Source organism: Bacillus sp. CH30_1T (genome assembly GCF_008364765.1).
Lineage (GTDB): Bacteria > Bacillota > Bacilli > Bacillales > Bacillaceae_B > Rossellomorea.
Window position 1 is genome coordinate 117,843 of the sequence record NZ_VTUY01000002.1, and the last position, 57,671, is coordinate 175,513.

Here is a 57,671-nt window from a genome sequence, read left to right on the forward strand (position 1 = left end):
CGGTTCAAAGGATTTCACCCATCATGTAGTAACAGCCATTGCGCCTGATCTTCCCACCATTGACATTATTCCCTACATCTACACAGATCCCACTGAAGCAAGCAAGCTGCTGACAGCGATCACTCCATGCGATGCGCTATTATTTTCCGGGGCGCTGCCATACTTTTTTTCAAAAGAGGCATGGAGCTCCATCACCATTCCTGTTCTTTACCTTGAGCAGGATGAAACAGCACTGGTCACCTCTTTACTATATATCCTGCTCCATCACGGGATACAGCCCCAGAGGGTATCGATTGATCTGATGGATACCTCCATCATCGATCATGTTGCATCGGACCTGCATCTCAAGAATCCGCCCCGCCATGTGAAGGACTGCAGGGAACGCCTGCCCCACCACTTCGACATGAGAGAATTCACGGAATTTCACAGGCATCTATATGAATCAGGAGAGACGGAGCTTGCCTTGACGAGCATCCATGCGGTGTATGATCAGCTGATTCAATTGGACATTCCCTGCATGAGAATGATTGATCCAACAAAGTCGCTTATACGTACGATTCATGAAGCAGTTTCCCAAGCCGAGCTGTCTAAACGAAAAGCAGCCACGATCGCAGCTGCCACTATTTCCTTACATGATGAAAGAAACAACCTTCCTCTTGAAGTCCTGGCCCACCTGATGAAAGGGAATCTCCAGAGCGAGGAAGATTCCTATATAATCTACAGCAATAGAGGAAGCATCGAGGCTTTCCTGGGAACCGATGAGTTCACCACTTTGTTCGAGCGTGAATACAGCATTCACATCGGATTCGGCTATGGAGACACCGCACAACAGGCAAGGGCAAACGCAGAGGCAGCCCTCTCATTTGCAGAACAGAACAAGACCGAAAACTGCGCTTTTATCTTAAATGAAGAAAAAGAACTGTCCGGTCCTTACCCTGCACAAACGAGCAAGCAACAATTAAGGAATAATCATCCCAACTCGCTGACACTGGCGAAACAATTGAAAATGAGCCCTGCCAATTTGTCCAAGCTCATTCAATTCCAACAATCCCGTTCCTCCCGGGAGTTCACGGCTGCAGAGCTGTCGGATTACCTTCAAATCACCCGGCGCTCATCGGAACGGATCTTGAAGAAACTGGTCGACAACGGGTCAGCCAAGATCACTGGAGAAGAAATGACCTATTCCCAAGGAAGGCCCCGAGCCATCTATGAACTGACCTTCCCCATCTATTGAGCACATCAGGAGGAAATCGTCGCATCCTCCTGTTCCGCTGCCTTCATTTCCGTCTCACTCAGCTTTTCAATGGTGAAACCGGTGAATGCATAGATGATGGAAATGACCGGCACAACGAAATTCAGTACCGCATAAGGGGCGTACTCAAATGCATGAACACCGAGAGTCCCTAATATGAACACCCCGCACGTATTCCATGGGATGAAAACCGACGTCAGAGTCCCACCATCTTCCAGGGCTCGGGACAGATTCTTTGAATGCAGTCCTTTTTCTTTATAAGCATTGGCATACATCCGGGAAGGAACGACAACCGAAATATACTGTTCTGAACAGGAAGCATTGGTGGCAAAGCACGAAACGACAGTGGACGCCACAAGACCCTTCGCTGTTTTGGTCACCTTCAGGATCTGATTGACTATCGCCGACAGCATACCCGTATGCTCGAGGATCCCCCCGAAGGTCATGGCAACGATCGTCATGGATACTGTGTACATCATCGAATCAAGACCGCCCCGGGAAAATAAATCATCGACCATCGTATTCCCCGTTTCAATCACATATCCACTTTGCAGGGCTGATACAGCATCTGCAAACGAATCACCCTGAATAAACACCTGTGCTCCGACCCCCAGGACGATCCCCACTATCAGGGCCGGGATGGCCGGAACCTTTCGCGCTACGAGCACAATGACAAGAAGTGGCACAATCAAAAGGAAAGGTGACACGACAAAACTGTCCTGCAGAACGCCGATCGTATTCTCGATTTCTGCCGTATCGACCCCGTTCTTTCCAAAATTCCTACCGAGATAGGCATATACTAGAAGCGCGATGACAAATCCAGGAATGGTCGTATATAGCATATGGCGGATATGTACAAACAAATTGGTGTTGGTCAGTCCCGAAGCAAGATTCGTCGTATCCGACAACGGCGACATTTTATCACCAAAGTAAGCCCCTGAGATAATGGCACCGGCTATCATCGGAGCGGGAATCCCCATACTCATCCCGATTCCCATGCCGGCCACCCCGATCGTCCCCATCGTCGACCACGAGCTCCCGATGGCAAGGGAGACAATCGCACAGATCACCGCAATGGACAGCAGAAAAAGGGACGGCGTGATCATTTTCAACCCGTAATATATCATTGTCGCCACAACGCCCCCTCCAATCCAGGCACCAATCGTCAATCCGACCAGCATGATGATGACAACAGCCGGAAGAGCTAGGCGAATCCCCTTATACATCGCCTCCTCAATCTCTTTCCACTTGAACCCGGCAAACCAGGCAACAAGCGCTGCCGTGGTCGTCCCAATGATGAGCGGAATGTGCGGCCCCTGCTCCAACACCACGATCGTGATGGCCATGACCGTAATCATGACGAGCAGCGGAATAATTGCCAACCCAAAAGACATTTCCTTTTTCTTCATCCAAATTCCCCCTTGTAATCCCCTTTGTTTTTAGACAATTTTAAATTGTCGCTAAATAGACGTTATATAAGTACTATAATGGGAGAGTGGGAAGTCGTCAATCGGATATTGGTAGGGTTTAAACGGGAAGCAATTAGAACGGTTTCGGGGGAGCCTACTGATTTCAGGTTTGATTCTACCATCGACTGCCGCCCCATTTTGTCCACACCTCTACCTTATGTCTATTTGTTAGACGTTGGAAAATTCTTGTTGGACTTAAATTGTCCATTTTTCTTTTTAAAATGTACTCACTACTTATTTAAACATGTGTTTAATTGGTCTAAGAATAATGATCACCACACTTAGAGCATTTAATCAAACGTTTGTTTAGAAAAAGAGGTTGCTAGTTTCAATGAGCACTAAAATGCCAATCAAACCTGGGGAATCAAGACTTAGCAAACACCTATGGGAGATACTTTGTTGAGAGGAAAGGTCAATTTAATAAGACCTATGTGTAAAAATAAAAAAAGCAAGAGATCCTATCTCTCGCTTCCAAAGATCAATTCGCTTTTTCACCTGTCTGATTGTCCACAGCACTACCTGAAACCTTATCAGGAACCACAATCGGATCTATCTCATCAACCTTCGAAATTTCCTCTTCGATGGTTACCAGTGTTTTCAATTGCTTTTCATCGTCATCCACCGTCAATTCAAGATCGGCTTCAGTGAAGGACTCCAATAGGAGAAAGTCCTCTTGTGCGATGTGAACGGTATAGGAGAACTTTTTGTTCTTCAGATTTTTCCCGAAATTAGATTTATAAAATGCCGGCATGGACATATCCCAGATCTGTTTCGACAACTCTTGGTAGGTATCGCCTGATCCTGTTAGTGTCAGTATGTACTTTCCTTCCTTTACTTCCATTTCCAAATCATCTGCATGGGTTTGAAGCCACTCCAGTCTCTTTGTTAGGCTCAGTTGCTTTATAGCATCATCCAATGAGGGGTGAAACCCTGTTTCCTTCCCTTCGACCCAATAGTCAATAACAGTATCCCTTTGGTACACATCGCCATCTACAAAATAAAGCTCTCCCTCTACTTTTACATTATCTATCCCTGTCTTAGCATTGAGGACCATTCCTTGTGGTTCCTTCACATAATCCATCGTGATTTCAGCCGTTTGCTTAAAAGGTGATGAATAAACAGCTTCTTGATTTATTTTTATATTGGAGCGATAGCTATTGATGTTTTCCGCAGTTTGAATCGACGCTTCCAATACCTCTTCCTGCGTATCAGGTTTGTCGTCTGAACATGCTGTCAATGTGAAAGCTAGAGCGATACATCCAAATAATACTAATAACTTCTTCATGATTCCCCCTCTATATAACTTTTGGCATAGTTTAAGGGTACTTTGTTATAGATTAGTAATCAATTAGAATCGATATGTGGTAAAATCAATCGCCTGTAATCACTCTATTTTTCCCTTATTATGAAAGGAGGAGCGCAAGAACAGTTCCAGCGCTTCTCATTGTAAAAAACAATCATTGCGACAATGAATAAACTAATCCTTTTCCCCTTGGATTTGAAGATCGATGTACTGCTTAATCTCTTCAATCTTTTGGTTAGTCACTTGTGTAATTTCATGCGACTTTTTGTTTAATTCTTTCTGATAATCTTGATTTAATTTATCTTTTAAATATTGGTTCGTTTCATCCCTTAATCGCTGTATTTCATTTTGTGTGAGGTGTTGAACATCATTCTTAATTTTTTCATCACGTTCTGAAAAGTATGATTCAATTTCACTTCCGTACTCTTGTTTGACTGCATCTGCTGCATCATTCACATGATATACAAGAGCACCTGCTGCACCACCAACTATAAAGGTTAATATGAGTGTCATACCAACTACTTTAGTAAAGATTCTTTTCACCTCTATCACCCCTGGATATAATATTCCTCTCTATTCATCTTATTATTTAAAAGGAACTTTTATACTGGATATATAGATGATATAAATGAACCAACCCTGATTATACTTTTAGTAATCACTAATAAATTTCTCTGAACGAATAAAAGCTTATGGACATTTTAACGTGTCCATAAGCTTTTTATTTCCTGCGACTTATGATGTTTTGAAGAGCTTGATTCTCACAAGATTCATTATAATCGGATATTCTTCTATTTAAGAAGAACGCATCGATCCATGACCATACGACAGAACCACATAAAAGAAAGATGAATAACCCTAATAGAAATTGAATGAAGCCGTAATAGAATTCTACGGTCGATAGGATAATTATAATAGCAATAATAGGAACCATACTCGTAAGGAGCATGATGGAAGCATACCGATAATTCTCAGTATAAAAACGGTGGGCACCAAAGAAACTTAATCCGGCCCATAATCCCCAAGCAGCTTCTTTATTTTTCCTCTTTTTTAACATTTCTGATTCAAGGATGGCTAATTCTTCTATTGTGAGATCAAATTTTGAGACAGAATCCATTCAAATTCACCACATTTATATTAGTTTGCTATCCTTGAATTGTTTTTAGCATTGTTTAAGAGACGCATTTCAGAAAGAATATCATTTTCAATTCTTTCGTTTGTATCCTTGATCATTCCATTCAGTAAAAATAGATCAATGAAACTCCAGATACCTAAACCACCAAACGTTAAAAGCATCGCAACGGCTGTGCCCGTTTTACCTAAATAAAAGCGATGACCTCCAAAGCTAGTTGTAAAAAACCAAAGTAACCAAGTGGTACCCGCAGACTTCTGCTTTTTACTCATTTCAGAATTGAGTAATTGTAATTCTTCTGATGTGAGACCTTGCTTTTGAATAAGTGACATATCGATTCCCCCATACTTTCTAAAATTCTTTATAGTAGTTATAAAGACTTATAGCACTTCAAAATTATACCACCAATAATGGTATAATTGTGATATTTTTACTATATTTATGTAAAAATAGTAGTTTTTATAAGAACAATAAAGAAGTTATAGATGATGCTTGAGGTTTAAGTAGCTCTTTAAAACATATTCCTTTTCTTCCAATCTTCATAAAAGTTCTGTAAAACTGAGTTTATTTCATTCAGAGTAAGTAAAATTAAAAAAAGCATCATAAATGTGACCATTTCACCTGTAAAAAATGACAGTACAGCAATTATAACTATCCAAGCCCAGAAATATTTTTTATTCATTTTTCCCTCCATATACTACTTAAATATAATTAATTTATGATGACTGAATTTTGTTGTTATCTAATATTTGATACTTTCCTTGATCCCTTTCCACTGTAAATTCACATACACCTTTTAATAATTTAGTTGCAAATTATATTTATTCAATTATAATTCTTTATGGTAATATTTTATATTTTTGTAATATATTAATACTATGAATATACACCTATTCGGTTAGAAAGGATAGTTAATGAGAAAGCTTTTAATGATAGTACTAGTTTTATTGATGGGATGTACTGATAAAAATACACATTTAGATTTAACGGATATTGAATGTAAGACAAATTGGGCACTATGCTCAGTTTTTTCAGATAAGTCTTACCAGTATAGCTTTGAGAAAAAGATAAAAATAGCTATTGTAGACAGTGGTATTAACGGAGACCACCCTGAATTAACAGGTTTAATAAGGAAATCATATAACGCAATTAATCCCGGTCAAAAAATACTAGATTCTTATGGTCATGGAACAGCTATCGCAGGGATGATTTCAGCAAAACCAAATGAATATATTATTCAAGGAATTAGTCAATCAGTCTATCTATATGATGTGAAAGTTCTGAACGATAAAGGGGGTGGTGAAATCGAGGATGTTGTCGATGGGATTGAATGGAGCATCAATAATAATGTGGACATTATCAATCTCAGCTTTGGATTTCAAAAAGACAATCAGGCTCTAAGAGAAGCTATCCTTAAGGCAACTACTCATGGGATCATCATTGTCGCTGCGGCTGGAAATAACCTGGGATTATATACAGATTATCCTGCTAAGTACGAGGAAGTCATTTCAATTTCGTCAATCAGTGAAAATTTGAAGGTTGATCCATTTGCCGGTAAAGGTAAAGTGGATTATGTAGCACCTGGTGTAAAAATTCCTATCCTGACAAATGGTGAAGATAAAGTTCGCTATGTTAATGGTACTTCGTTTTCTACAGCAATTGCCACAGGAATTATAGCCAATATTCTAGAACAATCTGAAAAACCCCTAAGTTTGACTGACATAAAAGAAAAATTAAATAAAACATCTATCGACTTAGGTGAAAAAGGCAAAGATACGACATATGGTAATGGGTTAATCCAGTTACCCAATAACAACTGAAAAAGAACGAGGGGAAATGAAAGTGAAAAAATTACTTTTTAGTATTATAGTTTCGGTATATATGTTTGCTTACTTAGTTCCTACATATGCAGATGCAACTAGTGTAGAAGAACTATATAGTGAACGTGAAAAATCTATTCCTACATTGACTTATATCCCAGAAGAAGATCTAACAACAGTTGATATTGAAAGTGTGGAAGAGCAAACAAATAATATGATTGGAGAAGACATTGAAGATAATATTGAGATTCAAAGTGAGGTAGTTGATGATTCAGCTGTTATTGAAACTAAAATTGAATCTGAAGATGTTAGTATTGATAGTTCTTTAGAGCTTGATCTTGAAACAAGTGAAATGACAGTTGACACTGAGCTTGAAAATGAAGATGGTGAAGTAATTTCTAAATCATTTGATATAACTGTTACTGAAGTCGACGGAGAGGATTTCACTGCAGTTTTAACGGATACAGAAACTGGGGAAATCTATGAAGTCAACACGGCAGAAGTATCCGCTTCATGGTATCCTCTAGTAGTTATTGCTATTTCTGTAGCTCGTTATGGCATTACATATGCAATCAAAAAATATGGAAAAAGTGCAGTGACAAAAGCTACTAGTAAATATGGAAAAAAAGCTACAGCACAATCTTTAAAGAAGGTACAATTTGCTTCTAAATCTAAGTTTGATAGTCATTGGAGAGATCACAAAAACGAGTTCCCTGGATACACTCAATCAAAGTACTTAACTAGAGCTCAAGCTTTAGCAGGAACTACAGGGAAACATATTCTTACCAAAAAACGTGCAAATGGAGATATATTAAAATACAATAAAGATACTAACGAGTTACTTGTTCTTGACAAGAATGATGTAATTAAAACTCTCTTCAAGCCTAAACACCCTAGTAAATCAAAAGGTTATGATTATTTTAAAAGACAATAACAATGAGGTGATTTAATGAACTATACTTGTCCTGTATGCGGTTTTGATAAGTTAGACGAACCTGCATATGATGAATATAATGATCCTTCATTTGAAATTTGCCCTTGTTGTCGATTCCAATTTGGGGACGACGATGACGTAGAAGTTAATGAAGGAGTTTTTATGCAAAGAGAAGAAGCTCACACTATTTATAGAGAGAAATGGATAAAAAACGGAGCTGAGATATTTGACCCTGAATGTTATCCACAAGAGTTTCTTTCAGATGGTAAAGTAACGAAAGAACATCTTGTTGAACAACTTAAAAATATAAACGTATTTCTATAAAAAGAAATTCATTTATGGATAAGAAGATTATGATACCCCCCTTCGGATGGGAGAAAACATAAAGTAACATAGCTTTTGGAGGTGTAATTAGCATACTAATTTGCACCTCCTTTTTGAATTGTATTCGCTTGTAAGCTACATTGAGTATTTTAACATGCGAATTAGTACGTGTTTTAACACCCCTTTTAGCAATAAAGGACCGCTTTGCAAAAGAGGACTCCCAAAACGATTCATACGCAGGACAGTAATTCGGTTCAGATTAAGTTGAAGTAAGGCATGAGAGGCCGGGGCAGACAGCCTCTTTATTGTGAGTATTATTAGCTGACTTCTTACCCGTTTACAAAGATACTGAAGCTTGTGATTCAGCCTGACACTTCTATCTACTTTCTTTAACCTGCCATCTCTTTAAACGTTTCTTGTGCATTCTATCGTTCAAGGAGATGCAGAAATCTGCTTGTGGCTTTCGAAACACCTTATGAACCACCACATCGTTCTTCACATATGCGGTATGTTCCATTTTCATCTCCTTCTTCACCCCTTAGGACACAGGAGGAGTACTGCATAAATCCTTTATTCCATATATTGATGAAACCTATCTAGAAGAAATGATGAAAAAATTCAATAAAAGGGAAATATCAAGTATCAATTCTCATCCTTCTCCTCAACAAAGTATCCCTTTCCAGTGATCGGGGTTTAGACACGATGCCTGACAGTTATGGGGATTTGGTAGAGGTTCCTGGTCACGGTATGGTGGTAGTTCACGGTTTTGACATTCTCGCTTTTGAACCTCCTATACATCTTTCTGTTAAAATATAGATATACGGAACTTCCTGGAGGTGGACATATGGATTACTCAGTCATCGGAAAGAAGATAAGAGAATTGAGAAAGGCTGTCGGGATTACCCAAGGGGAGTTGGCAGAAGAGATCTGTACTCAGGCGCTGATCAGCCGAATTGAAAATGGGGATATCTATCCCAGCGCCACGGCTTTATACCAAATCTCGGTAAAGCTTGGCGTCGACGTAAACTATTTCTTTGAAATCGGGACAACTCCACGGCTCGATTACATAATAGAAGTGGAAAAGCAATTGAGGTACTTAAGGGTTTATCGGAAATACGAGGAAATGATGGAACTGGTCAAGAACGAGGAAAAGAATCCACTATTCTATAAGGACAATGAACTCCTTCAACTTCTTTGCTGGCACAAAGGGATTTATCAATTCGAAGTGAAACAGGATGCCGAAACGGCCTTTTCCCTCTTACATAAAGCATTTCACCTCACCGCTCATCAGAAAAAGGCGATGTCTGAGAGGGAAATGGAGATCCTGGCCAGCAACGGCGCCATTCATTACAATAAACATCAATATGACGAATCCCTGCATTATTTTAAGAGAGTCGAAACGGCCATGAATACAACCGGACAACTACAAGATAAAAGTATTAAAACCAAATTATTTTATAATATCGCCAGAGTCCTGACACGCCTAGGAGAACTGGAAGAATCATCGGAATACTGTCATAAAGCTATCAGATGGTGCTTTGATGAGGAACTGCTTTGGGGACTTGGTGAGCTTCACTATCAAATTGGCTACAATTATGAGCTAAAGAATCAATACGAAGAAGCCCTTCCTTACTTCAAACGTGCTTTGCAAATGTTTGAGCTCCGAAATGATGAGCCTTATGTGGCATTTCTTGCACCGAAGATTGAGGAGATTTCGCAACTATCGGGACATGGGACAGGTCCTTTGTCTCATCAAGTAAATACGGTGGAACGTTAATTCCACCGTCTCTTTATAATGTGTGACAGTGTACCTGTCCCCGTGACCCATACCAACTCCTCGTCCACACTCTCCTGAACTTCTTCTGATTCGCTTGAATTTCTTACGTCCTCGCATCCTTCACGCTTGTAAGGGTAATGTTCTTATACCATAAAAGAGGAACAATATTCCCCACAATCTCTAATTTCCCGATTTGATCCACTATCTGACATCCTGATTTCATCCTTTCATCCGCCCTTCCCGTTCATTCATATTTTAAATAGGCAGGGAAAGAAAAAAGGACACCTGTGAAAGAATCTTTTCACTGGTCTCCTTTTAAGTGGTGGCGGAAGCAGAGGAGAAGTTCTGTTGCATCCATATTCACCTTTTGGAAAAAGAAGCAAGAGAACCGTCCCATGTTACTCCTTGTCCAAATACCCCTTCTTCAATTCGCGAACTATATTTAAATAATTGTCATTGCCAAGAAATCCATAGATGAACTCCGCGTTTCTATAAGCTTCTTTTATGCTCGAACAGTCTCCATTCATCTTTTCATAACATTGCCCCTGGTAATAATAAAAATTCCCAAGCATCGAGATATTCTCATTTTCTTTGGACTCTTTTATTCCCTGAACGACCGTTTCCAATGCCTCCTGATATTTCTTCAAGTCATACAGGGTCTTTGCCTTGTTATATAAGATTCGCAGCCTGTAGATTTCCGGCTGACGGAGCAAGGAAGGGGTAACCTCTTTAAATTGACTCTTCAAGGCTTTGTTATAGTACATGAGTGACGCTGTAAGGTTATCGTTCTCTCCATGGATAAGGGCTAAAGAGTTTAGGATTTTGAAATGAAGAAAACCCTTTTGATTGATCAAAAAATATTCTTCTTTAAGTAAATCCTTTAAGAGCGACACAGTCATCTGGTAATTCTCTCTCTTTAGACGGTAAGAACTGACGACATTCATCCATCTTAAATATTGCTCGAACCAAGTACGGTTGTTTGTTTCCATTGTCCGTAGTTCTTTTTGTGTCAATTGGTGAACATCATTGAATCGCTGCTTAATAGATAAGTTTTCAATAAAAGAAACGGTTCTGTTTATGTATTCTACATTATCATCCAATAAATACTGCAAGAAATAACTGATTGGTTTATTTAACTTCAAAGAGATAAAAAAGATTGTTTCAAGAGTAGGTTTGGTCTGCCCTCTCTCGATCAAACTTAAAGCTGACTGTGTACACACATCTTGCGCCAAGTCCTTCTGAGTCATGGAATTTTGCTTTCTTAGACGGATGATTTCCTTACCCAAATCCACTATACCCATATTACCCCCATCTTTCTAGTCAAAATATCATCTAGGTAAAGTATGACTTATATACCTTAAATTGTCATCTGTAAATATGAATCTACTTATATTTTGTTTATTTTCAAAAAATTTAATTGTATAGTTGGGTTGCAGTACAGAATACTACATAAAACAAATTCTAGGAGGAATAACCATGACAGCTTCAGCTTTGTTATTGACTATTGGATTAAGCATCGGCGGGGGAGCGGATAATGCCAACATTGCCGACCGATTAAAGGATATCATTCCCGTTGATATTGAGAATGATTTGCCACACGAATTCAGTGTAAAAGTGGATAAATAAAATGGAACTTCGCCACAAGATACCCGGACCGTCCTTGATCTTCAAGCCCAAATCCGAATCAGGGAAAATCGCTGATAAACCGACATTATGGAGACCTGCTACACTATCATTGATCATTCTTCTGGCTGCTCTTGCAATAGGTGTATTGCTGACGGATACCAGCAAGTTATCCTTTACCGAGGAAAATCTGAATAGTGCAGAAAGAGTGCAGGCATTTATAATAGGAGCAGTCGCCGTAATCGCCCTCTTCTTCATCTCCCAATCTATACTTGCTTTATACTTGTACCTAACCGTCAAGATGTTCAGGCATTTCAGCTCGTATCGAGAATTACTGTCTTTAGCATTCTTCGTTTCCATACCGGTTTCTCTCGCAGAATTATTGAAGGAATCCAGTCCTTTATTCACTGCCAAGGAAAATATCACAGCACTGTCCTCATATATGGGAGGATCCCCTATATTGCAAGGGGCCATTGCACCAATGGAAATATTCAATATATGGAGTTTGGTCATTCTCACCATCGGTCTCCGTCAACTGACCAAACTAAAGACCTTTAAAGTCTTATTCATTGTTGCCGGCCTTGTGATATGGGACTCACTAACAAGTATGGGGACCGCTTATATCACCGATTTATTCAGTGAACCGAAATAAAATGAGGGGAAATTATGAAAAGAAATATACTTGTACGCCAACATGATAGCAATGATTGTGCTCCTGCATGTTTAGCCATGGTTTCTTCCCATTACGGTAAAAAAATGGAGCTTTACAAATTCAGAAATAAAATGCAAACGCAGCGTAAAGGAACCATCCTGAGCGATCTCGTAAAGACCGCCAATGAAATAGGCTTTATCAGTAAACCTATAAGGGTGGATAAAGAAGGATTTCAAAGTAGATTCACCCTTCCTTCCATAGCCCAAGTCATTCTGGAAAATGGTCAAAGCCACTTTGTTGTCATCAGGGAAATCTACAAAAACAAAGTAGTATTATTAGACCCCGGCCAAGGGAAGCGTGTAGAAAGCATTGATTCGTTTTTTAAATACTTTACGGGACTGATGGTGCTCCTTACCCCAAACAACAATGTTTTTGTGAAGAAAAATGATGAGGTGGCAAACAAGAAAGTATTCCAGCGGTTTCTCACTCTGTTAACCCCTCACAAATGGCTGTTAGGGATGATCATTTTAGCATCCATTACGTTGACAGTGACGGGGATTGTCGGTTCATTTTTCAATCAAGTGATCTTTGACCAGGTCATTCCCAATAACTTAGAGACGCAGCTCCTGGTCTTCACCCTGTTATTCCTGGGAGTTTCCTTGGTCCAGGTAGTGATTGGTTTCATCAGGGCTCAGTTGGCCATTCATGTATCTCAGAAAATGGATATCTCTCTAGTATTAAATTATTTCAAGCATATTTTCAATTTACCTATAAGCTTCTTCTCCACCAAGAAAACAGGTGATATCCTGACCCGTTTCGGTGACAGCTTTGTCATTAAAAATGTACTGACCAATTTAGTACTGACCGTCTTTCTGGACTTGATCCTGGCTCTGGGGACCGGTATCATCCTGTTTAACATATCCCGAGAACTGTTTATGATCATCGCCGTTATAACCATCATTCACATCATCATCGTTTATTCCTTTAAGGAGCCTTTCAAGAAGTATAACTTAAAGAAAATGGAGCAGGACTCAAGGTTGAATTCTACAATAGTCGAAAGCTTGAATGCCATTAACTTTGTAAAATCTTCGAATCATGAGAAATCCATCATGGATCGAGTCGAAAAACATTTCATAAAGTCTCTTAAGATTGATTTCAGAATGCAGCATTTAGCGAATCTTCACGACAGCATTTCTTCCACTTTGATGACGATCGGAAGCCTCGCTCTTATCTCTTACGGTGCATTGATGGTGATGAATGAAACCATGTCCATTGGTGTTCTGCTTACATTCAGTGTCCTATCCTCATTCTTCATGGATCCGATAAACCGATTGGTGAATATGCAGTTGGAGATTCAGGAAGCGGACATCTCCATGAAACGTCTGTCAGAGATTCTTGATATTAAAGAAGAGCCCTTGGAAGATGACAAAAAGATCGAATTTAAATCCATTCAGCATTCAGTTACATTCGAAGACTTGAGTTTCGGCTACCGTACAGGGAAAAATACGTTGAAAGATATCAATATCTCCATCAATAAAGGGGAGCGCACAGCTATAGTAGGAACTTCGGGATCTGGAAAGTCCACTCTAGCCAAGCTTCTAGTTGGCCTTCACTCCATAAATGAAGGAAGAATATTAATTGATGATGTAAATACCCAAGACTACACATTAACTTCTTTACGTAAACGAATAGGCTATTGCCAACAGGATGTCCAGCTGCTTCCCGGGACAGTCTTTGAAAACCTGACCCTTGGGCAGGAACACCACGAAATTAAAGATATTCAAGAAGTTCTCGGCAAGATTGGCTGCTCAGGATTTATCCATACGCTGGATGACGGGTATGAGACCCATATTGAAGAATCAGGCGTTGGGCTTTCCGGAGGGGAGAAGCAAATCATCAATCTTACCCGCTGTTTATTAAAGAACCCTGAACTCATTGTACTCGATGAAGCCACAAGCAATATGGATTCCATGAGAGAAAAAGAAGTTTTCGAACAACTATATACCAACTTCCCGAATAAAACGATGCTGATCATCGCTCATAAATTAAGTCTGATAAAAAATTGTGACAAGATCATTGTAGTCGAGGATGGGCAAGTCCTTGAAACAGGGACCCACCAATCGTTAATGGAAACCAAGGGGGAGTACTATCATCTTTGGAACGCACAACATAGCGAGATTCACTCTGGCAGCCAGGTGAAGGAACTTTCAGAGGCCGATACATGTAACGACTACGACGAAGACGACGATGTTTTTCAATACTGATAAGGAGTGAGGTATCTTGGTTATGGATGTAAAGGAAAATAAAACTTTAAAGCTGAGCAATGTTGTCTTACATAAAGTGAACGTCGAAGAACTAAAGAAGGTGTCAGCTGAGAAGATCGTGAAATTATTGAACGCACAGTTACTATCTAAAGGAGCCGCTCCCAAAGGTCCCTTGATCAATCATACTTACTTAAGGAATGGGGAAAATCAAGTCAGTTTCATGATGCAGGCGAGTAAACCGGTAGAAGTCAAATTCCCCTATGGATTCAGTGACTCTCTCAAAATTGAGAATTGTTTATATACCAGATTCCAAGGAAAAGAATACGATATCGATTATGCCTATCAGAAAATGAATCTTTATGCATATGAAAATGATATTTCATTAAAGAAAGAGAGTTATAGTATTTTCCTCTCCAATGAGCCTGAAAGCGATAAGGTCGTGATTGATATATTTATGCCCATGAAGTAAGTGAGTTGAATACTTCTCAAAGTGATAGGGAGGGGTAGGTGAAATGGGTATAAAGGGAGCGAAAAAAATGGAAGCTATTTTAGAAAATGAGTTATTATTACCGAATCATTATGTAGATGTTACTGATCAGGAAATGGAGTATGTTGATGGTGGTGTCGCAATCGCCACTATCCTCGGTATCGTCACTGCTGTCATTGCAGCATCCGGTGCAACATATGGAGCTGGTAGAGTAGCAGGTGAAAGAGCCTATTACGCAGGACTGCGAAATAGTACGTATCAGAAATGGAAATGGCAAATCCGTGCCGCGGCTGTGGGAGTTGGCGGCGTAGCAGGTGGTATCTTCATGCTTGGATTTGAAAACAAATTCTATTCCATGATTTAATTACGTCTTTCACCATACTTAGTTTAACTTATTATATCAAATAATATATAAAAAAACACCCATTTCGCCTGTCCTCCCTATCACTTTGAGAAACAAACTTGAGTAAGGATGAAATTAAATGAAATCTTATCACATTAATGAGATCACTGATAGTCAAATCATGTACAATCATAAACCCTTTATGCTCATCCTCACCCTTCTGGGATCCGTGATCTTTTCACTCATACTATTGGGATCTTTATCAATATATGCAAGTAGTTCTTCTGTATTCACCTCATCAGGTGAGTTGCATTCACTGAATAAAACAGAAATTGTCGCTGCTGAAGCCGGCTTCATTACCCCCTCCCTCTCACCATTAGAGAACCGTGTAGAGAAGAATCAGAAGCTTGCTGCTATCCAAACTGATTCGGGAAGCTTAGACATCCTCTCTCCTGAGGGTGGCTTCTTTGTTCAAGATCCCTCCATTATGAAAGGGAAGTTTCTTTCTGCAGGTGATCCAATCGGTGTGGTCTCAAGTAATAAGAAGATGTTTATCCAAACGAACATCCAGAAAAAAGACATGATACATGTAAATGAAGGGACCGAGGTAGGTGTCAGGTTTTCAGAGATACACATTGAAACCAAAGGAGAAATCACGAGTATTCAATATATTCCGAGTGAAGATCGAGAGGATGTTTATTCCGTCAAGATAGAGCTGAAAGAGTCAATCAATCACCAAAAAGTCCGGGAAGGTATGGAAGCTCTCGTTATTTTCGAGACCACACCCCAGTAGGAGGAAAACCTATGAAATACACAATCGAAATTGAAAATGTCAGCAAGATGATCCGCTCGAAAGAGATCATTAAGAATATTTCTTTCAATGTAGGAAAAGGGGAAATCTTTGGATTCCTAGGTCCCAATGGTGCAGGAAAGACCACTGTCATTCGTATGCTCGTTAATTTAATCAGACCGACAAGCGGAACAATCCGTATCTGCGGACATGACATAAACACAGACCGGAAACAGGCAATGGCCCAGATCGGAGCGATCATTGAACAACCAGAACTCTACAATTACATGAGCGGGTACGCGAACCTTAAGCATTACGCAAACATGAATAACACTCCCATCACCCATGAAAGAATAATGGAAATCGCCTCAGTCGTAAATATAGAAAAAAATTTAAAAGAGAAAGTCAAAACCTATTCACTGGGTATGAGGCAACGACTGGGACTTGCTCAAGCTTTGTTGCACAAACCAGAAATCCTCATACTCGATGAACCTACCAATGGACTAGATCCAAATGGAATAAAGGAGTTCAGGAAATACGTCAGACACTTAGCAGACGAACATGGCATGACCATCTTGATCTCCAGCCATCTACTAAGTGAAATTGAACTAATGTGTGACCGGATCGGAATCATCGAACACGGTAAACTAATTGAACTGAAAGACCTTAAGGCTCCTTCCACCCTTCAGAATCATAAGTTTCTCATAAAAGTCAGTGACACCGAACTTGCTGCTGACATCCTTGGTACGAAGGAATTGCTCTTTAGAAAAGTGGATCCGAATACAATTGAACTGAGAATCCCAGAAGAGAATATGCCTGAAATTATACAAGAATTGAACTCTCATAACATAAGAATCTATTGGGCAGCTCCCATCACAGAAACATTAGAGGAACATTACTTCAGTACCTTGTCAGCATCGGAGGGCATGTAATATGTTTAAACTGGTCAAAAATGAATGGTACAAAAATTTTTTCCGCATCAGAAATTATGTTAGCTTACTCTTTATCCTGTTCTTCTCCATCATTACGGTTCTGCTGCCGACTTTCTTTTCCTCCCAGTATACGACTGGCTCTTATGACAAGGACAATTGGAAGGAAGAAGTCCGGGGTGAGTTGACTGCCTTGGATAAAAAGTATTCAGAAGCAGATAAAAAGCATGAATCCAAGCTTCAATCCGATCCTGAATCGATGGAAGTCATGATTCTAGAATCAGAAAAAAATGAAATCACCGAAGAAATCAATCGATTAAACTATTATCTTGAACAAAACATCATGCCTGTCAGCAACAATAATCTGTACGATAATTTACTTTCAGTTACACAGATGACGGGATTGATCACTGTTCTGATTACAGTAGTCGCTGTATCTCTCATAGCAGATGAATTTTCATCAGGAACCATCAAGCTGTTGTTAATCAGGTCTGTCTCGAGATTTAAGATCTTACTATCCAAGCTGATTACCATGATTCTGTATATCTTATTCTATACAGCTTCAGCAATCCTTTTTACACTGGTCATCAGTTTGCTGATGAGTGATATCAATTCTTCATCGTCCTATGTATTCTCTAAGGGGATACACAACTTCATGCACGAAAACTTTTATGTGCTATTTGCCCAAAATATAGTAACTCAGCTTTTTTCTATAATGATGGTTTCACTTATCGCCTTTTCACTGACTGTGATTTTCATAAGCAAATCAGTTACTTTACCCCTTTCATTGGCCATTTACTTCATGGCGGGACCAATGACTATGTTCCTAAGTCAATATACCGATCTAACAAGGTACCTTTGGTTTGCAAACTGGGACTTTAAACAATTTCTACTGCCCTTCAAGCACACACAAGGGCCGCTTATCGAAGGGATGACTCTTACATCATCCCTGCTGATCAATGTGCTCTACTGTATTCCTTTGCTGCTCATTACATTTTACTTCTTCCAAAAGAAAGAAATTTACAACTAAGGAGTGTCGGACACATGAAAGATTCAGTTTTAAAAAAAGTGATTCTATACATTCTCGGCATGATCATCGGTCTTACGATCGGCATTGTCATTTTTATCCCGATCGTAGAAGATACTGCCATAGGGCTTGTCATCGGGTTTTGTCTAGGCGTTACAACAGGAATCTCTTTGCAGCCCTTTGCTAAGAAGAAATGGTTCTGATGAGACTAGTATACAGGGATTTGTCCCTTTTTCATCAAGCTCCAATTTCACCGGTTTCATTCTAGCCTTTGAGTCCAAACAAAAATGATGAAGTTTTCATGCCTCGAGAGTAATAAGGGACAGAGATCTCATTCAGATTAAGGATTTTAAAACGGGAGATCCGTCCCTTCTCTTCCCATCTATTATTGACCGAGGGAAGCAAGGGGGCGGTTCACTGTTTGTCCCAATTTCATCTCCTCCTTCCCCCTCTATATACAAGAATCCGGTTCAGAAGGATACCATGGGACAAACTTTTCTCATTCAAAATCACTTTAGTTAACGACACCAATCCCACGCTCCCGGTACTCTTCAAGCTCCGCCATCAACTTAGCTTTCTCCACTTCAAACTCCGCGTCACAGTCTTCCTCCGCTGCCTCATCTTCAGTAAACCATTCCGGCAGCTTTTCCGTTCGAACCGGTTTCCTTCCCCCACTTTGTACGTTTCGCTTATACACTTTCTCGAACATGATCTGTAACTCTTTCGCCCTCGCATCCTTCACATCCCGCACGTTCAACTGCTCCCACTTCACCAGGATCGCGTCCACATAGCTCCAGTAATGTTTCCCCTGTTCAACCGCTCGCTTCATCGCTTCCACGACGAGGCTCTCGGATAGACTTTCACACCAGGTTTTGATTTTCTCTTGAATATAAGACCCCAGCCTGCCGAATTCATTGTCTTTGAAAAAGGTAAGCGGACACTCCCCCGCGCTTTGTTGTTGTTGTTCATTATTTTCTGAAGGATTCTTTGAAGTACTCTCTGTATATGTCCCCTCTTCCACCGCAGGAGCCCCCTCCCCCTGATGGGACAGACCTTCCTTTGAAGGGGATGACGTGGTACGTTCGGACGTATCAGGTGGGCAAATGGAAACAAGTTCAGACACGTTACACCGTTCATTCATCACCCGTTTGACATTCTCAGCAATCGGCTGCACATACATCACATTGCTTAATATAATGCTCGATGAAGAAATCGTTCTGAACTCCCGGACAAGCAAATGATGATCCACAAGAAAGTCGATGGCATCCTTCACCTGCCGCTTTGTAAATCCGTATGTATCGGCAAATGCCTGATAGCTCTTCTGAAGCATATCCCCCTTAAATTTCGTCCTGGCCCCTTTGATCATTCCGCTGTCATCCCTCATCATCGTCGGTCTGTACCAATATACGATATCCGCGAGTAACGCAATCGCCACAAAATGGGCCTTCCCGCTTGAAAAAGTAATGTTCTTATACCATAAATGAGGAACGATATTCCCCACAATCTCCAATTCACCGATTTGATCCACTACCTGACATCCTGATTTCATCTTCTCTTCCACCCTTCTTATCTATTCATGTTTTAAATAGGTTGGAAGAGAGAAAAAGGACACCTCTTGAAGAATATTTTTTAGAAAGATTCCATTATTACGATAGTACTGGTCTTATCAATAATTTCCGATATGAAATAACGTCATGCCGAATATAATTTAGAAACAAAATGACAAACTTTCAGGGGGACAGCTATGAACACCTATATTGAAGTGGAACCAGGAATCGAATTATTTGTGCAGGATATCGGCAGTGGGGAGCCCATTGTATTTATTCCAGGCTTTACATTTACTACAGAAGTCTTTTCCGAGCAGGTCAAGCATTTTTCAAAAACTCACCGTACGATTGTGATGGATCCGAGAAGCCATGGCCGGTCCACCATGACGGTTCACGGGAATGACTATGTCACGCATGGAACTGATCTCGAAAAGGTATTGAAGCAATTAAAGGTCGAGAATGTAACGCTTGTCGGCTGGTCATTCGGATGCCTAACAGTTTGGGAATATATCCGCCAATTCGGTACGGATGGGATCAAATCCATTGTCCTCATTGATATGCCGCCAAAATCTCTATCTGTTCAACAAGACGAGGACTGGGTGGAAGGCAAGCTTGATGACATGGCTGCGGCCTACACGAACTACCTTCGTAATCCAAAAGGACAACGGGATTTCATTGCTGCTTATGCCACCGGAGTCATGGTCCAACGGGAGCTGAAGGAAGAAGAATTGGTATGGATTGTCGAGCAATCACTGAAAACACCTTACTATATTGCCGCTAATTTGTTTTCTTCCGGGCTCTTCTCGGATTATCGTGTGGAGGCGGCAGAAAGCAGTGAATCCGTACCGACTCTATATGTTGTCGCCGAGCACTGGGCTGAAGTTGCGACCTCCAATCTGAGGAAGCTTGCGCCTAAAGCGTCGGTGGAGGTATTGGGAGGACATCTTATGTTTTGGGAGTATAGTGAGAAGTTTAATGGGATTGTTGAGGGATTTTTGGAAGGGAATTGATAACACATTTTTTTCTTATATTTCATTCGTTCTAAAAGAAAAGGTGAGATTATGGGACGTCCCCTCCCCCCTTGTCCCGGAACTAAATAGAGACGGGTGATTAGTCTACTCTTTAATTCCATATTTAATAAAAAGTAGAATGGGAACCTTTCCCGTTTAACTAGAGTAGAATTAGAACCGTCCCTATGTTATCTTTCGGTGAAATCATCCTTTTCCACTAATTTAGAAAATATGTATATGGACTTATTTTTATCCGAAAAAGGAATCTTCTGTAAAAAATCAGGAAGAGTATGGTAAATTTATAGGTGAATTTAATAAAGATTATAAACTTAAGTTCTTAATTGGAGGGGTACTTATGGATAGAAAACAGAGAAATAAACTCGTGTACAATCTCTCAATAATAATCAGTACATTAATTTTAGGGATATATACATACCCTAAAGCAATATCGGAATTTTTCTTTTTGGTAGTTGGGATTGGGATTTTCTTTACTATTGGACTTGTGTTTCCAAGAACCAAAAAAAATTCAAAAATGATATTTTGGATAGGGTTTTCAATAATGTTTATAGTTATTTTAAGCTTTACTCTAAAATAGTAACAATATATTTCTCCACATAATAAGAAAGAACATATAAATTGTTCTGCTTGTAAAAAAATGGAGGATTACAGTAAAAATGAAACAACCTAAACTGGCACCGCAACCGTACGCAGCTCCAAATAAACACCCACCAAAAAGGAGTTCACTTCGATCCTTAAGGTTTTACCATACTTAACCAAAAAAGACCTGAGATAATAACAGCTCACTAGGTTCTCCGCCCAAGAAGATGGTCCTAACACCCTAGGCAAACGGTGGTCAATTAGACGGCAAGAAAGGTAAGGTTTCTTGTCTGTAATCAGGCAGCATTCATGTCTTTTGTTTCATAAAGTAACAATCTTGAAACTCTTTTATTCCACCATATTTATGAAAAAAGTAGCGTGGGAACCGTCCCCATGTTATCCTAACAGCCTTATTTCTTCCGATACTTATCCTCAATTATCTTATACCCCTCGTGGTTAATCATATTCCACTCAGTCTTCTTATAGTTAAGCGCTTTGAGTCTCTCGTTGATCCAATCAGGATCATATTCCCTGAAATATGATGATTCAGCCCACGCTTTCATGACCTCATGCTCTGGATGCTTCTCATCACGATATGCTTTAAGAAATTCATAGAACCCATGCATCCCGCCTACATCTTCAGGGGGTGCTGTCTCTGCTCCGTCAAGAAGGGTTGGAAAACCAAAGTAGTAATCATCGACAATCTGCTCAAGCTCCACGGTGACATGCCAATCATCACCAAAATCATAGGCATATCTGATTTCCTTATACTTCTCCAGGTAATCATCGATCTTTAAACCAGTGGGTTTGCGCACTTCAATCTTCAATCTTTCCTGATAGTTCTTCTCAAATTCCAACCTTTCAAGTGGCATGGATTTTAGCCGTTCTTCATACATGGCTTTGTTTTTCTTATAATGCTGATGCTCAAGGTAAGCTTCTTCATTATCCGTGACAATCTTATGATCCTCAGTCAAATCAAATTCAAACAGGTGGTAGTCCTCATAAGGGTAACCACTCTGAAAATTGGTTATGTTCTGGATGACATCATGAAGCCTTTTATATGTCGCTCCTGCTGGCATGATGACTCTTCTCCATATTAAGGGATTGGACTGTTCTAATTCTATTCTTACAATGTATGATTTCAATTTGGATTCATCTCCATTTACTATTTGATGAGCAGCAACGACAGCAAGCATATGCTTAGATCTATTACCCATTCACTTTAAATGATTACCTTACCCGGCTCCATATAACCAAGAGTTCTTGGGTTGGTCGATTAAACAAAACCATAATAGAACATACTTTTTTCAATGTTTTTATTTCATTTACCTCGATTCTTTCTTTGGTTAACTGATCGGGATCCAATTCTTTAACTTTTAATGCGATATATACAAAAAAACAAGATTCCTTCAATCTAAGAACCTTGTTTCACTGCATTAAGATTTTTTTCCCTTTCTAGAAACAACGTATAAGATTAATACTAAAATAAACAATGAAATACCTACAACACTAGTTAGTGATTCATTGTTAAACGTAAAGTTCACGATTGTGAGAATTAATAAACAGAAAGCACCTATTAGTGGTAATTTCTCTTTTAACATGACAAAATACCCCCTTTCAACCACAACATTTCTACTATTTTTGCGTAAATAATACATTTTTTGTAAATTTAATAGAATTTATTTCAAATTTTATGATAGAGTAACTGTATTATATTGTAAAGGAGACGAAAGTCGTGAAATTTAAGAAACTCATATCATTCATCGCTGCTGTATTTTTGTTTAGTACACTTGCTCCGGTATTTCCTGCTGCTGCAACTGAAACTGGACTTACCGAAGAAGACCAAGCAATAGACGAGGAAATGTTTGAACAAACAGAAGTTATCTTAGGAGCAATAGAAAAAATTCCTAACGGTATTGTAAAGCAAGGTCCTGAAAAAACGGCACAATGGTTACAAAATAAAACTGGATTATATGTGAGTGTTGATTCTGATCAAAACCTACTTTTCAGTGAAACTCCACCTGCTCAAGAAGGTACTTTCCAAACAATGAGCGTAGCTGGTTGTGTTGCAGCTGTTGGAATAGCGATTGTCAGTAACGGCCTTCCATTTTCAAAAATATTAAAAGTTAAATCAGCCATAAAAGCTCTTGGTGGAGTTTCAAAAACAGTATCTAAGGTTAAAAAATATTATGATAAATACCGATTTAATGGATTCTCGAGAAATGATTCCATTAGAAAAGCTTTAGATAGCGCTTCAGATGGACTAGCCGCTAATACTAAGTCTGCGCTTCTAGACTTCTTTAATTTAACAAATGTCGTTGCGAACTGTTTTTAAATATTGATTAATACAAGTCTACGAATTAACACAAAAAAGGATCTTCGAATAGAAGGTCCTTTCATCAATATTCAAAGATTTATTACATTGTATTTTGATATTAAACCATAAAAAATAAGAGTAAGCTTTAGCTCGCTAATGGGTTTATTCTTATTTATACTTATTTCTTATCAAGTTGGTTCATAAGTTATTCGCTTTTCCCCAGCTTGATTAGCCTCTTTTGTTTCAATAGAATAAAAAAGAGGAACAGCTTTGCTTTCTCCTCTTCTGACTATTCGTCAATATTCCCCTGAATAATTTCGGCTTCTCCAGTGAACCAATCCGGCAACTTCTTCGTCCCCTACTTGAATTGAACCCCATTTCCTATTAAAAATGAGTTACCCATAAAAAATCACTTCCAACCTTTTCATCACACCAACCACTTCCTCCATTAACTCATGCTCTTCTATTTTTTTCAGCTGAAGTAATAGACTGTCCAAAGCCCCCTCCACTTCTTCTCGAAATAATTTCTTATCAATAGATATATTCAGAGTTTTGTTATGACTATATTTATTTTTCTTATAGTTGATTAAACACTTATTAAAGGCTTTATTTACATCTGCCGTTTCAATTGCACTGTGACATGAGGAGCATAGAGTGACCAGATTATAAAGATGATGAATACAGCCCTTGTCCCTTGGGATCTTATGATGAACATGTAAATCCGTTTCACTTACACATACTACACAACGCCAATCGTCACGTTCTTTTACTTCTTGCTTTAATTGCTCAGTAAAAGACTTGTTCCACAGGTTGCTGAAACTTATGTGACCACCTTATTGTTGAATGATGTCCAATACCTCAAGGTGAGGGAGGATGATCATTTCTACCGTGCTCATGATGATGTCAGTTATCGAATCGGTTGTATCTAATTCTTCATCGTGTCCATCTTCATACTGTTGATTATTAGCAAACATTACTTGAGACAGCTCCACCACGAAGGGCAGCATTTCTTTTCTGTTCACGGCCAATTGACCTTTTGCAAAATCATATACAGATTCAATGTCAGCGGTTTTCCAATCCTTCATTTGCCGCTTAAGGGTTGCAGGTACCATGGCACGCCAGGATTCATCGTGCTTAGAGGCTTCATGTTCCGTAATCCTTCCTCCTTTGTACTTTTCTATAACTCCCAGAACATCAAGTTCTTCTTGTGCTATAGAAAATTGGGCAGTCGTTTATTCCTTTTCTTATCCGAATTATCTACCGGCTTGATTTCTGGCAACTGCTCACCAGGGGTGATTAAGTATAGATATCCGTCTTTTCCAGATTTCATTTCGCCTTTACTACCGCAAGAAAAACAGCGATCCCCCCTTATTCGTTGATATTCATTAAGAGAATGCTTCGTTTGATTACAAGCTTTACAGGTAATGCCATCCCTCATGTTTGATACCCCTTTCTATAAATATACATTTCGTAAGTATTGCATTAGTAAAGAGCCACTTGTGCAACTTTTGAGCCGCCAAGTGCGGATAATAGAGCCACTTAATGCACCTCAATGAGCCACTATCTCCATTATGTATTAAAACAGCTATCTAAATCAGTATTTCGATAGCTATATAGCTATGTGATTTACTTAAAACTCATTCTTCTAACTGGACTTCGATAATTGAAACTGCTTGTCTGACAAGATCCTCCTGGTCCAAATCTTCCTCTTCATTAGCTTACAGACAGAGGGGTAGAAGGAGTTCGGGTAGAATGGGGACGATCCCCACTCTACCCCTTAACAACCTAATACAAAAAATGAACCGCAACCCCAAGAACCCTTGCTGCCTGCTGCAAGGATACCCCTTCAATCCTCTTCACTCTCTTCAACACTCTATCCTTTTCCTCCTTCGGCAGACTCTTCAATTAGGGAAATCCCAATTGGCCCAGGCACTTCCTGATCTCCACTCTGGCTTCATCATCGGATAGTCTCCCGCTGGAATCACTGTGGTCCTCTAACACTTGACTTGATTCGTTCGCTCATTAAACTCCTTGAACCTCACTTGTGCAATTTGATTTTAATCTTCTGGAGAGTATTGAGGAATTTGATGCAGTCTTCATTTAGATCTCTTGTTTCATAAAGAAATGATGTTGATACTCTTTTATTCCATAATCACGAAAAAAGTTAAGTGAGAACCGTCCCCTCCCCTTCCCCATTGCAACCCATCATTATATACAATACAATTTATTATATATAACCTAATAAATCTAAAAGCCATAAAGGACTGTATAAAATGTCGAAAACCAAAAAAGTGAATACGCTTATTTCCCTCAAGGATGAAGTGAAAGAGAAACTTAGAGAGGATATTATTATGTTCAAACTCAAGCCTGGCGACCGCATTGTCGAAACAGAAGTGGCTAAAAGGCTGGGGATTAGTCAGGTGCCGGTGAGGGAAGCACTTAGGGGCCTGGAGGAAGAAGGGCTCATTAATACAATTAAGTATAGAGGTGCCTTTGTAACTGATATCAATCCCGTTGAAATGTATCATATGTTTTCATTAAGGGCGAAGATTGAGACAGATGCCATTGAAGTAATTCTCCCCCAGCTGACCAAAAGGCATTTCGGTGAATTATACGATATCGTGGACAAAATGAAATACGCGGAGAAGGATTATGCGGTACAGTCACAGCTGGATATGGAGTTTCATCGTACGATCATTGAGTGGTCCAATGTAGATGTGTTTTTACGCATTTGGGGAATGTTAACGAATCATATCCGACGATATATCACGTTATTGAATCCGAAGGTTCGGATCCTTCCAGAGGAAGTCCATCAATATCATCAAGTCCTTGTGGAAACGCTGGAAGAAAGAGATATAGAGAAAGCAAAAATCGTTTTCAAAGAACATATTATGAAAATGGTTGAAAAATAGACTCCAAACGAAGACCCCTATCTATTTATGGTAGGGGTCTTGACGTGCCCCTGTAGATTATATATAATCACAGATATTATATATAATATTAAATCTGAATTTTCACAAATGTTTTAAGGGAGTAAAGAAATTTTTTTGAAGTGTATTGTTAGCGGTTACATTCTCTGTATGAATCAGGATTCTCATGCTGCTTCATACAGGTCCAATTACAAAGGGGGAATCAAGATGAAAAGAAAGTTCAACGTTTTTAGCCTGCTTATGGCAGCTGTCTTACTGATTGGGTTAGCAGGTTGTGGAAAAAGTGCGGGTGGATCAGCTTCCAAAACCGTTACGTTAAAGCTGGGGCACAATCAGCCTACCTCTTCGCCATTCCACGCAGGGGCCGAAAAGTTTGCAGAATTAGTAGCAGAGAAATCAGATGGGAATGTGAAGGTTGATGTGTATCATGACAGTCAATTAGGGGATGAAGGGGAACTTGCTACAGGTACGAAAATGGGAACAGTGGATATCTCGCTTGTGGCGACTGGAAGTGTGACCCAATATTATCCTCGCTATTCCATGTTTGATTTGCCTTTTCTCTTCAGGGATTACGATCATGTCGATAAAGTATTACAGGGCGAAGTGGGAGAACAGCTTGCCAGTGAAGCGGAAGAGCAAGGTGGCTTTAAAGTGATGAGCTACTGGGAATCCGGATTCAGACACTATGTAAATAGTAAGCGTCCTTTGAAATCACCCGAGGACCTGGAAGGACTGAAAATCAGGACGCCTGAATGGCCAGTTCTGACTTCCGCCACAGAGACGCTTGGAGCCAGTGCCGTACCGATGCCATTTTCCGAGCTTTATATGGCAGCACAGCATGGGGTTGTCGATGGTCAGGAAGGACCAATATTCGCGATCAAAAGTTCGAAGATGTATGAAGTGCAGGATTACATGGTCTTAGATGGTCATACGTATACAGCGATGCTCCTGATTATGAATCCAGATAAGTTTAATAGTCTATCAAAAGATGTCCAAGAGGTGTTAATCGAGGCATCCAAGGAAGCCGGGAATTTTGAGAGACAGTTAATCCGTGATAATGAAAAAGAAGATATTAAGTACCTGAAAGAAGAAGGCGATTTAGATATAGAAGAAAACCCCGATAAAGAGGCATGGAGAAAAGCCGTTCAGCCTGTCTATGACAAGTACAGCGATGAATTTGGTAAAGATCTTATTCAGCAAATCATGGATACAAAGTAGATGTATAGGGGGGCTTTCCCTGCCCCCCTTTCATGAATGAATCAGGAGGTGGGACGTATGAGAACATTAAAGCTCATTGGCCAGGGACTGGAAAAACTCGTGATGTACGCAGTTCTATTCCTTATGGCCGTATTGGTTTCTCTTGTCTTCATTCAGGTGGTCCTTCGATATGTCTTCTCGAATGGGATGGTCTGGGTAGAAGAGCTTGATCGATACATTTTTGTTTGGTTAATGTTTTTAGGGATCGCAATGGGCGTTTATAAACAAAAACATATTGCGATTACGGCAGTGGCCGATCGACTGAAAGGGTTCTCGAAAGGCATTCAGCTTCTCGTACATATCATTACAGGATCCTTTTTTGCCGTGTTATGTTGGCAGGGAATTAAGTTTGTAGAGGTAAATATGTCTGGCACGGCTGCTGTACTGCCTATTAATCTGGGAATCATTTATTCTATTATACCCCTGTCAGGTTTCATTGCGATGATCTTTGTTGTCGTATTAATCGCGACATCCAAGGAGGAGAAACGATGATTTTATTACTGTTTATAGCATTTTTTGTCCTATTGATCCTGGGGGTTCCGGTTGGGATCTCTTTAGGAGTCGCCTCGATCATCACCATTTTATGGGAAGGGGTGGTTCCGCTATTGTTGATTCCTCAAAAAATGTTCGTTTCCATGAATAGCTTTACATTACTGGCCATACCTTTCTTTATGCTGACGGGTGTAATCATGGATAAAAGTGGATTAACGCAAAGACTTGTGAACTTTGCCGACTCCATCATTGGGTGGACGAAAGGCGGCATGAGTTATGTGAGTGTCACTTCCGGGATGATGATGGGAGGGATTTCCGGATCCGCCCCTGCTGATACGGCTGCACTAAGCAGTGTCATGACTCCAAGTATGGTAAAACTGGGATACCCAGCACGATTTGCCGCCGCCTTGCAAGCAGCATCAGGATCCATAGGTATTATTATTCCCCCGAGTATTCCGATGGTTGTGTTAGGCGGAATCGCCAGTATTTCCGTCGGGAAGTTATTCTTAGGAGGAATTATTCCTGGTATTCTCATTGGGATTCTATTTATGATGGCGTCGAGGATCATTTGCACTAAGAAAAACTATGGTGTATCTAAATCCAACTCTTTTTCATTCAGCTATTTCATCGACAGCTTTAAAAAAGCGATACTCCCTTTATTTGCTCCGGTCATTATCGTTGGCGGGATTTTTACAGGCGCCTTTACTCCGACAGAATCCAGTGTCATTGCGGTTGTCTATACGTTAATCCTGGGATTGTTCGTTTATAGAAGTATTCAATTTCGAGACTTGTCCTCGATTTTCATGGAAGCCGTCATTAGTTCAGGGAATGTGTTGTTAATCATTGCCGCCTCCTCTCTGTTCAGCTGGATTCTCGTGAGTCACAATTTCCCACAGATCCTGAGCAGTCTCATCACAAGTGTATCAGACAGCCCATTCTTTATTATACTCGTCATTAACCTAATTTTTATCGTTGGCGGCATGTTCATTGAAGGTCTTGCGCTGTTAATTATGTTTGTTCCCATCCTATTACCCATCGCCATGGGTGCCGGAATGGATCCAATTGTATTTGGAGTTATGATCGTCATTAACATTGCGATTGGAACACTGACTCCTCCAGTAGGTGTCTGCCTGTTTGTTGCATGCTCCTCCGCCGGTGTTAAGCTCGATCATGCGATGAAGAGTGCCATTCCATTTGTTCTTGTGCTTTGTTTTGCACTCGTTTTAATCGTGCTGTTTCCGTCGATTGTTACGTTTATTCCTAGTTTAATTGAATGATTACTATAATTGCATAAGGAGAGATACATATGACTAAGAATCTATTTAATTTAACCGATAAAGTAGCTGCCATTACGGGGGCTACGCGTGGGATTGGTCGATCAATGGCAGTGGCTCTGGCAGAAGCCGGAGCAGATATTGCTTTACTTCAAAGGAATCCGGAACAGACTGATGTGAAGGAAGAAATTGAACAGCTTGGTAGAAAGTGCTCCATTATTCCATGCGATCTTGAAAAGGAAGAAGAAGTAAAATCTGCTATTCCCAGTGTGATTTCGACATTTGGAAAAATTGATATTTTAGTAAACAATGCAGGTATTCAGCGCCGGTCGCCTTCCGTTGATTTTCCTGAATCCGATTGGGATGATGTGCTGAATATCAATCTAAAAGTGGTCTGGCTATTATGTCAAGAGGCAGGACGTCACATGGTTGCGAAAGGAGAAGGCAAAATCATTAACACCGCTTCCCTTCTCTCTTTCCAAGGAGGATTGACCGTTCCAGCCTATGCAGCAGCAAAAGGCGGTGTGGCACAACTTACGAAAGCCCTCTCCAATGAATGGGCAAAAGAGGGTGTGAATGTCAACGCGATTGTTCCAGGGTATATTGCTACGGACATGAATATAGCTTTAATTGAAGACCCGGTCAGAAGTAAACAGATTCTTGATCGGATTCCAGCTGATCGATGGGGAGAGCCGGATGATTTTAAGGGTACTATTGTTTATTTAGCTTCGGGGGCTTCGAATTATGTTCATGGGCATTTGGTGGCTGTTGATGGGGGGTGGCTTGGGAGGTAGTTTGATGGTTTGAGTTTATTTTTATAAAAACATCCTATAGATTGGACACTGAAGACGTGACCTTTCTATAGGATTCTTTCATGTATCTTTATATTATTTCTTCCTATAATACTCCACATACCACTCAGCAAACCTACCCAATCCTTCTTCAATAGAAGTTTCAGGTTTAAATCCAACAGCTCTCTGCAGACGCTCAGTAGATGCATAAGTAGCAGGAACATCTCCAGGCTTAATAGGTTCATATACCTTTTCAAACTCCACTTCTCTACCAAGTGCGTTACCTAACGCTTTCTCCAGAGTTTCAATAAATTTCATCAATTTTTCAGGAGTGTTATTCCCTATGTTATAAACTTTGTGACGTACACCTTCATCAGATGGCGGGGAAGTGATGAGTCTTTCGATTCCAGTAATTATGTCATCAATATATGTGAAGTCTCTATATAAGTCATTTTCAAAATCACCGTTGTTAAAGATCTTAATAGGTTCATCTGCAAAGTACTTATCCGTGAATCCGAAGTAAGCCATATCAGGTCTGCCCATAGGACCATATACGGTGAAGAAGCGTAAACCTGTAGCAGGAATCTTATACAAATGGCTGTATGTGTGTGCCATTAGTTCATTTGATTTCTTAGTAGAAGCATAAAGTGAAACTGGGTTATCTACAAAATCACTTTCTTCAAAAGGAACTTTCTTGTTAGCGCCATATACAGAACTAGAGGAAGCGTATACGAGATGATCTACAGGGTAATGTCTGCAGGCTTCAAGGATATTATAGAACCCAATGACATTACTTTGCATATAGACATCAGGGTTTTCAATCGAATAACGCACCCCCGCTTGTGCAGCCAAGTTAACTACGACATTGGGTTTATATTCTTCAAATACTTCATTAAGGGCTGCTTTATCCGAAATGTCCTGTTTAATAAAAGTAAAGTTCTCATAAGGCTGAAGTTTCTCCAACCGATCTTCCTTAAGGTTCACATCATAATAGTCATTTACATTATCTAAACCCACGACAGTGCAACCTTGTTCTAATAGTTTCTTAGAAAGATAGTACCCAATAAACCCGGCGGCTCCTGTCACAAGGTAAACTTTATTAGGATCTAATGGTTTGTAGTTCATTGGACTTCGACTCCTCTAATCCTTTTCGTTCCGCAGCTTTCCTACCAATAGAATGATACTCGACTCTAGCCGTTTCCATATCTTCTACCTTATAAATGTTTCTACCGTCATAGACTAAAGGTGTTCTCATTAGCATTGTATACGCTTCTGGAGTAATGGCTCTGACTTCGCCCCATTCTGTGAAGATAAAGCAAACATTGGCATCTTTCAAGGCTGCTTCCACATTATCTACATATGTGATGTGCCCTTTACCATTTCTTCCTTCCGGATACACTTTTGAGAAGTTTTCTTTCCCAACAGGATCAAAAGCATAGATGTCTGCTCCCTGATCAAGCAGTAAAGGTACATTCTCAAGAGAAGCTGCTTCTCTAAGATCATCGGTACCAGGTTTAAAGGTCAATCCAAGTACTGCGACTTTTAAACCGTTAAACGTAATCAATCTTTTGCTTGCCTTTTTATATAACATTGTTTTTTGTTCTGTATTCACATCAATTGCAGCTTTAACAGTCTTTAACTCATAACCATTTTGTTTCGCAATATAATCAAGGGCCTTAGTATCTTTAGGGAAACAAGATCCACCATAGCCAATTCCAGCATTTAAAAACTTGCTTCCAATCCGTTCATCGAAGCTCATTCCTCTTGCAACATCTTGAATATCCGCTCCAACCAATTCACATAGATTCGCAATATCATTCATATAAGAAATCTTAAGAGCGAGGAAGTCATTTGAAGCGTATTTAATCATTTCAGCTGATCGTCTGTTTACAGAAACAATTGGCAGATTAAATGGTTCGTAGATATTCATTAATATATTCTCTGCCCATTTGCTTTCAGTACCAATAATAATTCTCTCTGCCTTCAACGTATCATGTACAGCAGATCCCTGTGCTAAGAACTCCGGGTTTGATGCTACTTCAACTCTAACATCGTTTACTAAAAAATCTTGGATAAATTGTTCGACTTTATCATTAGTTCCTACTGGAACAGTAGATTTAACCACAACTAAACAGTCTTTTTCAACCGATTCTGCAATTTGTCTTGCGACAGTTGCGATATAGGATAGATTAGCAGAGCCATCGGGTTGCTCTGGGGTACCAACACCAATGAAAATTGCATCTGCATCTTTGTATGCTGATTGGTAATCAGTGGTGTAGTCAATTCTTCCCGCAGCATAATTTTCTTTCATTAATTCTTCTAGACCTTCTTCAAAAATAGGAGAAATTCCAGACTTCATTGTCTCCACTTTGTTTTGATCGATATCTACGCAGGCTACTTTGTGTCCTACTTCTGCGAAGCAAACCCCTGCAACTAAGCCCACATACCCTGTTCCAGCCACTGCAATTTTGTACATATCATTGCCTCCCGTTTTCATAGAAATAAAAGATTTATATTGAAACCAAGATTATTTTTTTTTATTAAAATACATTTTCACAAAATTAATTATCCATTTCCCTTCTTTCCCCAAAAAATATTGAGGAAAAACGAAATAATTAAATGATAAAAGTATCACACACAAAATGAAGTTTGTAATAAGAGAAAGAATTGGATTAGTAAACCTTAAATCTAACATTGATATTGCAAGAAACAACGTAATCCCGTTTAAAACCGCAGGCATATGAATTTTTATAAAATCAATGGATCTTATTGATAAAATGCTTAAACTTAAATGTGCCATCAATATAAAATTAATAATTAAGGCAATATTTACAGAAATAACAATCCCTATTAATCCCCAAAATTGACCAATTACGCATCCTCCAATAATTGCTAAAGCATATATTGCTTGTCGCCATGCTCTTCTATATACTGCACCGGTTGATCTAGCAACTGATTCGCTAATTTTATAACTTGTTCTGAAGAAAATTCCAATAGTTAATACTTGAAAGGGTAATTTTGCTTCGTACCACTGATTCCCTAATAAAACTGAGATTATTTCTCCAGAAAACATAAATGCGAATATACTCACAGGAATAGCCACCATTGATACTAAAACAACACCACGTTTATAAACTAATTTTAACCTGTCTTGTTCAGTTTGAATTTTAGCCATTGCTGAAAATAATACTTTGTCCACAACTTGACCAAATAAAGTTGCAGGTAACGCCATTAACTGATAAATTCTTCCATAAATACCTAACGCTTCAGAGCCTAATGACCTACCAACAACTAAATTATCACCTTGTAAGGCAAGATAATTAAAGATGCGCGCAACTGTAAACCCCCCACCAAAGTACATTAACTCTTTTATGGCTTGCATACGTATCTTTATTTCTTTATTGTGTTTTTGGTACTTGGTTATTAATAATAATTTAATAGTCTCTTGTGCTATTTGTGCAATTACAAGTGCATAAACTCCATAACCGTTTAGCCCTAATAATATTCCAGTCAGACCATAACCTAATATATACGCTAACCCGTTAATTAGTGATATAGTCTTGTACTGAAGTTCACGTTCTAATAAACTCAGTGCAGTAGTATAAAATCCTTGAATTAAAAATGTAAATGATAAAATTTTTAATACGTTTTCGAGTTCTTTCATACGGAAAAATGAAGATATATAACCTGATAATGAAAATATACTGAGAGTAAAGATAATTCCCAAAAAAACAGATAAATTAAATGCTGTGCTGATATGGTTATCATTTATTACCGGTCTTTGAACTATGGCTGGTCCCACACCAAGTGATGAAAAAATTATTGAGAACCCTATTACTACCATTGCTGCAGTGACAACCCCAAATTCACTGGGTTCTAATAATCTTGCTAAGATTATTAGAACTAAAAATTGAGAGACTCCCTGAATTCCATTACCACTAAGCATCCATAGGAATCCATTAAACGTTCTTTCACTTAGCGAATTTTTTTTATTATTCATTTAATTTTCATCTTCTCTAATAAAATTTATTATGCTTGACTTCTATTATTTATTTAGGTGCATGCCTTCATATATATTTATACTAATAATTCCTTATAAAACTATTCAGTTCTTTTCGATTTTCATCAGCTAGTATTCTAATAGAATCTGGAATATTATTATATTCTTTTTTATTCATTTTAAAATTATTTAGCATATCGAATAAATATCCCGATTTGTACTCTTTTAAAGCAACATTTCTCTCTTCAAGGTTTAGTTGCTTGTATAGTCTTTTAGTTTTATTATGAACTGAAACAGATAATGTGTACTTGCCAAGGCAATTTGCTACAATTCCACAATGCAATTTAGTTGTAATTACTATGTTTAGCTCGTTTATTAATGCAATAAGTTGCTGAGGATTATTATAATCAATGCCTATAACATTCTCTTCACCAAATTCATCTTTAATATTGGTAAAGGCCTGATAATCATAATTTTCTTTGTAAAAATCATTAAATACCACAAGCTTATACTTACCAATTTCATCGCAATATTTTTTAAGGTCTTTGATCAAAAGAATTAATTTATCATTATCATTTTTATTTATCGGGAGATGAACACCTATCAGTAAACAAGCATCTTTTTTCTCTACATTAATTTTATTTTTTATTAAGGCTGATTGTGTACTATCTACATTTTGCGACTGTAATGTTAAAATCGAATCAGCAGTAACTTTAAGCTTATTTTCCTTAACGCCATATCTTATTAAATATTCTTTAGATTCAATATCTCTTACAACAGTTTTTTTGCTTTTATTACATAAAAATACTGTTAACTTCCTTGCTAGTTTATTTGTCAATGGTCCTGCCCCAACACCAATAAAAATAAAAGGTTTTTTAAATAAAAATGCTAGTAATGCTACTGACAAATGCCTAATTATTAATCTATAAGACCAAACTTTATTTTTTCCTGGAGGTTCACCTAAATAGCCTCCACCGAAGAAAACAAGTGAATCAGCTTCAATAATACTTCTTATTCCTCTTTTCTCTGAAACTCTAACCAGTTTGCGTACTCTATCACTCGCAAAGGGTAAGTGAATTGAAGATATCGTGTTTTTTTCATTTTCATTTAACCAGTTAATAAAATGGATTACAAAGAGTGTATCCCCAAAATTATCTCCATAATAAGAACCGTGAAGTGCAACCTTTTTCATTAAATATCCTCCTAAATACTTTTCAAAGATTATTTTTGCTTTTACAAATTAGAAATTAATTTCGGAACTACTTTTGACTCTTCAAATTTTTGTGATTCTAAAATAGCATTCTTTTTCATTTGGTTTACAAGATCTGTATCATTTATTAATATCATCATTTTTTTAATTAAATCCTCTAAATCATTATTATTAAATAATAGACCTGTCTGTCCAGCCTTTATTACTTCAGAATTATACTTCCAATCAGAAGCAATAACTGGAAGACCTGCAGTCATTCCATCGAGTATAGTTCCTGGAAATCCTTCACCAATATAATAGGTGGGAAATAACATTAAATCGTACTTGCTTAATTCATTTAAAATTTCATTAGGTTCTAAGACACCATTATAATAAATATACGAAGAGTTATTTTTTATAGTTTCAAATTGCTCTTTATATTGCTCTCCTATTGGACCATATATATATAGCTCAATTTTATCATCTGAGCCTTGGTTAATTCTGTTTAATGCGGATATAGCTAATTCAATACCTTTTTCTTTTATAACTCTAGAAAAAAATACAACCTTTTTAACTTTACTAACTTTTGATAAACTAATTTCTTTGTTATTATACAATCTGAAATTAGGGAAATATATTACATTATCAAACCCTATATATTCCAATTTATTTTTTAATGACTCTGTTTGTACGTAAATATAATTTACCTTTTTAAAGTATTTAATATAACCTCGATTTCCCTCTAGAAATTCAGCTAACCAGCCACCAATTGCAATAAAATGAAGGTCTTTCTTAAGTATAAAATTCAAATAATAAAATAGAGGCGAGATAAATTTAATCGCTTTTTGAGCAGGAAGAAAAATAACTATATTTGAATTTAACCATTTAAATAATCCCTTTAAATAATTCAACCCTTTTTCTTTCTTATTAGCTCCTATAGAAGTATCTGTATACTGGATTATATAATTTCCTTCTGGAGTATATTTTATTAAGGATTCAAATATTGTCCGAGTCCGCATAGTCTGACCATTCAAGTTATTATGTCTATAACCAAAATTCCCAAACATATAAATTTTTTTTTTCATAAAATTTACTCCTAAACTTTTCTTATAATAGATTTACATGAAAACCCTACTACTGTTAATGTCATTAACATGATGATAAAAAACTGAGTGAAGCCATTTTTAAATAGTAGTATTACATTTGAAAAAATTAAAAAAGCGAATACATTTCGTATAATACTTCGGGAATTATACAATTTATTGTAAAAATATGAAAACACCAACCCGAAAATGCCACTAAAAAATATACTACTCACACCAAAGTTAATATACATTTCATTTATATAAAAAGTAGAGGGATTTCCTTTTAAATAAAAGTCTCTTTCCCAAAGTTTATTAATAATTATAGGCTTATCTTCCATGATGCTTCTTGGAACAATACTTGTAAAAAAGAAATAAATACTATATCCCCACGGAAGCCCAAAGATTTCCTTATGCTCTAATCCCAATAGTAACGTTTTAAATCCTCCAGAAGAGCTACCAAAAAGCAATTCCATAAAACCTCTTCTTTGCCAAGGCATTATTATATTTAAATCATTTCTTTGTAGCTGAGTTGAAAGAACTCTAGCCCACCATAATATAGGTATTAAAAGAATACTTAAAACACCTAATTGAAGTATTCTGCTTCTTTTATAACTAGTTTCATTTAATTTTTTTCTTTTTTTAATTTTTTCTATACCTATGTGCGTTAAAAATACAAATATAAAAATGATTAGATTAATTATTTCTCTTCTTTGCCCTGAAGTCATATATATTAATAAAATTGGTAAAATTAAATACAAAGTCGTTAATCTTACTTTTTCAACCTCTATAAAATCTTTTAATACCTTTAATATGAATAAAGTTAAAGGTATTAGCAAATATAAGGTGGAAATATATTCCGATTCAAATACCCCTTCCTTTCTAGATGGAGAAAAGAATAGCCATAAACTTTGATCATATTTACTAAGACTGTATAAGAATATTCCTAACCAAAAAAACATCAAACTTGTAGCTACAATATTATAATTCTTATAAACAATGTTATATTTATTATTTATACGGTCCTTCTTTCCCAATAATTTCATCATAAATAAATAACCTATATAGAAAGAAAGCATTATTAACGTCGTAATAAATATTAAGTATAATCCTATACTTTCATTTTTATATCCAACATGATAATCAAGTATCTCTTTTAAAAACAGTTCCCCGTTGAAGTAAAAATCCCATGCTGGTATAGCATAGAAGAAAATAAACAAAAAAACGAACAAAGTTCCAACATCAAATGGTTTTTTTGTAAAAACGTTAATGGCTAGTAATAATAAAGATACCTGTATAAAAATTACTAATATTGCAAATATATCCACGATAACAACTCTTCCTAACATAATATTTTTACAAATATAAAATACTATCTAGTGCTCTCCGCCTTTTCCCAAAATGGCTTTGCTTTACCCATTAAAATATTATAAACTCCCACCCATTGTGCTATTACTGTCACACAGTAATAATATATTAAAGTCATATATTTATTATTCGTTTTAGTAACCATCTTAAGCAAAGCTAAAAGATAAAAAAGCACTTGTCCAGCAAATGTTAAAGCATAAAACCATGAAGAAGATATTAAGAATAAATTTGACAATAATGCAATAAAGTGTGCGATCCATAACAAATACCTACATGTCCTGTGACCAAAATAGAAATAAGAAAACCATTTATATTTAAAAATATTTAGTATTTTTAGATCTGGCAATATATATTTTAGAATAATTCTGTTCATTCTTACTTTACGACCAAACTCATCTTCAATGACCTCTCCAGCCTTTTCATAAGCTACAGCGTCATGATTTGCTATTGCTCTTTTACCTTGGAGTGCATATAAAGGTGGCATCGCGCTGTCATGACATTGAATTGGATTGAAATCGTAATAATCTATTGTTCTACAAGCATATATTGCCCCGTTACCAGCAGTAATAGTTTGAATCCTTCCTTCAATTTCTCGAATAGCCATATCACTATCCCAATAACTAGCTTCGGCACCACTTACATCACTAGATTCCTGATTAACTATTGATAATCTACCTGATACATAGGCGATTTCATCCGAGGTAAAAGCTGACATCAATTCTTTTACAGAATCCCGCTCCATAATAGAGTTTGCATCAGTCATTACCAGATACTCTGTTGTAACTGTTTTGTGTGCTTCGTTTTGAGCATTTGTTTTTCCTTTACGGGCCTTCACCTCATAGAGTCTTATTTTTTTATCTTCATGACCTTTAATAAATTGTTTAACAATATCATTTGTACTGTCTGTACTGTTATCAGAAGCTATTAAAAACTCAATTTTTTCGTGAGGATAATCTAACTCAATAATATTATTAAGCTTATCTAAAATTACTTTTTCTTCATTATGCGCAACAACCATAACTGTACAAGTAGGTTGATTAGTATAGTCTTTTTTCAGTTTACGTTCTGAATATAATTTGCCTATTAGTTTTAATGAAAAAGGATAACCAATCATTGCCCACACTATTATAAATACACTAATATAAAATTGTATTTCAAAAAACAACTTCATAATATCCCCCCTTAATATTTCACTTTATTTTCCTTATCGGAACCCCTACATAAGTTCCGACTTCAGTTATATTATTAATAACGGTAGCACCAGCACCAATTACACATCCGTTTGTAATCATCACATTATTACTTACTTTACTTCCAATACCTATCCAATTCAGATTTTCAACTGTCACTGTTCCCGCCAAATGGCAGCCGGGTGATATATGAACATAATCTCCTATGATATTGTCGTGGTCTATAGAAGTAGCAGTATTAATGATGCATCCTTTACCTACTCTAGTACAACAGTTGATTACTACCCCAGCCATAACTACTGTTCCACTGCCTATGTATACCTGTTCTCCAATAATTGCAGAAGGATGAATTAACGTAGGTATTTTTGCTCCGGTTGCTTCGAGTTTATTCTGAATTTTCTCTCTTATATAATTATTACCAATACCTACAACTATTTCATATTCATTTTTATAAGTAATTACATCATCAGTTGTCCCGATCACTTCAATCCCCATTGATGAATCAACATTTTGATCATCATCTAGAAAAACAATATTACTCCATTTATTCATTTTCAATGCGATGTCAGCGACAACTTTTCCATGGCCACTAGCACCTATAATCATAAGTTTATTTTTCATGTTTCCCATCATTCCCTTTGAAAGCTTCCATCGTAGCTGCTGTCTCCGAATTAATTCCTTCTCTCACAAAAACCTTTTTAATAGTTGAAAAAATAATCTTCCAATCATTCTTAAAACTAACTTTTTCAACATAATACACATCTAAATCAAACTTCTCTTCCCAACTTATAGCATTCCTACCACTAACCTGAGCCAAACCAGATAGCCCTGGCCTAACCTCATGACGCCGTTTTTGAAGCTCATTATAAAGTGGAAGATACTGTACCAATAATGGTCTGGGCCCTACTATAGACATATCACCTTTTAAGATATTAAAAAGCTCCGGAAGTTCATCAAGCGACGTAGAACGCAGAAATCTTCCAAACTTTGTCAACCTAACACTGTCAGGAAGTAATTCTCCATTCCCATCTCTCTCATCCGTCATAGTTCTAAACTTATACATCATAAAAATCTTCTCATTAAGCCCCGGCCTTTTTTGTTTAAAAAGCACCGGGCTACCTAACTTAATTCTTACAATGATCGTCATTACTGGAAGAACCGGAATAATAGTAAGAATGATAATTGCAAACAATGAAAGCATGAAATCCATCGGTCTTTTTATAAACCTTTTATAAATACCACCTTGAAAATCCTTCATTACTTCAACCACAACCCTTTAATAATCTCCACAACTCTCTCCAAATCCCCATCCATCATCTTCGTATCAGACGGCAAACACACCCCATTCTCAAACAACTTCTCCGAAATACCCGTCCCAACAAAATCATACTCCTCAAAATACGGCTGCATATGCATTGGCTTCCAAATTGGCCTGGACTCAATATTTTCTTTTTCAAGAGCATCCATAACATCTATCGGCCTAACATGACCATTCAATGTCATCGAACTCAACCAATAATTCGGCTCATCCCATTCATTACTAGGCATAAACTCAACACCAGCAAGTTCCCCAAGCTCTCTTTTATAAAAGTCAAAGATATATCTCTTCTTCTCAACCCTCTGATCCAACACCTTAAGCTGCCCTCTACCAATACCCGCAACCACATTGCTCATACGGTAATTAAACCCCAATTCGCTATGTTGATAATGCCTTGCTTTGTCTCTACTCTGTGTAGCCCAAAATCTTGTTTTCGCAATACGTTCTTCGTCATTTGAAACTAGCATCCCACCACCAGATGTAGTGATGATCTTGTTTCCATTAAAGGAGAAAATACCATAATCTCCGAACGTTCCAGTATGCTTTCCTTTGTAATAAGTACCTAAACTCTCAGCAGCATCTTCTATTAACGCAACATTATACTTCTTACAAAGTTCTACTATTTTATCCATATCAGCAGATAGTCCATAAAGGTGGACAACAATCACTGCTTTCACACCAGGATACCTTTCAAAAGCTTCTTCTAACGCTTTAGGACACATATTCCACGTCTCATAATTACTATCTATAAAAACAGGAATTGCATTTTGATAGATAATCGGATTCGCTGTAGCAGAGAATGTTAGTGTCGGACAGAAGACGATATTTCCTTCTTCCACACCAGCCGCTCTTAAAGCTAAATGTATAGCTCCAGTACCAGAAGAAAGAGCTGCTGCAGCCTTAGAACCAACCTTAGCAGCCAATTCTTTTTCAAATTCATTTACGTTCTCTCCAAGAGGAGCGATCCAATTGGTATCAAAAGCTTCTTTTACATATTCCATTTCATAACCTTCATCACTCATATGAGGTGATGAAAGAAAAATTCGATCTCCCATACTCTAAATCTTCCTCCCACTATTATATAGTTGCTTATTACTTAGTTGGATATATAGAAGCTCTATCCACATAACTAATAAACTACTAAATACTTTTTCATAAACATAGGTACTTAAGTTTCTTTAAGTACCTATGTTTATATTCATATATTACTTAGTGATTTTTTCTGTGTTGACTATGTTCTTAAGATAGTTCATTACCTGATCCTGTAAATCTTCACGTTCCAAAGCAAACTCCACAGTAGCCCTAATAAACCCAAACTTATCACCCACATCATGCCGATCGCCTTCAAATTCGTAACCAACCACCATTTGCTGCTCATTCAATTTCTTTATCGCATCCGTCAGTTGGATTTCATTCCCTGCTCCCGGAGTTTGGTTTTCCAGGATATCAAAGATCTCAGGACGCAACACATAACGTCCCATGATGGCATAGTTAGATGGTGCGTCTTCCACCTTTGGCTTTTCGACTAAGTCATTGATATGGAAGACACCATTGTCTATTTCATTCTGATTGATCGAAATAACTCCATACTTCGAAACATCCTTTTGAGGGACTTCCTGTACTCCAATGACTGATGAGTTATACCTCTCATACACATCGATCAATTGCTTCAAACAAGGCTTCTCTGGAGAATGAACAATATCATCACCCAATAACACCGCAAACGGCTCATCCCCGATAAACCGACTCGCACAAGATATCGCATGCCCCAATCCAAGAGGCTCCTTCTGGCGGATATAATGAATATTAGCCAGCTTCGAAATCCCCTGCACTTCTTCCAGCTGCTCATACTTACCCTTCTTCGCAAGCGTCTCCTCTAACTCATAAGACTTATCAAAATGATCCTCTATCGCTCTTTTACCTCGACCAGTCACAATGATAATATCCTCAATACCAGAAGCGACTGCTTCCTCGATAATATATTGAATCGTAGGCTTGTCTACAATCGGTAACATTTCTTTCGGTTGAGCTTTCGTAGCTGGCAAGAAACGCGTTCCTAGTCCAGCTGCAGGAATAATCGCTTTTCGTACTTTTTGCATACCTTCCACCCCTTAGTTTACATTTTGAACTAATAGCTTTTCCTTTTTATTAGCTAATTCTAATACGTAGTTAGATAAATACTTAGGATCAAAGTCAGCATGGTTCTCTACTAAATTCAAAACTCTCCCATACTCAAACGCCACCGTCTTCCCAATAAAAATCTTCGGAAACACAGCCTCCCCATGAACCTCATTCTCCCCCAATAATTCCTCATACATCTTCTCACCAGGACGAATCCCAGCATATTTAATCCCGATTTCTTCTATTGAATAACCGGATAGTTTAATCAGATTTTTCGCCAGATCCACAATCTTAACTGGTTCACCCATATCAAGGACAAAGATCTCTCCACCACGAGCCAAAGCACCAGCCTGCATCACCAAACGGGAAGCTTCCGGAATCGTCATAAAGTATCTCGTCATATCCGGATGGGTAACCGTTACCGGACCGCCAGCTTGAATTTGCTTCTTGAATAATGGAATGACACTTCCACGGCTGCCCAAAACGTTTCCAAAACGGACAGCAACGAAATTGGTCCCACTTTGTTTATCTAAATTCTGAATGACCATTTCAGCGATTCTCTTCGTAGACCCCATTACGTTTGTCGGGTTCACTGCTTTATCCGAAGAAACAAGCACGAACGTTTTCACTCCAAATGTATCTGCTGCTTCCGCTACATTTTTCGTACCGATGACATTGTTCTTAACTGCTTCTTTCGGGTTGTATTCCATTAACGGCACATGCTTATGAGCTGCAGCATGGTACACCACATCTGGTGAGTGACTCTCCATCACTTCAAAGATACGGGAGCGGTCTTGTATATCTGCAATGATCGGAATGATTTCAAACTCTTCTTTATATTTATTCCTAAGTTCCATATCAATCCCGTAAATCGAGTTTTCCCCATGCCCTAATAATAGAAGCTTCTTGGGTTTGAACTTACTCACCTGGCGACAGATTTCGGAACCGATTGATCCGCCTGCTCCTGTAACAAGGATCGTTTTACCTGTCAGTTTTTCAGAGATGCTTTGAGTATCCAGTTCTACCGGATCTCTTCCTAATAAGTCTTCCACTTGTACATCGCGGAACTGGTTCACGGACACCTTACCTGATACGATATCTTCCAACATAGGCATGATTTGCGTTTTAGCATTGGTCTTACTGCACTCCTGGTACACTTTTTGAATTTCTGATTTACTCATGGATGGAATTGCTATGATGATTGTTTCTACGTTTAGCTTCTCTACCAGTTTCGGAATGTCTTTTGTTCTGCCAACGACCGTAACATCATAGATTTGAAGCTTCAGTTTCTTTGGGTCGTCATCGACAAACCCTACAGGCAGGATCTCAGCATCATGATTCTTCATGAACTGGCGGACAAGCATGGAACCCGCTGCCCCGGCGCCGATGATGAGGGCACGCTTCTTTTCTTGTTTCGTCTTTATGTAGTAGTCTCTGTACATTCTCCAGGAGAACCGTGATCCACCTATGAGAATGATATGCAGCATCCACGTTACGCCAAGTACCCTCACATAAATATCACCATTCACAATATACTGGATGGCTCCCGTTGTTAGGATCGAGAAGGTGATCGCTCGAATGATGGCCAGCATCTCTCCTACACTTGCGTACTCCCATGCTTTCTGGTAAAGACGGTAAACGAAAGCAAACAGATGATGACTCGCCAGTAAAACTACTGAGCTGAAAACGAGTGTCGGAAGGGTGTACCAGCTGAAAGTAGGGTGAAGAATATAATAACCGATATAAATAGCTGTTAACACAATAATGGAATCCAATAGCATCAGCATGGAAACTCGTTTCGTATAACTCAAATGGACCTCTCCTTTTATCTGTTTTTCGACAAAATAAATACCTAAGGGAAAAATATAATCGTATATTCTTTCCTTAGGGATCTATATTCTCTTAGATTCTTTTAGTCATTTTTCAATGGCTTGGTTAATTAGTTGTTGAATTTCGACAAGATGCTCATAAGGTGCGTCTTGATAGATATAACGTATGGATTTTTTGATGCTCTTTGGCATTAGGTTGAAGCTTTTCAACTAGAAATCTCCTTCTTACTCATTGCCTCTTAATAACAAAATATGAAACTATTTACTAAAGCGTTTTCATTGTTTTTCTTTACTTATTTCGATTAAAATTGTAAATGTGGGCATCTAACCCTTCCTCACATCCCACCAATGACGACGAGCGTCTAAGGTTAAAAACTTCTAGTCTTTACCCACGGTGTGACCGAGTGCCTCCATTGATAACGGTAAGGAGACATTCCCAAAATTCTACTGTTGGTATTGTGCAACGTTCTATCTCTAATTTACCAACGACAATAGCACCTTAGGACCTTATTGATTCTATTCTTCTATCATTAAAAGATGCCCAGGAATTTTCTCTTTTTTATCTTCTCTGGTATCTCTTTATAGATATTCTTTCCTTCAATCAGCAGTTCTGCATTTTCTGTAAAGTAATAGATCATGTCTATTCCATACTTTTTCTCTAGGGTATCCATGGCTTCTTCCATTTTGAAAGAGCGATTATGTATATTGTGTGCGTCTGACGCGATGAAGTGTGTCAGATTGGCTTCTATTAGTTGCTGTGAAAATTTCTGGATATTCTTGCCGAAATAGCCTGTCAGACTGGATGCTGTCAGTTGAGTTGCAGCGCCGTTTTTGACCAGGTTGTATAGCTTATCCGGCCGTTCGATTAGTTCTGCGTTTCGTTCGGGATGAACGATGATGGGGATCATCCCTTCATTTTGCAACTCGTAGAATAGTCTGTCTGTATATCTCGGTACTGAACTCGAAGGGAATTCAACAAATATGTATGGGGAAACTCGGTTTAATGGTAAAAGCTTTCCACTATGGTAGTCTTCAATCATCTCTCCGTAAATTCTGCATTCCTGACCTGGCAGTACGGTTAAATTAATATTCTCTTGTTGCAAGTGATCATTCAGTTCATCTACTTTATGGAGAATATCCACTTTCTCATTCTCGTACTTGCCGTTCATATGATGAGGAGTCGCGATGATCGTATGGATACCTTCCGACACCGCCTGCTTGGCCATATCGACACTATCCTGCATGGTTCGTGCTCCGTCGTCCACACCAGGTAAGATATGACTATGGATATCAATCATCGTCATCCCCCTCTCTTCACACTTATTAGTTCTTTCGACTTATCTCAACATCTATTATTTTACTACACTAGGTATTTTTGTAAATGGGTGAAATTTGTCGAATGGTCACTATTTCATTGTTATCTTTTACCATAATAGTAATAATAGTTTGTATCTTTGATCTCACGATTGTTCAGGATGACACCCAGCAGCTTTCCTTTTGCCGTTTGAAGGAGCTCTTTCGCTTTTTGTCCACTTTCAATTTCCGTTGTACCTGAACTAACGACCAGGATCGTCCCGTGACATTGGTTTGCCAATACTTGGGCGTCGGTTACGGCCAGGATTGGCGGCGTATCAAAAATCACCATATCGTAATCTGCATAGACGTCAACAAGGAATTCTTCCATGGAACGTGAACTTAATAATTCAGCCGGATTTGGTGGTACCGGTCCGCATGTCAATAGATCCAGATGATCCACTTCCGTTGGGTGGATGACATCTCTTAACGTTTTCTGTCTTGTTAACACTGTCGTCAATCCGAACGTATTCTGTACATTAAACGTATAATGAGCGGTCGGTTTACGCATATCCGCATCCACAAGTAGGACATTCTTTCCTTGCTGCGCAAACACGACGGCCATGTTTGCCGCTGTCGTGGATTTCCCTTCCCCCGGTCCGGATGAAGTGACCATGATCGAACGCATTTCCCGGTCTACCGATGAGAAGTTGATATTCGTACGAATCGTTTTATACTGCTCGGAAATGGGAGACTTAGGGGCCGTAATCGTAATCAACTTACGCTTCGTCTTCATCATGAGCTTCTGTAATTTCTTCGCTTTACCCAACTCTCTCACCTCTTTCACGTGATGGTCGATCGGAACGGCTGTTTCCTTTCCTCTCTTCCTTCTGATCTTCTATTCTTGCAATCGAACCTAATACAGGAAGCCCTAATAACTTTTCCACTTCTTGTTCCGTTTTGATCGTATTGTCGAGGAATTCAAGTAAGAAGGCAATGCCCACTCCGATCATCAATCCGACCACTGCAGCAATCGCGATGTTCAGCAGTGGTTTTGGTTTGATTGGGGATTGTTTTTCCCCAACTTCGGCTTTTGCCAGGATGCTTACGTTATCTACATTCATAATCTTTGTGATTTCAGTTTGAAAGACTTCCGCTGTCTTGTTGGCAATATCCGCCGCAGTTTGCGGGTCCGTATCTGTAACGGAAAGGTTGATTACCTGAGATTCCGCTTCACTGCCTACTGTGATTTTTTGATTCAATTGAGATGCGTTCAAATCCAGGTTTAAATCGGAAGCAACTTTTTCAAGAATCGCTGGACTTTTAATGATGACATTATATGTATTAATCAACTGCAGATTCGTTTGGATTTCACCTGGATTGTATGCAGGCTGTTCCGATTTCGCTTGGTTGACCAGCAACTGAGTCGATGATTGATAAATCGGCGTCAAAAGAAAAAAACTGACCGCTCCACTCACCAAGATCGCTGTCAGGGTAATTAAAATAATTAAACTCATGCGCTTTCGTAACGTCTCCATCAACTCGCGCAAACTGATTGTTTCTTCCATAACTTCCTCCTAATAATAGAAAAAATATGTAAAATAATTTCAGATCCTGTTGTATTTTCAGTCGTTTGTTGTCATAATTTTAATAAAAATGCAAGATTTCCATACTTATCTATTAAACTACAAATTTTGCTAATTGAAAAGGGAAAATAGGGAATTGGAAATGATTTCTTTACTCTTTTTCATAATAAAAGGGGGCAATAAGTATGAAAACCTTTTCATTGATAATCTTAGCCATCGGGTGTGCCGCAGTACTCTTTTACGGGAATCAGTACTGGGAGGAAAGAACTTCCCCCTCTGCACCTGAAAACCATTCAGCGAATGTGGAAGGAACCGATACCGAAGAAGTATCGGAAACTGCCGACTATGAAACGCTCATAGAGAATTGGCCGGAACAAGCCAAGGCTTCGTTCCAAAAAGCTCTTAAGGAAGGGACTCCTTATCGACTGGCCCTTGTCGGTTCGACTGCGCTTGGCGAAGGTGAAAACGGTTGGGGGGAGCAAGTGAAAGACGAACTCGAAAATGCCTTTGATGGAAAACTGGAAGTGGAAATCTATGCATACGATACCACTTCGATCGAGTTTGTGAACGGAGAGGATGCAGATGAAGTACTGAGCACCGACCCGGACCTTGTCCTACTCGAACCATTCGCCCTCAGCGACAACTCAAACCTGGTTGGTTCCAAGAACAATCACGAAAGCATCCAAATCTTCAAGAGAAAATTGAATGAGCAGAATGAAGAAGCTGTCCTGGTGCTTCAACCAACACACCCGATCGTCGGAGCCACCTACTATCCGAAGCAAATCGAAGAATTAAAGGCCTTTGCCGAAGACCAGAACATCCCCTACCTGGACCATTGGACAGCTTGGCCTGAGGAGGATGCCTTGTCTGCTTATTTAGTGGAGTCACAGGAAACACCGAATGAGGAAGGTCATGAAGTGTGGGCGAAGTATCTTCTAGAATACTTTATTGCTGACGAAGAATGATCACTTATTTGTAAAGAGGGTGACATGCCGTTGAAGAAGTTCATAGGGCCGTTGATTTTAACCTTCCTTATTACAGGTTGTTCGGATAGTGATGGAACACGGAGTGATAATGCCGGAGATATTCTATCCCGGGATGATGCGGAAGTTCTGGTGTATAACGAACTTAGCGAAGAAGACAAACAGATATATACCATCGACTTCTATAAGGAAGAGGGAACCAAGTATTACATCAGGGTGTACGAAGAAGTAAATGGTGAAATCAACGTCAGAGAGAAATACACTGTGGATTTTCATACAGAGGAATTAAAACGGATTGATTAGTTTAAGAAAGAGGCTGGGACAAAAGTGTTTTAGTCTAAGTGAAACTCGAAGAAATCTGCTTCCTAGTAGGCAGATTTCTTCGGGTTTATTATTTATATTCTGAACATTTGATTTTAGCTGTTTCCAGCGGTTGATTGGAGTGCAAGACGAAGACTCCTGCGGGAAGAGTAGCTTATGTGAGACCCCGCAGGCTTGCCGAGGAGGCTCACGGGCTACCCGCGGAAAGCGTAGTCTTGCACGGAAATCATAAGCGGTATTAAGAACCCAAACTTCTATTGTTCGTCTTTTTACCGTGGTTTTTTAGTTTTGTCCCAGCGTCTTTTATTTTTAAATTTCCAGACAGGTATTAAAGCCCAGGATGAGGAATAGATAAGGACTACTTAATCGAGGTGAACCCAATGTCTTATACCCTATTTATCTCCATCGCTCTTATTATTGCTGTCCTCTTTTCTTTTGCGGCCTGGTTCAACACCCAGCTGATCATAAGGGAATTAACAGATATGAAGAAACAATTACATATAAAGGATGAGAGAAAATCATCCTTTCTCGACCATGACCTTGATCAGGAAAAATGACATTTTGACAGTAAAAAATTCTATCAATTTTCCTCTTAATCTGATATGGTAATCATTAGGTTGCGAAAAAGGTGAGGGTACAAATTAATGAGAGTAGATAAACATAAACGAAGTAAAAAACGCAAATGGTTAAAGGTCGTAGGCATTCTCTTTCTGCTGATGCTGCTTGGTGGCGGTGCTTACGCTTATAGCATCTATCATTCTTTAAACAGCGCGGTCGAAACGATGCACAGCCCGATCGAACGGGAGGTGTCTTCTAAACGTTCGAAAGAAGTGACATTTAAAGATAAAGAACCTTTCTCCGTCCTCTTACTAGGGGTGGACGAGCGGGAAAACGACAAAGGCCGATCGGATTCCATGATCGTACTGACGGTGAACCCTGATACGAAATCCGTGAAGATGATCTCGATCCCACGTGATACATTGACAGACATTGTCGGACATGGGACACGGGATAAAATCAACCACGCCTATGCATTCGGCGGTGTCGAGATGGCCATGGACACAGTAGAGGAATTACTCGATATTCCCATCGACTACTATGCCCAGATCAACATGGAAGGCTTTGAAGATATCGTCAATGCTGTAGGCGGCGTGACGGTGAACAATGATCTGAACTTCAGTTACGGCGGCTATTCCTTTGAAGAAGGAAAGTTAACGTTGAGCGGGAAGGAAGCACTTGCCTTCTCCCGTATGAGATACGAAGATCCCCGCGGCGATTTCGGTCGTCAGCTGAGACAGCGCGAAGTCATCCAGGGCGTCATTCGTGAAGGTGCCAGCGTATCAAGCCTATGGAATTTCGATAATATCTTCGATGCCTTAGGAAACAACGTGAAAACGAACTTGAAGTTTCAAGAAATGGTCGATATCCAGAAGCATTACAAATCTGCCTCTAAGGATATTGAACAGATCCAGATCAAAACAGGTTCCGGTACGAAGATTGACGGGATTTATTATTATGTGATCCCTGATGAAGAATTGAGCGAGATTCAGGGTACTCTTCAGGAACACCTGGAAATATAAATAGGAAAAAGCTAAGGATGCGATGGCTCCTTAGCTTTTTTCTTTATCTCTTTTCTCTTTTTTGTTTATTGACGTAGGCCTCTTCTTCTTTAGACGATAGTAATCCAGTCGCTTTCCCTATCGTTCCCTCCTGGATTCTCCAAACCTTATTGTGATCACTGACTGCATCAGAGAAATCCCCTTCTTTCCAGCTCGTCAAGATATCCTTGTATGTTCCCTCATGTTTATATTTGTTGATTTCTAATTGATTCAGCAAATAATCAATCCGTTCATCGGTGATTTCGAAGAATGACCACTTCTCCTTTGCCGCTACCTTTTGATGACTCATGGCATGTATGTACTGTTGCATAAGATTTTCACTTAACGGGGTCTTCACTTCCTCACCAAATGGATTACCACCCTTGCTCACTTTCTTGGCCTCTCCATCGTCATTCATCTCTACCCCAGCCGCTTGTTCCGCGTTCCCATCAGCTGTCCGGGTCCCGTCATTTCCTGCCCTGTTCATATCCAAACTCCCGACAGCTATATAAACACCTAAAGCCGTTAACAGGAGTACACTCCCTATGATGATACCGACTACCTTTTTACTCATGGCCTTGTCTCCCCCTCGTATGCGCTGAAGCTATACTTCCACTATTTTCTGTATGTAGTAATCTTCTATGTGTTGGGCTATTAGTCCTTCTAGTATTTTAAAATAGAATCCTTATCTTACCATATAATGAAAGATAGTCGCTACGTTGGTTGTCATATCCGACTTACTTCCGTATAATGATTTAATGTTTGTAAAATGATTTCCAATCTACATAAAGGGAGTTTTGATAGATTTGAAGAATCAGACGTGGTTGTCCGTTCAATTCTTTGCGATTTTTTTCACATGGGGAATTTTCATCCCTTATTGGACAGCGTGGCTGGTGGAAAGCAAGGACTTTTCCATATCGGCTGCAAGTACGGTGATTGCGGTTGGAATGATTGCGCGGTCGTTTTCGAGCTTTTTCTTATTTCCGAAGTTGAGTCAGACGGTTTCGTTGGGTCGTTTATCAAGATGGCTTGTATTGATTTCCGGTGCTTCATTGCTAATGTTCCTGCCTATGAATTCTTTCGGGATGATTTTGGTGTGTATGGTGTTATTCAGCCTGGTGTATCCGATGCTGCTTCCCATGGTTGAGAGCATGGCGGTTGTCATGATGAAGAAAGATGGTATCGATTATGGACGGAGCCGTTCGTGGGGATCGATTGGGTATACGGTTGCTTTGCTTGCCGTTGGATTTTTGACTTCCATTTTTACCGAGGGAGCTGTGATTTATCTGTTGTTCGGTGGGATTTTGGTGATATTGCTCTCATCTCTTGCGAAGTTACCCCAGTCTATGAGTGGGACCCGGAGGCAGGAAAAGCTTTCTTATCGGGGTTTGTTGAAGTCCCGTAAGTTTGTCTGGGCAATGGTGATTGTCGTGTTAATTCAGGGAGCACATGCTTCTTACTATAATTATGGTGTCCTTTATTTGAAAGAATTAGATGTCAGCGCCGTTTATATCGGTGTGATTTTAAATATTGCCGTGCTATCTGAAATTCTGTTCTTCGCGATTTCAGATCGACTCTTAAAAGGGAAAAGTATTTCTGTCATGTTTATAATAGCAGCAGGGGCTGCTGTGACGCGTTGGACTTTGTTGTTCCTATTCCCCAGCACCCCTGTGTTCATCTTTACCCAAATCTTTCACTCACTAACCTTCGGATTAACCCATTACGCATTTATGCGATTAATTTATGAAGAATTGGAGAGTAAAGACATCCCTGCTGCCCAGGGAGTGTATACTTCGTTGGGTATGGGATTGAGTACCGCGATTCTGACGTTTATCGGTGGATTCTTGTATGATTTGTCCCCGGGTGCTTCGTTTCTGGGAATGGCTGTTGTGGTTCTTCCTTGCGTGGTTCTTGGCGGGTGGATGTATTGGAAGTATGATCGTGGGGCGGATGGTGTGCTTGATTATAAATAGAGTGTTTGTGGACCGTTCGGGATGTGGATTCCGGGCGGTTTTTTTATTGGAAGACCTTTGTGTAAACCGCTCCCCTTGTGGAACCGGTTTTTTTTACGTTTAGTGATTTCAGAATTTCCGCTGCCGTTTTGGCTGAAGGCAAATGAAGAAAATTTCTCAGTTCCTGATTGGTGATAGAGGGTTTGATGAGGAGAAAGTAGTCTTCGATGGCTTGGAGGTGAGCCGTTTTAGATAAGTGGCAGCACCCTGGACAGAGCCAGGTTCCTATTTTTCTTATCATGATCTGGGTGCACTTTTGGCATTGGACACCTTTGATGAGATCGGACTCCGTCAGCTGGTAGGTGGGAAGGATCGATGAGTATGCTGATTGATGCTGGTTCAGGAGGAGTCTCTTCACTTTTTTGAGATCGATGACTTCACGTGTGTATTGCGTGTTCATCTTACTGATTTCACTCACGATAGTTTGGGCATGGATCATTTTGTCGTATGGCGGGATCCGTTTGTGACCGGGTGCCATTTTGAGTATGGTGGCCGGATTACTAATGGCCACGAGGAATTCTATCGGTGGACACGGCAACTTATTATTGTAGAACCATCTTTGGAGAAATAGTTTCTGGCGGTTAGCCTGGGTGATGGGATCAGGATAGCCAGTTTCAATTCCACCCAACAGCTTGGATAGCTGATTGAATTCAGGATCAATGGTCAGGATCCCGGCTATATTTTTAATTTCAATCGGGAGGGCGTAATAGGGCGTGACCAGAAGACTATCAATCTGAAAATAATCCGGAGCGAGTGGCAGTCTGAGATCGTTTAAAATCATATATTTCTTATCCGTCAGGAAACTTAAATGATAATCCACCGTCTTCTCACCATTGTATCCGGCTTTTCGTTTTTTAAGATCCTGTTCAATGAGGGGTCTCTTCGGGTGTTCAAGCGGGTTCAGCCTATGAAGTAAGGCTTCTGTTTGGAGGAGTTTGATGGGAGGGGTTCGTTTTTTCACATTCAAATTGGGGGTCACTCCTTTGGGGATTGGTTTATAGAATAGTTCTGCTTTTTGGCTAAAAATCCTGCTTTTTGATGAAATTTTGTTTTGGATTGTCTGTTTTAGCTGGGATAGAGTTCATTTTCTGGGCTTCATGCCGGATGAGGGAGTGAATTCCTTTCTGTTACGATTCTTCGCGAGAAAATCATGCGGGTTTTAGCAATAATCGTGCGGAAATCACGACTATCATGCGGCATTCGAGATTATCATGCCACACTTTGATTAATCATGCGGCTTTCCAAATAATCGTGCCACGGTGTCGAATTTTCTTTACTTGACGAACCAAAAAACAAAACGCCCCACCCCTTACAGGCAGGACGTTCCTATCAAACTTAGAATCTCTTATATCCTACAAACTTAGGATTCCAATACGTATTACTCAATTTTGAAACCACAACCCCGCTATCAGATGCGTGGATGAATTCGCCGTTTCCAACATAGATTCCCATGTGGCTGATGCCGGCTTTATACGTATTCTCGAAGAATACCAGATCCCCTGCTTTCGGGTTCGAAACAAAGGATGATTTGCTGTAGTAGCCTTCTGTGTTCGTACGTGCAATCGATTGTCCGGCCTGGTTGAATACGTAATAAATGAAGCCGCTGCAATCGAATCCTGAAGGTGATGTTCCTCCCCATGCGTATGGCGCTCCAACGTATTTCTTCGCGATGTCCACTACATTTGAAGACGGTGCTTCACTTCCACCAGTGGTACCAGAAATAGAAAGCTTCTGTCCTACATAAATCATGTCTGAGCTTAATCCATTCCACGATTTAATCTGGGAAACTGTTACATTATAGCGTGAAGCGATATGAGATAATGTATCCCCTGATTGGACTGTGTATGAGCTAGACCCTGACGGTGGAGTTGGCGTTGGGCTTGTCCCTGTAGAGGAAACGATTAATTTCTGACCCGGATAGATCACATCACTCTTTAGGTTGTTCCATTTTTTTAATTCAGCTACATATACATCAAATTTCGAGCCGATTTTTGATAAGTAGTCGCCTGATTGTACTGTATATGTTTTGGCAGAGGTGGAAGTGCTTGTTGGAGCGGATACCTCAAGGACCTGATTGACATAAATCATATCTGAACTTAGGTTATTCCAATTTTTCAAGTTAGAAACAGATGTATCATATTTATAAGCAATCACCGAAAGGGAATCTCCCGATTGTACGCGGTATGAAGCCGCTTCCGTTGAATTGGCAGCAAATGACGAGACTAGTGCAGCAGTTGTTACAGCAATAATTGTCTTTTTCAAACAAATTTCTCCTTCATTGTGTAAAATTTTCATGCTTTCCCATTATGTACGAAGGAGATTCATATTTTAATAGGCTTATTTTCTTATCTGAAGAAAATTAAGGAAGAAACCCCAGTATAATAACGTTTGGTACATTATGGTTTAATTTCCAGCATCACTTTTAATAGGAGTAATTCAATGTATATTTGTTAAGCTATTTTTTTCGACAGAGATTTTTACAGATAGTCTACTTATGTAAACGCTATACTTTTTCATTGACAACTTGTATATACAGGATTACAATAAAACTATATCTTGTATATACAACAAGATTCCTTTTAAATGAAAGCGTTTCGTTTTATCGGATGTTTTTTACGAAAGCATAGAGAGAAGCGTTTTCCACACACTATTAAGGGGAATTCCATTAATAGAAATGAAAGCGGGTTCAAGACAACTTTCGACATTATTCGGGAATTGCCATGAACCATAACTAAGGGAGGGATTATCATGAGCGTGAAACGTGAAGACGTTCTGGAAATTATTGAAGCGATTGGCGGCAAGGATAATATCCGCACGGCCACTCATTGTGTGACTCGTCTTCGATTAGTATTGAATGATGAGAAAAAAGTTGATAAGGAAAGATTAGAGGCCATTGATCTCGTGAAGGGTTCGTTCTCTTCCAACGGTCAGTTCCAAGTTGTCATCGGACAAGGTCTTGTCAATAAAGCGTATCAAATGTTAGCAGAGGAAACGGGAATTGAGCAGGCTTCCAAGCAGGATGTCAAGGATGCCGCTACTCAAAACCTGAATCCATTGCAGCGTGCGATCAAGGTGTTAGCGGATATTTTCATTCCGATTCTTCCTGCGATCGTAACAGCCGGTTTGTTAATGGGTCTGAATAATATTTTGACCGGACCGGGGATTTTCTTTGATAAAGATACATCGGTCATTGATGTGTACCCGCAATGGGCGGATCTGACGAACATCATAAATTTAATCGCGAATACCGCCTTCGTGTTCTTACCGGGACTGATTGGTTGGTCGGCGGTCAAACGGTTTGGCGGTAGCCCGCTGCTCGGTATTGTATTAGGTCTTATGCTTGTACATCCGGATTTACTTAATGCTTGGTCTTATGGTAAAGCTGAAGAAATTCCAACATGGAATCTGTTTGGTCTGGAAGTCGACAAAATTGGCTATCAAGGACAAGTGTTACCGATCTTATTTGCTTCCTTATTATTAGCGAAAATTGAAAAGTTCCTGGATAAACGGGTTCATGACTCGATTAAATTGTTAGTCGTTGCTCCAGTGGCCTTACTGATCACTGGGTTCGCATCATTCATCCTGATCGGACCTGTGACATTCTTCCTTGGAAACATGCTGACAGATGGTGTTGTCTGGGTGTTCGATCATGTATCCTGGTTAGGTGGACTGCTATATGGTGGATTGTACGCAGTGATGGTGATCACGGGTATGCACCATACGTTCCTGGCAGTAGATTTACAGCTAGTATCGAACGCAGGCGGAACATTCTTATGGCCGATCCTGGCACTATCGAATATCGCTCAAGGTTCTGCAGCCCTTGCCATGATGTTTGTGGCGAAGAAAGAAAACGAAAAGCTTCGCGGGTTGGCTGGTACGTCTGCCCTATCCGCTTATCTCGGTATCACAGAACCGGCTATGTTCGGAGTTAACTTACGCTATAAATATCCGTTCATCTCGGCATTGATTGGTTCTGCTATCGGAGGGGTCTTGTTGGCAATGACAAGCACGAAAGCATTCTCCATCGGTGTCGGAGGACTGCCTGGTATCCTGTCCATCAAATCAGAATACTGGGTACCATTCGCCATCGGAATGGTCATCGCCATCGTCGTACCATTCGTACTAACCATGGTATGGTCAAAATTCAGCAAAAACGAAGCTGCCTAATAAATAGATAGAGAAAACAGTTGTAACAACTTGTATATACAAGTTAAAATAAGGGGGACAAATCAATTCTAGCCACAAGCCTGTTCAGGTTCTGTGTAATGGATGGTTGTCTCCCTTTTATTTAGGGACGGACCTTCGAAAAGCTTGTAGTAGTGCAGAGTGTTCAGTCCCATTGGGTAAAAATTAGAGGAATATGTGTTGGAGGTCCGTCCCTCAATATGGACCTTAAGATAAGAAAAATCGCAGAAGAATCATGTTTGACGGCCATGATTGTGTATAAGCGAAAAGGGTTGAGGTCCGTCCCTCAAAATTAAATCTAGGATGGTGTATAAGATATGAAGCAGCCTTGGTGGAAGAAGTCGGTTGTGTATCAGATTTATCCGAAGAGTTTTTATGATACGTCGGGGAATGGCGTGGGAGATATTAAGGGAATTACGGCGAAGATGGATTATTTGAAGGAGCTTGGGATTGATGTGGTGTGGCTGACGCCTATTTACAAAAGTCCTCAACGCGACAATGGTTACGACATTAGCGATTATTTCAATATCCACGATGAGTACGGGACGATGGAAGATTTCGATGAACTACTGGAACAGGCACACCAGCGTGGAATCAAGATCATCATGGATATCGTGATCAACCATACATCCACGGAAAATCAGTGGTTCATTGAGTCTCGTAAGTCGAAGGATAACGAGTACCGGGATTTCTATATTTGGAAAGACGGTAAGCCGGATGGTTCCGAGCCGACAAACTGGCAGTCCAAGTTCGGCGGAAACGCTTGGCAGTATGATGAGGAAACGGGTCAGTACTACCTTCACCTCTTTGACGTGACCCAGGCTGACTTGAACTGGGAGAGCGATGAAGTCCGCCGGAAGCTTTATGACATGATGCACTTCTGGCTGAAAAAAGGCGTCGACGGCTTCCGCCTGGATGTGATCAATCTTATCTCCAAGGATCAAGACTTCCCTGATGATGATGGTTCGGTCGCACCTGGAGATGGACGCAAGTTTTACACTGACGGTCCCAAGGTCCATGACTATATGCAGGAAATGAACAAGGAAGTCTTCTCTCAATACGACATCATGACCGTTGGAGAAATGTCTTCCACAACGATCGATCATTGTATCAAATACTCACGCCCTGATCGTAACGAGCTCAGCATGACGTTCAACTTCCATCATTTGAAGGTGGATTATCCTAACGGGGAGAAATGGTCAGTCGCTGACTTTGATTTTCTGAAGCTGAAGGAAATCCTGTCTACCTGGCAGCG

General features: G+C 39.3%; 58 protein-coding genes and 1 pseudogene (2 of these 59 cut by a window edge). 29 read left to right on the forward strand and 30 right to left on the reverse strand.

All coding sequences use genetic code 11. The annotated features are described in order from the left end of the window. Positions 1-1,234, forward strand: partial view of a transcriptional regulator gene (locus F0342_RS03705; RefSeq protein ID WP_149154693.1) — the 3' portion only. Its footprint begins 23 nt before the window's first position; only the last 1,234 of its 1,257 coding nucleotides appear in the window; the start codon falls outside the window, past its left edge; it ends in the stop codon at positions 1,232-1,234. 5 nt (positions 1,235-1,239) lie between these two features. Here the strand turns inward: F0342_RS03705 and nhaC are convergent, their stop codons facing one another. The 5 genes from nhaC to F0342_RS03730 form a co-directional block, all read right to left on the reverse strand. Continuing rightward, complete coding sequence (gene nhaC / locus F0342_RS03710) at positions 1,240-2,661, reverse strand: Na+/H+ antiporter NhaC (RefSeq protein WP_149154694.1); 1,422 nt, start codon at positions 2,659-2,661, stop codon at positions 1,240-1,242. A gap of 538 nt (positions 2,662-3,199) precedes the next feature. Then, positions 3,200-4,006: a DUF6612 family protein gene (locus F0342_RS03715; RefSeq protein WP_149154695.1), complete on the reverse strand. Its 807-nt coding sequence runs from the start codon at positions 4,004-4,006 to the stop codon at positions 3,200-3,202. 192 nt (positions 4,007-4,198) lie between these two features. After that, entirely contained in the window at positions 4,199-4,537 is a 339-nt protein-coding gene (locus tag F0342_RS03720; RefSeq protein ID WP_223145697.1) for a hypothetical protein, read from the reverse strand. A gap of 208 nt (positions 4,538-4,745) precedes the next feature. Next, positions 4,746-5,141 carry a TM2 domain-containing protein gene (locus F0342_RS03725; protein ID WP_149154697.1) on the reverse strand — a complete coding sequence of 132 codons (396 nt, stop codon included), beginning with the start codon at positions 5,139-5,141 and terminating at the stop codon, positions 4,746-4,748. 20 nt (positions 5,142-5,161) lie between these two features. Further along, entirely contained in the window at positions 5,162-5,488 is a 327-nt protein-coding gene (locus F0342_RS03730) for a TM2 domain-containing protein (protein ID WP_149154698.1), read from the reverse strand. A gap of 582 nt (positions 5,489-6,070) precedes the next feature. On the opposite strand from F0342_RS03730, the gene F0342_RS03735 reads away from it, so the two are divergent. The 3 genes from F0342_RS03735 to F0342_RS03745 are packed head-to-tail and all read left to right on the forward strand — an operon-like array spanning position 6,071 to position 8,234. Next, positions 6,071-6,976 (forward strand): S8 family peptidase, encoded by a 906-nt coding sequence (locus F0342_RS03735; RefSeq protein WP_262481629.1) that lies wholly within the window; start codon positions 6,071-6,073, stop codon positions 6,974-6,976. A 22-nt stretch (positions 6,977-6,998) separates the two neighbouring features. Then, a complete protein-coding gene (locus tag F0342_RS03740) occupies positions 6,999-7,910 on the forward strand; it encodes an SAR2788 family putative toxin (protein ID WP_149154699.1) in 912 nt (303 codons plus the stop codon). Between the two features lie 15 nt (positions 7,911-7,925). Further along, positions 7,926-8,234 carry a hypothetical protein gene (locus F0342_RS03745; protein ID WP_149154700.1) on the forward strand — a complete coding sequence of 103 codons (309 nt, stop codon included), beginning with the start codon at positions 7,926-7,928 and terminating at the stop codon, positions 8,232-8,234. Between the two features lie 376 nt (positions 8,235-8,610). On the opposite strand, the gene F0342_RS24670 is transcribed toward F0342_RS03745, so the two are convergent. Continuing rightward, complete coding sequence (locus F0342_RS24670) at positions 8,611-8,751, reverse strand: hypothetical protein (RefSeq protein WP_188048394.1); 141 nt, start codon at positions 8,749-8,751, stop codon at positions 8,611-8,613. A gap of 327 nt (positions 8,752-9,078) precedes the next feature. On the opposite strand from F0342_RS24670, the gene F0342_RS03750 reads away from it, so the two are divergent. Continuing rightward, a complete protein-coding gene (locus tag F0342_RS03750; RefSeq protein ID WP_149154701.1) occupies positions 9,079-10,011 on the forward strand; it encodes a tetratricopeptide repeat protein in 933 nt (310 codons plus the stop codon). A gap of 398 nt (positions 10,012-10,409) precedes the next feature. On the opposite strand, the gene F0342_RS03755 is transcribed toward F0342_RS03750, so the two are convergent. Next, positions 10,410-11,312: a helix-turn-helix domain-containing protein gene (locus tag F0342_RS03755; RefSeq protein WP_149154702.1), complete on the reverse strand. Its 903-nt coding sequence runs from the start codon at positions 11,310-11,312 to the stop codon at positions 10,410-10,412. A 175-nt stretch (positions 11,313-11,487) separates the two neighbouring features. Here F0342_RS03755 and F0342_RS24675 point away from each other — a divergent pair, with 175 nt between their 5' ends. From F0342_RS24675 to F0342_RS03795, 9 genes are all read left to right on the forward strand, one after another. Continuing rightward, a complete protein-coding gene (locus F0342_RS24675; protein WP_188048395.1) occupies positions 11,488-11,637 on the forward strand; it encodes a hypothetical protein in 150 nt (49 codons plus the stop codon). Between the two features lies 1 nt (position 11,638). Next, positions 11,639-12,286, forward strand: coding sequence for a YIP1 family protein (locus tag F0342_RS03760; protein WP_149154703.1), 648 nt, complete (start codon positions 11,639-11,641; stop codon positions 12,284-12,286). Between the two features lie 14 nt (positions 12,287-12,300). Beyond that, the gene (locus F0342_RS03765; RefSeq protein WP_149154704.1) at positions 12,301-14,550 is read left to right on the forward strand and encodes a peptidase domain-containing ABC transporter; all 2,250 of its coding nucleotides are present in this window, start codon (positions 12,301-12,303) and stop codon (positions 14,548-14,550) included. Positions 14,551-14,566: 16 nt separating this feature from the next. Next, complete coding sequence (locus F0342_RS03770; RefSeq protein ID WP_149154705.1) at positions 14,567-15,019, forward strand: hypothetical protein; 453 nt, start codon at positions 14,567-14,569, stop codon at positions 15,017-15,019. 43 nt (positions 15,020-15,062) lie between these two features. Then, on the forward strand, positions 15,063-15,401 hold the full coding sequence (locus F0342_RS03775; RefSeq protein ID WP_223145698.1) for a hypothetical protein: 339 nt from the start codon (positions 15,063-15,065) through the stop codon (positions 15,399-15,401). Between the two features lie 118 nt (positions 15,402-15,519). After that, positions 15,520-16,173 (forward strand): HlyD family secretion protein, encoded by a 654-nt coding sequence (locus F0342_RS03780; protein WP_149154706.1) that lies wholly within the window; start codon positions 15,520-15,522, stop codon positions 16,171-16,173. An 11-nt stretch (positions 16,174-16,184) separates the two neighbouring features. After that, entirely contained in the window at positions 16,185-17,102 is a 918-nt protein-coding gene (locus F0342_RS03785; protein ID WP_149154707.1) for an ABC transporter ATP-binding protein, read from the forward strand. Between the two features lies 1 nt (position 17,103). Further along, positions 17,104-18,129: an ABC transporter permease subunit gene (locus F0342_RS03790; RefSeq protein WP_149154708.1), complete on the forward strand. Its 1,026-nt coding sequence runs from the start codon at positions 17,104-17,106 to the stop codon at positions 18,127-18,129. A 14-nt stretch (positions 18,130-18,143) separates the two neighbouring features. Continuing rightward, positions 18,144-18,329, forward strand: coding sequence for a glycine zipper family protein (locus F0342_RS03795; protein WP_149154709.1), 186 nt, complete (start codon positions 18,144-18,146; stop codon positions 18,327-18,329). Between the two features lie 311 nt (positions 18,330-18,640). Here the strand turns inward: F0342_RS03795 and F0342_RS03800 are convergent, their stop codons facing one another. After that, positions 18,641-19,675 (reverse strand): DnaD domain-containing protein, encoded by a 1,035-nt coding sequence (locus F0342_RS03800; protein ID WP_149154710.1) that lies wholly within the window; start codon positions 19,673-19,675, stop codon positions 18,641-18,643. A gap of 195 nt (positions 19,676-19,870) precedes the next feature. On the opposite strand from F0342_RS03800, the gene F0342_RS03805 reads away from it, so the two are divergent. Further along, the gene (locus tag F0342_RS03805; protein ID WP_149154711.1) at positions 19,871-20,683 is read left to right on the forward strand and encodes an alpha/beta fold hydrolase; all 813 of its coding nucleotides are present in this window, start codon (positions 19,871-19,873) and stop codon (positions 20,681-20,683) included. A 355-nt stretch (positions 20,684-21,038) separates the two neighbouring features. Further along, complete coding sequence (locus F0342_RS03810) at positions 21,039-21,278, forward strand: hypothetical protein (RefSeq protein ID WP_149154712.1); 240 nt, start codon at positions 21,039-21,041, stop codon at positions 21,276-21,278. Between the two features lie 412 nt (positions 21,279-21,690). Here F0342_RS03810 and F0342_RS03815 read toward each other — a convergent pair whose 3' ends face one another. Further along, a complete protein-coding gene (locus F0342_RS03815) occupies positions 21,691-22,497 on the reverse strand; it encodes a plasmid pRiA4b ORF-3 family protein (protein ID WP_262481630.1) in 807 nt (268 codons plus the stop codon). A gap of 518 nt (positions 22,498-23,015) precedes the next feature. Here F0342_RS03815 and F0342_RS03820 point away from each other — a divergent pair. Further along, entirely contained in the window at positions 23,016-23,615 is a 600-nt protein-coding gene (locus F0342_RS03820; RefSeq protein ID WP_262481631.1) for a hypothetical protein, read from the forward strand. A 623-nt stretch (positions 23,616-24,238) separates the two neighbouring features. Here F0342_RS03820 and F0342_RS25690 read toward each other — a convergent pair. Together F0342_RS25690 and F0342_RS03830 are read right to left on the reverse strand one after the other, a co-directional pair. After that, positions 24,239-24,421 (reverse strand): annotated as a pseudogene (locus tag F0342_RS25690) (HNH endonuclease); the annotation flags it as partial. Between the two features lie 9 nt (positions 24,422-24,430). Then, the gene (locus F0342_RS03830) at positions 24,431-24,709 is read right to left on the reverse strand and encodes a hypothetical protein (RefSeq protein WP_149154713.1); all 279 of its coding nucleotides are present in this window, start codon (positions 24,707-24,709) and stop codon (positions 24,431-24,433) included. Between the two features lie 1,161 nt (positions 24,710-25,870). On the opposite strand from F0342_RS03830, the gene F0342_RS03840 reads away from it, so the two are divergent. The 5 genes from F0342_RS03840 to F0342_RS03860 all read left to right on the forward strand — a co-directional run bounded on the left by F0342_RS03840 (position 25,871) and on the right by F0342_RS03860 (position 30,344). Next, positions 25,871-26,509: a GntR family transcriptional regulator gene (locus tag F0342_RS03840; protein ID WP_149154715.1), complete on the forward strand. Its 639-nt coding sequence runs from the start codon at positions 25,871-25,873 to the stop codon at positions 26,507-26,509. Between the two features lie 225 nt (positions 26,510-26,734). Next, positions 26,735-27,745, forward strand: a complete 1,011-nt coding sequence (locus F0342_RS03845; protein ID WP_188048396.1) for a TRAP transporter substrate-binding protein — start codon at positions 26,735-26,737, stop codon at positions 27,743-27,745. Between the two features lie 57 nt (positions 27,746-27,802). Further along, the gene (locus F0342_RS03850) at positions 27,803-28,276 is read left to right on the forward strand and encodes a TRAP transporter small permease (protein WP_188048397.1); all 474 of its coding nucleotides are present in this window, start codon (positions 27,803-27,805) and stop codon (positions 28,274-28,276) included. Further along, complete coding sequence (locus F0342_RS03855) at positions 28,273-29,553, forward strand: TRAP transporter large permease (RefSeq protein WP_149154718.1); 1,281 nt, start codon at positions 28,273-28,275, stop codon at positions 29,551-29,553. Before F0342_RS03850 ends, F0342_RS03855 begins: the two co-directional genes overlap by 4 nt. Positions 29,554-29,582: 29 nt before the next feature. Next, a complete protein-coding gene (locus F0342_RS03860) occupies positions 29,583-30,344 on the forward strand; it encodes an SDR family oxidoreductase (RefSeq protein WP_149154719.1) in 762 nt (253 codons plus the stop codon). A gap of 93 nt (positions 30,345-30,437) precedes the next feature. Here F0342_RS03860 and F0342_RS03865 read toward each other — a convergent pair whose 3' ends face one another. The 16 genes from F0342_RS03865 to F0342_RS03935 all read right to left on the reverse strand — a co-directional run bounded on the left by F0342_RS03865 (position 30,438) and on the right by F0342_RS03935 (position 47,299). Then, the gene (locus F0342_RS03865; protein WP_149154720.1) at positions 30,438-31,466 is read right to left on the reverse strand and encodes an SDR family NAD(P)-dependent oxidoreductase; all 1,029 of its coding nucleotides are present in this window, start codon (positions 31,464-31,466) and stop codon (positions 30,438-30,440) included. Beyond that, a complete protein-coding gene (locus F0342_RS03870) occupies positions 31,441-32,817 on the reverse strand; it encodes a UDP-glucose dehydrogenase family protein (protein ID WP_149154721.1) in 1,377 nt (458 codons plus the stop codon). Before F0342_RS03870 ends, F0342_RS03865 begins: the two co-directional genes overlap by 26 nt. Before the next feature lie 51 nt (positions 32,818-32,868). Further along, positions 32,869-34,341 carry a lipopolysaccharide biosynthesis protein gene (locus tag F0342_RS03875; RefSeq protein WP_149154722.1) on the reverse strand — a complete coding sequence of 491 codons (1,473 nt, stop codon included), beginning with the start codon at positions 34,339-34,341 and terminating at the stop codon, positions 32,869-32,871. Between the two features lie 82 nt (positions 34,342-34,423). Continuing rightward, positions 34,424-35,533, reverse strand: coding sequence for a polysaccharide pyruvyl transferase family protein (locus tag F0342_RS03880; protein ID WP_149154723.1), 1,110 nt, complete (start codon positions 35,531-35,533; stop codon positions 34,424-34,426). 41 nt (positions 35,534-35,574) lie between these two features. Then, the gene (locus F0342_RS03885) at positions 35,575-36,615 is read right to left on the reverse strand and encodes a glycosyltransferase (RefSeq protein ID WP_149154724.1); all 1,041 of its coding nucleotides are present in this window, start codon (positions 36,613-36,615) and stop codon (positions 35,575-35,577) included. Between the two features lie 11 nt (positions 36,616-36,626). Continuing rightward, entirely contained in the window at positions 36,627-37,961 is a 1,335-nt protein-coding gene (locus F0342_RS03890) for an O-antigen polymerase (protein WP_149154725.1), read from the reverse strand. A gap of 23 nt (positions 37,962-37,984) precedes the next feature. Next, entirely contained in the window at positions 37,985-39,151 is a 1,167-nt protein-coding gene (locus F0342_RS03895) for a glycosyltransferase family 2 protein (RefSeq protein ID WP_149154726.1), read from the reverse strand. A gap of 19 nt (positions 39,152-39,170) precedes the next feature. Next, entirely contained in the window at positions 39,171-39,791 is a 621-nt protein-coding gene (locus tag F0342_RS03900) for an acetyltransferase (RefSeq protein ID WP_149154727.1), read from the reverse strand. Continuing rightward, a complete protein-coding gene (locus F0342_RS03905) occupies positions 39,781-40,428 on the reverse strand; it encodes a sugar transferase (RefSeq protein WP_149154974.1) in 648 nt (215 codons plus the stop codon). The genes F0342_RS03900 and F0342_RS03905 overlap by 11 nt, the downstream gene beginning before the upstream one ends. After that, positions 40,428-41,543 (reverse strand): DegT/DnrJ/EryC1/StrS family aminotransferase, encoded by a 1,116-nt coding sequence (locus F0342_RS03910; RefSeq protein WP_149154728.1) that lies wholly within the window; start codon positions 41,541-41,543, stop codon positions 40,428-40,430. The genes F0342_RS03905 and F0342_RS03910 overlap by 1 nt, the downstream gene beginning before the upstream one ends. Before the next feature lie 150 nt (positions 41,544-41,693). After that, the gene (gene galU, locus F0342_RS03915; RefSeq protein WP_149154729.1) at positions 41,694-42,587 is read right to left on the reverse strand and encodes a UTP--glucose-1-phosphate uridylyltransferase GalU; all 894 of its coding nucleotides are present in this window, start codon (positions 42,585-42,587) and stop codon (positions 41,694-41,696) included. A 12-nt stretch (positions 42,588-42,599) separates the two neighbouring features. Continuing rightward, positions 42,600-44,420 (reverse strand): polysaccharide biosynthesis protein, encoded by a 1,821-nt coding sequence (locus tag F0342_RS03920; protein WP_149154730.1) that lies wholly within the window; start codon positions 44,418-44,420, stop codon positions 42,600-42,602. Positions 44,421-44,525: 105 nt separating this feature from the next. Beyond that, positions 44,526-44,648 carry a hypothetical protein gene (locus F0342_RS25280; protein ID WP_262481632.1) on the reverse strand — a complete coding sequence of 41 codons (123 nt, stop codon included), beginning with the start codon at positions 44,646-44,648 and terminating at the stop codon, positions 44,526-44,528. Between the two features lie 320 nt (positions 44,649-44,968). Beyond that, complete coding sequence (locus tag F0342_RS03925) at positions 44,969-45,736, reverse strand: tyrosine-protein phosphatase (RefSeq protein WP_149154731.1); 768 nt, start codon at positions 45,734-45,736, stop codon at positions 44,969-44,971. Positions 45,737-45,855: 119 nt separating this feature from the next. Next, complete coding sequence (locus tag F0342_RS03930; protein ID WP_149154975.1) at positions 45,856-46,527, reverse strand: CpsD/CapB family tyrosine-protein kinase; 672 nt, start codon at positions 46,525-46,527, stop codon at positions 45,856-45,858. Between the two features lie 25 nt (positions 46,528-46,552). After that, positions 46,553-47,299 carry a YveK family protein gene (locus F0342_RS03935; protein WP_149154732.1) on the reverse strand — a complete coding sequence of 249 codons (747 nt, stop codon included), beginning with the start codon at positions 47,297-47,299 and terminating at the stop codon, positions 46,553-46,555. Positions 47,300-47,502: 203 nt separating this feature from the next. On the opposite strand from F0342_RS03935, the gene F0342_RS03940 reads away from it, so the two are divergent. From F0342_RS03940 to tagU, 4 genes are all read left to right on the forward strand, one after another. After that, entirely contained in the window at positions 47,503-48,282 is a 780-nt protein-coding gene (locus F0342_RS03940) for an SGNH/GDSL hydrolase family protein (protein ID WP_149154733.1), read from the forward strand. 30 nt (positions 48,283-48,312) lie between these two features. After that, positions 48,313-48,603: a hypothetical protein gene (locus F0342_RS03945; protein WP_149154734.1), complete on the forward strand. Its 291-nt coding sequence runs from the start codon at positions 48,313-48,315 to the stop codon at positions 48,601-48,603. 398 nt (positions 48,604-49,001) lie between these two features. Then, the gene (locus F0342_RS24680; protein WP_188048398.1) at positions 49,002-49,178 is read left to right on the forward strand and encodes a hypothetical protein; all 177 of its coding nucleotides are present in this window, start codon (positions 49,002-49,004) and stop codon (positions 49,176-49,178) included. A gap of 87 nt (positions 49,179-49,265) precedes the next feature. Further along, positions 49,266-50,201 (forward strand): polyisoprenyl-teichoic acid--peptidoglycan teichoic acid transferase TagU, encoded by a 936-nt coding sequence (tagU, locus tag F0342_RS03950; protein WP_149154735.1) that lies wholly within the window; start codon positions 49,266-49,268, stop codon positions 50,199-50,201. Positions 50,202-50,244: 43 nt separating this feature from the next. Here the strand turns inward: tagU and F0342_RS03955 are convergent, their stop codons facing one another. Then, a complete protein-coding gene (locus F0342_RS03955) occupies positions 50,245-50,793 on the reverse strand; it encodes a DUF6241 domain-containing protein (RefSeq protein ID WP_149154736.1) in 549 nt (182 codons plus the stop codon). Between the two features lie 232 nt (positions 50,794-51,025). Here F0342_RS03955 and F0342_RS03960 point away from each other — a divergent pair, with 232 nt between their 5' ends. After that, positions 51,026-52,192 (forward strand): 3-phenylpropionate MFS transporter, encoded by a 1,167-nt coding sequence (locus tag F0342_RS03960; protein WP_149154737.1) that lies wholly within the window; start codon positions 51,026-51,028, stop codon positions 52,190-52,192. Positions 52,193-52,235: 43 nt separating this feature from the next. On the opposite strand, the gene F0342_RS03965 is transcribed toward F0342_RS03960, so the two are convergent. After that, positions 52,236-53,192, reverse strand: coding sequence for a nuclease-related domain-containing protein (locus F0342_RS03965; protein WP_188048399.1), 957 nt, complete (start codon positions 53,190-53,192; stop codon positions 52,236-52,238). A gap of 374 nt (positions 53,193-53,566) precedes the next feature. Next, entirely contained in the window at positions 53,567-54,493 is a 927-nt protein-coding gene (locus tag F0342_RS03970; protein ID WP_149154739.1) for a C40 family peptidase, read from the reverse strand. A gap of 486 nt (positions 54,494-54,979) precedes the next feature. On the opposite strand from F0342_RS03970, the gene treP reads away from it, so the two are divergent. After that, positions 54,980-56,398, forward strand: coding sequence for a PTS system trehalose-specific EIIBC component (gene treP, locus F0342_RS03975; RefSeq protein WP_149154740.1), 1,419 nt, complete (start codon positions 54,980-54,982; stop codon positions 56,396-56,398). A 335-nt stretch (positions 56,399-56,733) separates the two neighbouring features. Continuing rightward, positions 56,734-57,671 carry the 5' portion of an alpha,alpha-phosphotrehalase gene (gene treC, locus F0342_RS03980; RefSeq protein WP_149154741.1) on the forward strand. 748 nt of this gene lie beyond the right edge of the window, so the window shows 938 of its 1,686 coding nt (coding positions 1-938); it begins with the start codon at positions 56,734-56,736; its stop codon lies off the right edge, out of view.

Excerpts from the sequence above, each read along its gene's own strand:
- nhaC (WP_149154694.1), bottom strand. The coding sequence starts at position 2,661 with ATGAAGAAAAAGGAAATGTCTTTTGGGTTGGCAATTATTCCGCTGCTC.
- F0342_RS03715 (WP_149154695.1), bottom strand. The coding sequence starts at position 4,006 with ATGAAGAAGTTATTAGTATTATTTGGATGTATCGCTCTAGCTTTCACA.
- F0342_RS03720 (WP_223145697.1), bottom strand. The coding sequence starts at position 4,537 with ATGACACTCATATTAACCTTTATAGTTGGTGGTGCAGCAGGTGCTCTT.
- F0342_RS03725 (WP_149154697.1), bottom strand. The coding sequence starts at position 5,141 with ATGGATTCTGTCTCAAAATTTGATCTCACAATAGAAGAATTAGCCATC.
- F0342_RS03730 (WP_149154698.1), bottom strand. The coding sequence starts at position 5,488 with ATGTCACTTATTCAAAAGCAAGGTCTCACATCAGAAGAATTACAATTA.
- F0342_RS03735 (WP_262481629.1), top strand. The coding sequence starts at position 6,071 with ATGAGAAAGCTTTTAATGATAGTACTAGTTTTATTGATGGGATGTACT.
- F0342_RS03745 (WP_149154700.1), top strand. The coding sequence starts at position 7,926 with ATGAACTATACTTGTCCTGTATGCGGTTTTGATAAGTTAGACGAACCT.
- F0342_RS24670 (WP_188048394.1), bottom strand. The coding sequence starts at position 8,751 with ATGGAACATACCGCATATGTGAAGAACGATGTGGTGGTTCATAAGGTG.
- F0342_RS03750 (WP_149154701.1), top strand. The coding sequence starts at position 9,079 with ATGGATTACTCAGTCATCGGAAAGAAGATAAGAGAATTGAGAAAGGCT.
- F0342_RS03755 (WP_149154702.1), bottom strand. The coding sequence starts at position 11,312 with ATGGGTATAGTGGATTTGGGTAAGGAAATCATCCGTCTAAGAAAGCAA.
- F0342_RS24675 (WP_188048395.1), top strand. The coding sequence starts at position 11,488 with ATGACAGCTTCAGCTTTGTTATTGACTATTGGATTAAGCATCGGCGGG.
- F0342_RS03760 (WP_149154703.1), top strand. The coding sequence starts at position 11,639 with ATGGAACTTCGCCACAAGATACCCGGACCGTCCTTGATCTTCAAGCCC.
- F0342_RS03765 (WP_149154704.1), top strand. The coding sequence starts at position 12,301 with ATGAAAAGAAATATACTTGTACGCCAACATGATAGCAATGATTGTGCT.
- F0342_RS03775 (WP_223145698.1), top strand. The coding sequence starts at position 15,063 with ATGGGTATAAAGGGAGCGAAAAAAATGGAAGCTATTTTAGAAAATGAG.
- F0342_RS03780 (WP_149154706.1), top strand. The coding sequence starts at position 15,520 with ATGAAATCTTATCACATTAATGAGATCACTGATAGTCAAATCATGTAC.
- F0342_RS03785 (WP_149154707.1), top strand. The coding sequence starts at position 16,185 with ATGAAATACACAATCGAAATTGAAAATGTCAGCAAGATGATCCGCTCG.
- F0342_RS03790 (WP_149154708.1), top strand. The coding sequence starts at position 17,104 with ATGTTTAAACTGGTCAAAAATGAATGGTACAAAAATTTTTTCCGCATC.
- F0342_RS03795 (WP_149154709.1), top strand. The coding sequence starts at position 18,144 with ATGAAAGATTCAGTTTTAAAAAAAGTGATTCTATACATTCTCGGCATG.
- F0342_RS03800 (WP_149154710.1), bottom strand. The coding sequence starts at position 19,675 with ATGAAATCAGGATGTCAGGTAGTGGATCAAATCGGTGAATTGGAGATT.
- F0342_RS03805 (WP_149154711.1), top strand. The coding sequence starts at position 19,871 with ATGAACACCTATATTGAAGTGGAACCAGGAATCGAATTATTTGTGCAG.
- F0342_RS03810 (WP_149154712.1), top strand. The coding sequence starts at position 21,039 with ATGGATAGAAAACAGAGAAATAAACTCGTGTACAATCTCTCAATAATA.
- F0342_RS03815 (WP_262481630.1), bottom strand. The coding sequence starts at position 22,497 with ATGGGTAATAGATCTAAGCATATGCTTGCTGTCGTTGCTGCTCATCAA.
- F0342_RS03830 (WP_149154713.1), bottom strand. The coding sequence starts at position 24,709 with ATGGTACCTGCAACCCTTAAGCGGCAAATGAAGGATTGGAAAACCGCT.
- F0342_RS03840 (WP_149154715.1), top strand. The coding sequence starts at position 25,871 with ATGTCGAAAACCAAAAAAGTGAATACGCTTATTTCCCTCAAGGATGAA.
- F0342_RS03845 (WP_188048396.1), top strand. The coding sequence starts at position 26,735 with ATGAAAAGAAAGTTCAACGTTTTTAGCCTGCTTATGGCAGCTGTCTTA.
- F0342_RS03850 (WP_188048397.1), top strand. The coding sequence starts at position 27,803 with ATGAGAACATTAAAGCTCATTGGCCAGGGACTGGAAAAACTCGTGATG.
- F0342_RS03855 (WP_149154718.1), top strand. The coding sequence starts at position 28,273 with ATGATTTTATTACTGTTTATAGCATTTTTTGTCCTATTGATCCTGGGG.
- F0342_RS03860 (WP_149154719.1), top strand. The coding sequence starts at position 29,583 with ATGACTAAGAATCTATTTAATTTAACCGATAAAGTAGCTGCCATTACG.
- F0342_RS03865 (WP_149154720.1), bottom strand. The coding sequence starts at position 31,466 with ATGAACTACAAACCATTAGATCCTAATAAAGTTTACCTTGTGACAGGA.
- F0342_RS03870 (WP_149154721.1), bottom strand. The coding sequence starts at position 32,817 with ATGTACAAAATTGCAGTGGCTGGAACAGGGTATGTGGGCTTAGTTGCA.
- F0342_RS03875 (WP_149154722.1), bottom strand. The coding sequence starts at position 34,341 with ATGAATAATAAAAAAAATTCGCTAAGTGAAAGAACGTTTAATGGATTC.
- F0342_RS03880 (WP_149154723.1), bottom strand. The coding sequence starts at position 35,533 with ATGAAAAAGGTTGCACTTCACGGTTCTTATTATGGAGATAATTTTGGG.
- F0342_RS03885 (WP_149154724.1), bottom strand. The coding sequence starts at position 36,615 with ATGAAAAAAAAAATTTATATGTTTGGGAATTTTGGTTATAGACATAAT.
- F0342_RS03890 (WP_149154725.1), bottom strand. The coding sequence starts at position 37,961 with ATGTTAGGAAGAGTTGTTATCGTGGATATATTTGCAATATTAGTAATT.
- F0342_RS03895 (WP_149154726.1), bottom strand. The coding sequence starts at position 39,151 with ATGAAGTTGTTTTTTGAAATACAATTTTATATTAGTGTATTTATAATA.
- F0342_RS03900 (WP_149154727.1), bottom strand. The coding sequence starts at position 39,791 with ATGAAAAATAAACTTATGATTATAGGTGCTAGTGGCCATGGAAAAGTT.
- F0342_RS03905 (WP_149154974.1), bottom strand. The coding sequence starts at position 40,428 with ATGAAGGATTTTCAAGGTGGTATTTATAAAAGGTTTATAAAAAGACCG.
- F0342_RS03910 (WP_149154728.1), bottom strand. The coding sequence starts at position 41,543 with ATGGGAGATCGAATTTTTCTTTCATCACCTCATATGAGTGATGAAGGT.
- galU (WP_149154729.1), bottom strand. The coding sequence starts at position 42,587 with ATGCAAAAAGTACGAAAAGCGATTATTCCTGCAGCTGGACTAGGAACG.
- F0342_RS03925 (WP_149154731.1), bottom strand. The coding sequence starts at position 45,736 with ATGATTGATATCCATAGTCATATCTTACCTGGTGTGGACGACGGAGCA.
- F0342_RS03930 (WP_149154975.1), bottom strand. The coding sequence starts at position 46,527 with ATGAAGACGAAGCGTAAGTTGATTACGATTACGGCCCCTAAGTCTCCC.
- F0342_RS03935 (WP_149154732.1), bottom strand. The coding sequence starts at position 47,299 with ATGGAAGAAACAATCAGTTTGCGCGAGTTGATGGAGACGTTACGAAAG.
- F0342_RS03940 (WP_149154733.1), top strand. The coding sequence starts at position 47,503 with ATGAAAACCTTTTCATTGATAATCTTAGCCATCGGGTGTGCCGCAGTA.
- F0342_RS24680 (WP_188048398.1), top strand. The coding sequence starts at position 49,002 with ATGTCTTATACCCTATTTATCTCCATCGCTCTTATTATTGCTGTCCTC.
- tagU (WP_149154735.1), top strand. The coding sequence starts at position 49,266 with ATGAGAGTAGATAAACATAAACGAAGTAAAAAACGCAAATGGTTAAAG.
- F0342_RS03955 (WP_149154736.1), bottom strand. The coding sequence starts at position 50,793 with ATGAGTAAAAAGGTAGTCGGTATCATCATAGGGAGTGTACTCCTGTTA.
- treP (WP_149154740.1), top strand. The coding sequence starts at position 54,980 with ATGAGCGTGAAACGTGAAGACGTTCTGGAAATTATTGAAGCGATTGGC.